General features: G+C 64.7%; 57 protein-coding genes and 2 tRNA genes (2 of these 59 running past the window's edge). 42 read left to right on the top strand and 17 right to left on the bottom strand.

Features of this window, described 5'->3' with window-relative positions; translation table 11 throughout:
- From C8J40_RS17545 to C8J40_RS17535, 3 genes are all read right to left on the bottom strand, one after another.
- On the bottom strand, window positions 1-158 hold the beginning of the coding sequence (locus tag C8J40_RS17545) for a c-type cytochrome (RefSeq protein ID WP_132898089.1). The gene continues 229 nt to the left of window position 1, outside the view; the window shows 158 of its 387 coding nt (coding positions 1-158); it begins with the start codon at window positions 156-158; its stop codon lies beyond the left edge, outside the window.
- Complete coding sequence (locus C8J40_RS17540; RefSeq protein WP_132898088.1) at window positions 155-352, bottom strand: hypothetical protein; 198 nt, start codon at window positions 350-352, stop codon at window positions 155-157. Before C8J40_RS17540 ends, C8J40_RS17545 begins: the two co-directional genes overlap by 4 nt.
- Before the next feature lie 119 nt (window positions 353-471).
- Window positions 472-2,196, bottom strand: a complete 1,725-nt coding sequence (locus C8J40_RS17535) for a M1 family metallopeptidase (protein ID WP_132898087.1) — start codon at window positions 2,194-2,196, stop codon at window positions 472-474.
- 250 nt (window positions 2,197-2,446) lie between these two features.
- Between C8J40_RS17535 and lon the strand changes: the two genes are divergently transcribed.
- The 7 genes from lon (at window position 2,447) to C8J40_RS17500 (ending at window position 10,717) form a co-directional block, all read left to right on the top strand.
- Window positions 2,447-4,840 (top strand): endopeptidase La, encoded by a 2,394-nt coding sequence (lon, locus tag C8J40_RS17530; RefSeq protein ID WP_132741460.1) that lies wholly within the window; start codon window positions 2,447-2,449, stop codon window positions 4,838-4,840.
- A gap of 128 nt (window positions 4,841-4,968) precedes the next feature.
- Window positions 4,969-5,241, top strand: a complete 273-nt coding sequence (locus C8J40_RS17525; protein WP_056048186.1) for an HU family DNA-binding protein — start codon at window positions 4,969-4,971, stop codon at window positions 5,239-5,241.
- Window positions 5,242-5,450: 209 nt separating this feature from the next.
- A tRNA-Val gene (locus tag C8J40_RS17520) sits at window positions 5,451-5,525 on the top strand.
- A 294-nt stretch (window positions 5,526-5,819) separates the two neighbouring features.
- Window positions 5,820-6,458, top strand: coding sequence for a CerR family C-terminal domain-containing protein (locus tag C8J40_RS17515; protein ID WP_132898086.1), 639 nt, complete (start codon window positions 5,820-5,822; stop codon window positions 6,456-6,458).
- Window positions 6,455-7,636: an HlyD family secretion protein gene (locus C8J40_RS17510; protein ID WP_132898085.1), complete on the top strand. Its 1,182-nt coding sequence runs from the start codon at window positions 6,455-6,457 to the stop codon at window positions 7,634-7,636. The genes C8J40_RS17515 and C8J40_RS17510 overlap by 4 nt, the downstream gene beginning before the upstream one ends.
- A 1-nt stretch (window position 7,637) precedes the next feature.
- Window positions 7,638-9,254 carry a DHA2 family efflux MFS transporter permease subunit gene (locus C8J40_RS17505; RefSeq protein ID WP_132898084.1) on the top strand — a complete coding sequence of 539 codons (1,617 nt, stop codon included), beginning with the start codon at window positions 7,638-7,640 and terminating at the stop codon, window positions 9,252-9,254.
- Entirely contained in the window at window positions 9,254-10,717 is a 1,464-nt protein-coding gene (locus tag C8J40_RS17500; RefSeq protein ID WP_132898083.1) for an efflux transporter outer membrane subunit, read from the top strand. The genes C8J40_RS17505 and C8J40_RS17500 overlap by 1 nt, the downstream gene beginning before the upstream one ends.
- A 623-nt stretch (window positions 10,718-11,340) precedes the next feature.
- Here the strand turns inward: C8J40_RS17500 and acnA are convergent.
- Window positions 11,341-14,025, bottom strand: a complete 2,685-nt coding sequence (gene acnA / locus C8J40_RS17495; RefSeq protein WP_132898082.1) for an aconitate hydratase AcnA — start codon at window positions 14,023-14,025, stop codon at window positions 11,341-11,343.
- A gap of 280 nt (window positions 14,026-14,305) precedes the next feature.
- On the opposite strand from acnA, the gene C8J40_RS17490 reads away from it, so the two are divergent.
- Entirely contained in the window at window positions 14,306-15,397 is a 1,092-nt protein-coding gene (locus tag C8J40_RS17490; protein WP_243693472.1) for a lactonase family protein, read from the top strand.
- Between the two features lie 57 nt (window positions 15,398-15,454).
- Here the strand turns inward: C8J40_RS17490 and C8J40_RS17485 are convergent, their stop codons facing one another.
- Window positions 15,455-15,730, bottom strand: a complete 276-nt coding sequence (locus tag C8J40_RS17485; protein ID WP_132741474.1) for a hypothetical protein — start codon at window positions 15,728-15,730, stop codon at window positions 15,455-15,457.
- A 505-nt stretch (window positions 15,731-16,235) separates the two neighbouring features.
- On the opposite strand from C8J40_RS17485, the gene C8J40_RS17480 reads away from it, so the two are divergent.
- The 3 genes from C8J40_RS17480 to C8J40_RS17470 are packed head-to-tail and all read left to right on the top strand — an operon-like array spanning window position 16,236 to window position 18,459.
- Complete coding sequence (locus C8J40_RS17480; protein WP_243643455.1) at window positions 16,236-17,063, top strand: KpsF/GutQ family sugar-phosphate isomerase; 828 nt, start codon at window positions 16,236-16,238, stop codon at window positions 17,061-17,063.
- Between the two features lie 8 nt (window positions 17,064-17,071).
- On the top strand, window positions 17,072-17,887 hold the full coding sequence (kdsB, locus tag C8J40_RS17475) for a 3-deoxy-manno-octulosonate cytidylyltransferase (RefSeq protein ID WP_132741478.1): 816 nt from the start codon (window positions 17,072-17,074) through the stop codon (window positions 17,885-17,887).
- Window positions 17,884-18,459 carry a histidine phosphatase family protein gene (locus C8J40_RS17470; protein ID WP_132898081.1) on the top strand — a complete coding sequence of 192 codons (576 nt, stop codon included), beginning with the start codon at window positions 17,884-17,886 and terminating at the stop codon, window positions 18,457-18,459. The genes kdsB and C8J40_RS17470 overlap by 4 nt, the downstream gene beginning before the upstream one ends.
- Window positions 18,460-18,584: 125 nt before the next feature.
- Here C8J40_RS17470 and kdsA read toward each other — a convergent pair whose 3' ends face one another.
- Entirely contained in the window at window positions 18,585-19,424 is an 840-nt protein-coding gene (gene kdsA / locus C8J40_RS17465) for a 3-deoxy-8-phosphooctulonate synthase (RefSeq protein ID WP_132898080.1), read from the bottom strand.
- Window positions 19,421-19,726, bottom strand: a complete 306-nt coding sequence (locus C8J40_RS17460; RefSeq protein WP_132898079.1) for a hypothetical protein — start codon at window positions 19,724-19,726, stop codon at window positions 19,421-19,423. The genes kdsA and C8J40_RS17460 overlap by 4 nt, the downstream gene beginning before the upstream one ends.
- A 20-nt stretch (window positions 19,727-19,746) precedes the next feature.
- Between C8J40_RS17460 and C8J40_RS17455 the strand changes: the two genes are divergently transcribed.
- Together C8J40_RS17455 and C8J40_RS17450 are read left to right on the top strand one after the other, a co-directional pair.
- Window positions 19,747-20,871 (top strand): histidine phosphatase family protein, encoded by a 1,125-nt coding sequence (locus tag C8J40_RS17455; RefSeq protein ID WP_132898078.1) that lies wholly within the window; start codon window positions 19,747-19,749, stop codon window positions 20,869-20,871.
- Window positions 20,868-22,223 (top strand): cytochrome P450, encoded by a 1,356-nt coding sequence (locus C8J40_RS17450; protein ID WP_132898077.1) that lies wholly within the window; start codon window positions 20,868-20,870, stop codon window positions 22,221-22,223. Before C8J40_RS17455 ends, C8J40_RS17450 begins: the two co-directional genes overlap by 4 nt.
- Before the next feature lie 24 nt (window positions 22,224-22,247).
- Here C8J40_RS17450 and C8J40_RS17445 read toward each other — a convergent pair whose 3' ends face one another.
- The 4 genes from C8J40_RS17445 to C8J40_RS17430 form a co-directional block, all read right to left on the bottom strand.
- A complete protein-coding gene (locus tag C8J40_RS17445; protein ID WP_132898076.1) occupies window positions 22,248-23,792 on the bottom strand; it encodes a DHA2 family efflux MFS transporter permease subunit in 1,545 nt (514 codons plus the stop codon).
- A 304-nt stretch (window positions 23,793-24,096) separates the two neighbouring features.
- On the bottom strand, window positions 24,097-25,260 hold the full coding sequence (locus tag C8J40_RS17440) for an efflux RND transporter periplasmic adaptor subunit (RefSeq protein ID WP_132898075.1): 1,164 nt from the start codon (window positions 25,258-25,260) through the stop codon (window positions 24,097-24,099).
- Window positions 25,257-26,678 (bottom strand): efflux transporter outer membrane subunit, encoded by a 1,422-nt coding sequence (locus tag C8J40_RS17435; protein ID WP_132898074.1) that lies wholly within the window; start codon window positions 26,676-26,678, stop codon window positions 25,257-25,259. Before C8J40_RS17435 ends, C8J40_RS17440 begins: the two co-directional genes overlap by 4 nt.
- On the bottom strand, window positions 26,675-27,145 hold the full coding sequence (locus C8J40_RS17430) for a MarR family transcriptional regulator (protein WP_132898073.1): 471 nt from the start codon (window positions 27,143-27,145) through the stop codon (window positions 26,675-26,677). The genes C8J40_RS17435 and C8J40_RS17430 overlap by 4 nt, the downstream gene beginning before the upstream one ends.
- 270 nt (window positions 27,146-27,415) lie before the next feature.
- Here C8J40_RS17430 and C8J40_RS17425 point away from each other — a divergent pair, with 270 nt between their 5' ends.
- Together C8J40_RS17425 and C8J40_RS17420 are read left to right on the top strand one after the other, a co-directional pair.
- Window positions 27,416-29,140: a glycosyltransferase gene (locus tag C8J40_RS17425; RefSeq protein WP_132898072.1), complete on the top strand. Its 1,725-nt coding sequence runs from the start codon at window positions 27,416-27,418 to the stop codon at window positions 29,138-29,140.
- Window positions 29,141-29,142: 2 nt separating this feature from the next.
- On the top strand, window positions 29,143-30,402 hold the full coding sequence (locus C8J40_RS17420; protein ID WP_243693478.1) for a glycosyltransferase: 1,260 nt from the start codon (window positions 29,143-29,145) through the stop codon (window positions 30,400-30,402).
- A gap of 317 nt (window positions 30,403-30,719) precedes the next feature.
- Here the strand turns inward: C8J40_RS17420 and rplA are convergent, their stop codons facing one another.
- Window positions 30,720-31,412 (bottom strand): 50S ribosomal protein L1, encoded by a 693-nt coding sequence (rplA, locus tag C8J40_RS17415; protein ID WP_056047582.1) that lies wholly within the window; start codon window positions 31,410-31,412, stop codon window positions 30,720-30,722.
- Window positions 31,413-31,416: 4 nt separating this feature from the next.
- A complete protein-coding gene (gene rplK / locus C8J40_RS17410; protein WP_031392847.1) occupies window positions 31,417-31,848 on the bottom strand; it encodes a 50S ribosomal protein L11 in 432 nt (143 codons plus the stop codon).
- Between the two features lie 343 nt (window positions 31,849-32,191).
- Between rplK and C8J40_RS17405 the strand changes: the two genes are divergently transcribed.
- From C8J40_RS17405 to arsH, 6 genes are all read left to right on the top strand, one after another.
- On the top strand, window positions 32,192-34,606 hold the full coding sequence (locus tag C8J40_RS17405; RefSeq protein ID WP_243693471.1) for a TonB-dependent receptor: 2,415 nt from the start codon (window positions 32,192-32,194) through the stop codon (window positions 34,604-34,606).
- Window positions 34,607-35,071: 465 nt separating this feature from the next.
- Entirely contained in the window at window positions 35,072-36,034 is a 963-nt protein-coding gene (locus C8J40_RS17400; RefSeq protein WP_132898070.1) for a hypothetical protein, read from the top strand.
- 115 nt (window positions 36,035-36,149) lie between these two features.
- Window positions 36,150-36,482: a metalloregulator ArsR/SmtB family transcription factor gene (locus C8J40_RS17395; RefSeq protein ID WP_132898069.1), complete on the top strand. Its 333-nt coding sequence runs from the start codon at window positions 36,150-36,152 to the stop codon at window positions 36,480-36,482.
- Window positions 36,483-36,494: 12 nt separating this feature from the next.
- Window positions 36,495-36,938 (top strand): arsenate reductase (glutaredoxin), encoded by a 444-nt coding sequence (gene arsC, locus C8J40_RS17390; RefSeq protein WP_132898068.1) that lies wholly within the window; start codon window positions 36,495-36,497, stop codon window positions 36,936-36,938.
- Complete coding sequence (locus tag C8J40_RS17385) at window positions 36,938-38,221, top strand: arsenic transporter (protein WP_132898067.1); 1,284 nt, start codon at window positions 36,938-36,940, stop codon at window positions 38,219-38,221. The genes arsC and C8J40_RS17385 overlap by 1 nt, the downstream gene beginning before the upstream one ends.
- A complete protein-coding gene (gene arsH / locus C8J40_RS17380) occupies window positions 38,221-38,967 on the top strand; it encodes an arsenical resistance protein ArsH (protein ID WP_132898066.1) in 747 nt (248 codons plus the stop codon). Before C8J40_RS17385 ends, arsH begins: the two co-directional genes overlap by 1 nt.
- 145 nt (window positions 38,968-39,112) lie before the next feature.
- Here arsH and nusG read toward each other — a convergent pair whose 3' ends face one another.
- From nusG to C8J40_RS17365, 3 genes are all read right to left on the bottom strand, one after another.
- Window positions 39,113-39,649 carry a transcription termination/antitermination protein NusG gene (gene nusG, locus C8J40_RS17375; protein WP_055872668.1) on the bottom strand — a complete coding sequence of 179 codons (537 nt, stop codon included), beginning with the start codon at window positions 39,647-39,649 and terminating at the stop codon, window positions 39,113-39,115.
- Window positions 39,650-39,662: 13 nt separating this feature from the next.
- A complete protein-coding gene (secE, locus tag C8J40_RS17370) occupies window positions 39,663-39,860 on the bottom strand; it encodes a preprotein translocase subunit SecE (RefSeq protein WP_056047594.1) in 198 nt (65 codons plus the stop codon).
- A 595-nt stretch (window positions 39,861-40,455) separates the two neighbouring features.
- Window positions 40,456-40,532: transfer RNA gene (locus C8J40_RS17365), tRNA-Trp, on the bottom strand.
- Between the two features lie 146 nt (window positions 40,533-40,678).
- Between C8J40_RS17365 and C8J40_RS17360 the strand changes: the two genes are divergently transcribed.
- Complete coding sequence (locus tag C8J40_RS17360; protein ID WP_207901261.1) at window positions 40,679-41,716, top strand: alpha/beta hydrolase; 1,038 nt, start codon at window positions 40,679-40,681, stop codon at window positions 41,714-41,716.
- Here the strand turns inward: C8J40_RS17360 and C8J40_RS17355 are convergent.
- Entirely contained in the window at window positions 41,706-42,878 is a 1,173-nt protein-coding gene (locus C8J40_RS17355) for a hypothetical protein (RefSeq protein WP_132898065.1), read from the bottom strand. The two genes, C8J40_RS17360 and C8J40_RS17355, sit on opposite strands and share 11 nt — an antisense overlap.
- A 306-nt stretch (window positions 42,879-43,184) precedes the next feature.
- On the opposite strand from C8J40_RS17355, the gene rpsL reads away from it, so the two are divergent.
- From rpsL to rplE, 20 genes are all read left to right on the top strand, one after another.
- The gene (rpsL, locus tag C8J40_RS17350; protein WP_010164594.1) at window positions 43,185-43,556 is read left to right on the top strand and encodes a 30S ribosomal protein S12; all 372 of its coding nucleotides are present in this window, start codon (window positions 43,185-43,187) and stop codon (window positions 43,554-43,556) included.
- A gap of 49 nt (window positions 43,557-43,605) precedes the next feature.
- Complete coding sequence (rpsG, locus tag C8J40_RS17345; protein WP_055872660.1) at window positions 43,606-44,076, top strand: 30S ribosomal protein S7; 471 nt, start codon at window positions 43,606-43,608, stop codon at window positions 44,074-44,076.
- A gap of 147 nt (window positions 44,077-44,223) precedes the next feature.
- On the top strand, window positions 44,224-46,320 hold the full coding sequence (gene fusA / locus C8J40_RS17340; RefSeq protein ID WP_132898064.1) for an elongation factor G: 2,097 nt from the start codon (window positions 44,224-44,226) through the stop codon (window positions 46,318-46,320).
- A 214-nt stretch (window positions 46,321-46,534) separates the two neighbouring features.
- Entirely contained in the window at window positions 46,535-47,728 is a 1,194-nt protein-coding gene (gene tuf, locus C8J40_RS17335) for an elongation factor Tu (RefSeq protein WP_132741515.1), read from the top strand.
- Window positions 47,729-48,353: 625 nt separating this feature from the next.
- The gene (locus C8J40_RS17325; protein WP_132898062.1) at window positions 48,354-48,632 is read left to right on the top strand and encodes a type II toxin-antitoxin system ParD family antitoxin; all 279 of its coding nucleotides are present in this window, start codon (window positions 48,354-48,356) and stop codon (window positions 48,630-48,632) included.
- Window positions 48,629-48,925, top strand: a complete 297-nt coding sequence (locus C8J40_RS17320) for a type II toxin-antitoxin system RelE/ParE family toxin (RefSeq protein ID WP_132898061.1) — start codon at window positions 48,629-48,631, stop codon at window positions 48,923-48,925. The genes C8J40_RS17325 and C8J40_RS17320 overlap by 4 nt, the downstream gene beginning before the upstream one ends.
- 167 nt (window positions 48,926-49,092) lie before the next feature.
- Window positions 49,093-49,401, top strand: a complete 309-nt coding sequence (gene rpsJ / locus C8J40_RS17315; protein WP_007406109.1) for a 30S ribosomal protein S10 — start codon at window positions 49,093-49,095, stop codon at window positions 49,399-49,401.
- Between the two features lie 288 nt (window positions 49,402-49,689).
- Complete coding sequence (gene rplC / locus C8J40_RS17310) at window positions 49,690-50,436, top strand: 50S ribosomal protein L3 (protein WP_132898060.1); 747 nt, start codon at window positions 49,690-49,692, stop codon at window positions 50,434-50,436.
- A 2-nt stretch (window positions 50,437-50,438) separates the two neighbouring features.
- Window positions 50,439-51,065: a 50S ribosomal protein L4 gene (gene rplD, locus C8J40_RS17305; RefSeq protein ID WP_056047616.1), complete on the top strand. Its 627-nt coding sequence runs from the start codon at window positions 50,439-50,441 to the stop codon at window positions 51,063-51,065.
- Window positions 51,058-51,372, top strand: coding sequence for a 50S ribosomal protein L23 (locus tag C8J40_RS17300; protein ID WP_056047618.1), 315 nt, complete (start codon window positions 51,058-51,060; stop codon window positions 51,370-51,372). The genes rplD and C8J40_RS17300 overlap by 8 nt, the downstream gene beginning before the upstream one ends.
- A gap of 4 nt (window positions 51,373-51,376) precedes the next feature.
- Window positions 51,377-52,216, top strand: a complete 840-nt coding sequence (rplB, locus tag C8J40_RS17295; protein WP_055872649.1) for a 50S ribosomal protein L2 — start codon at window positions 51,377-51,379, stop codon at window positions 52,214-52,216.
- A 1-nt stretch (window position 52,217) separates the two neighbouring features.
- The gene (gene rpsS, locus C8J40_RS17290; protein WP_031393761.1) at window positions 52,218-52,493 is read left to right on the top strand and encodes a 30S ribosomal protein S19; all 276 of its coding nucleotides are present in this window, start codon (window positions 52,218-52,220) and stop codon (window positions 52,491-52,493) included.
- Complete coding sequence (gene rplV / locus C8J40_RS17285; RefSeq protein WP_056047621.1) at window positions 52,493-52,870, top strand: 50S ribosomal protein L22; 378 nt, start codon at window positions 52,493-52,495, stop codon at window positions 52,868-52,870. Before rpsS ends, rplV begins: the two co-directional genes overlap by 1 nt.
- Entirely contained in the window at window positions 52,870-53,577 is a 708-nt protein-coding gene (rpsC, locus tag C8J40_RS17280) for a 30S ribosomal protein S3 (RefSeq protein WP_055872646.1), read from the top strand. Before rplV ends, rpsC begins: the two co-directional genes overlap by 1 nt.
- Window positions 53,578-53,592: 15 nt before the next feature.
- On the top strand, window positions 53,593-54,027 hold the full coding sequence (gene rplP, locus C8J40_RS17275) for a 50S ribosomal protein L16 (RefSeq protein ID WP_031393758.1): 435 nt from the start codon (window positions 53,593-53,595) through the stop codon (window positions 54,025-54,027).
- A gap of 4 nt (window positions 54,028-54,031) precedes the next feature.
- On the top strand, window positions 54,032-54,238 hold the full coding sequence (rpmC, locus tag C8J40_RS17270) for a 50S ribosomal protein L29 (protein ID WP_055872644.1): 207 nt from the start codon (window positions 54,032-54,034) through the stop codon (window positions 54,236-54,238).
- A 10-nt stretch (window positions 54,239-54,248) separates the two neighbouring features.
- Window positions 54,249-54,521, top strand: a complete 273-nt coding sequence (gene rpsQ / locus C8J40_RS17265) for a 30S ribosomal protein S17 (RefSeq protein WP_031393756.1) — start codon at window positions 54,249-54,251, stop codon at window positions 54,519-54,521.
- Window positions 54,522-54,757: 236 nt separating this feature from the next.
- On the top strand, window positions 54,758-55,126 hold the full coding sequence (gene rplN, locus C8J40_RS17260; protein ID WP_031393755.1) for a 50S ribosomal protein L14: 369 nt from the start codon (window positions 54,758-54,760) through the stop codon (window positions 55,124-55,126).
- The gene (gene rplX, locus C8J40_RS17255) at window positions 55,126-55,443 is read left to right on the top strand and encodes a 50S ribosomal protein L24 (protein ID WP_056047623.1); all 318 of its coding nucleotides are present in this window, start codon (window positions 55,126-55,128) and stop codon (window positions 55,441-55,443) included. Before rplN ends, rplX begins: the two co-directional genes overlap by 1 nt.
- A 52-nt stretch (window positions 55,444-55,495) precedes the next feature.
- Window positions 55,496-55,812, top strand: partial view of a 50S ribosomal protein L5 gene (gene rplE, locus C8J40_RS17250; protein WP_082441396.1) — the 5' portion only. Its footprint extends 247 nt past the window's final position; 317 of the gene's 564 nt are visible here — the first part of the coding sequence; its start codon is at window positions 55,496-55,498; the stop codon falls past the right edge of the window.

Below are 55,812 nucleotides of genomic sequence, written 5' to 3'. Positions count from 1 at the left end.
CCGTCGGTATCGCCCGCATATTGCCCGATCGTGTGGCAGGCGGTGCAGCGGCGGAAGACGCGTTCGCCGCTGGCGATCTGGCTGGTCGTGCCGGCGTCGGGGCTCGAACCGCAACCGGCGAGCGCCAGTGCCAGCAGGGGCCACCGTAGTAGGGTCATCGCTTCTGGCGTGTAGCCAAGGCGAGGCCGGCGGCGATCTGCACGACGGCGTAGAGGCGACGGCGGCCGGGCCGGTCGACGAACGGCTGCACCAGTTTCTCGGTGCCGAGCGCATCGTCCTTCCAGAGATCGACGTGGCGGCGTGGCTGGAGCAGGCCGATCAAGCCGTCGCCGACCATGAAGATCGCCGCCATCTCCGCAGCGCGCGATCCCCAAGGTCCGTTCTCCCGCGAAGGCGGGAGTCCAGGGTCACGGGCGGTAAGGCTTGCGACTCCTGGGCCCCCGCCTTCGCGGGGGAACAAGGATGGGTCGCTCATTGTGGTTTAGCCTTCGCAGCTTGCGCAGCCTTCCAGGCGGCAACGTCTTCCAGTGCGATACTCCGGCGGAGCACCAGCGCGTCCGGATCGATCACGACGTGCGCGCCGGCTGGTACGGACAAGGTCGCCCTCCCGCCCGTCATCGGCAACACTCGCGTCTTCCCATCGACCTGCACCTGCACCGGCAGCGGGAAGGGGCCATTACCCGGCACTTTCCACGCTAGCGATAGTGTATTTTCCGTCCGCATCTCGACCAGTTCGGGCAGCGCCGCTTGCCGCAAATACACGTCAAAGAACCAATTATAGTCCTTCCCCGTCACCTTCCGGACGAGCGCCTCATATTCCTTCGTCGACCCGAACCGCGGCGCGAAATTCCCCGGCTTCGGATCCGCGCGCCCGTAGACCGCCAGCCGGGTCACATCGAAGAACGCCTTGTCGCCGATCAGTCCCCGCAGCGTGTGGAGCATCCACGAGCCCTTGTAGTAGATGTCCTGGCCAGCCCCGCCCTTGTCGAGTTCGTACACCTCCTCCTCGGTAGTGACGCGCTGCTGCGTGATCGGCTTGAGGTTCATGATCGAGGTGCGTTCGCCCTGCATCATCGCGGCATAGCGCGCGCGCCCCTCGCGCCACTGGCCATAGAGCGGCTGCATGTACGTGCCATACCCCTCGTGCAGCCAGTAATCGTCCCAGTTCGCCGCCGTCAGCTGGTTGCCGAACCACTCATGTGCGAACTCGTGCTGGAACAGCCAGTCGAACCCCTCCGGCGCCTTCTCGTAGTTATTGCCGTACGCGTTGATCGTCTGGTGCTCCATGCCCTTGTGGGGCGTCTCGACCACGCCGAGCTTCTCGTCGCCGAACGGGTAGGGGCCGATCATGCTTTCGAAGAAATCGAGCGTCGGCGCGAACTCGGCGAACAGCTTTTCCGCCTGCGGCTTTTCGCCCGGCAAATACCAGTAATACATCGGGATGCTGTTGCCGAAGCGGCTCTTGTACGTGCCGTTGATCTCCTCATACGGCCCGACGTTCAGCGCGATGCCGTAGGTGTTGGGATGCTTGGCGCGCCAGTTCCAGGTCGTACGCCCATCCGCCAGCGTATCGACGCCGAGCAGCACGCCGTTCGACGGCGCCTTCAGCCCCTTCGGCACGGTGATGTGCAGCGTCACCAGCGCGGGCTCGCCGGTCGGGAAATCGAGGCATGGCCAGAACAGGTCGCAGCCATAGCCTTCCGCGGTCGTTGCGAACCAAGTGTGGCCGTCGGGCGTCTTCGACCAGACCATCCCGTCGTCCCACGGCGCCTTCACCGCGACGTGCGGCGTGCCGCCATAGGTGATCTTCGCGGTGACCTTCCCGCCAGCGGGGACGGGCTTTGGCAGCGTGATCGTCAGCCGACCCTCGGGATTGCTCCATGCCGAGGGGGCGAGCGGCACGCCATCGATCGTGATCGCGCTGACCGGCAGGTTGCGGTCGAGGTCGATCGGCAGGCGGGTGAGGGGGGCTTTCGCGGTGAAGACCAACGTTGCCACGCCGTTCAGGCTCTCGGTCTCGGGCAACACCTCGAACGCAAGGTCCGCGCTGTCGAACTGGAGTGCGGTCTGCTCGGGTGTCAGTACGCCCCCGGACCGCTGCGTCTGCGCGGTGATCGCCGGTTCGCCCTTCTTGGGAAGCGGGGCGGCGGCAAGGAGCGCGGTGGCGCTGGCGGCGAGAAGAAAACGCGAGATCATGCCGCGTTCTCGCGCCTGGGCGGCTTGCATACAAGTGCGATCCGGCACCTCCGGTCCTCCTGCGAACGCAGGAACCCAGAATCACGAATGCCGCCGCTCGATACCCTGGACTCCTGCGCTCGCAGGAGCCCGGCTGGCGCTTGGGCAACGCGCGAAAACCCCTAACCACCGCCAACCAATTGATGGACGGTTCATCCTCACCATATACACTGTAGATTATGCCCCCATGCAGGCACCCACCGGAGCGTTCATGACCCAGTACCCCGTCCTTCCCCTTCGCGACATCGTCGTGTTCCCGCACATGATCGTGCCGCTGTTCGTCGGCCGCGATAAGTCCGTTGCCGCGCTCGAGGCGGCGATGGCGGCGGACAAGGAGATCTATCTCGTCGCGCAGGTCGATCCCGCAGAGGACGATCCCGCGCGCGACGACCTGTATTCGATGGGCGTCACCGCGACCGTGTTGCAGCTCCTGAAACTCCCCGACGGCACCGTCCGCGTGCTGGTCGAGGGCAAGCAGCGCGCGACGCTGGAGACGCTGGACGAGAGCGGCGATTTCCTGACCGCGACGGTCGAGACGGTCGCCGATGCCGAGGTCGAGGGCGCCGAGGTCACCGCACTGATGCGCTCGGTGGTCGATCAGTTCGAGAACTACGCCAAGCTCAACCGCAAGCTCGCGTCCGAGACCGCGGTGCAGATGTCGGAGATCGAGGACGCGTCGAAGCTGTCCGACGCGGTCGTCGCCAACATCGCGATCAAGGTCGCCGAGAAGCAGGCGATGCTGATCGAGACCAACCCGTCGAAGCGTCTCGAAATGGCTATGGTGGCGATGGAGGGCGAACTGGGCGTCCTGCAGGTCGAGAAGAAGATCAAGAGCCGCGTCAAGCGCCAGATGGAGAAAACGCAGCGCGAATATTACCTCAACGAGCAGTTGAAGGCGATCCAGCGCGAGCTCGGCAACGAGGGTGATGAAGGCGAAGGCGACGAGATCGCCGAGCTGACGCAGAAGATCGCAACGCTCAAGATGAGTAAGGAAGCGCGCGGCAAGGCGACCGCCGAGCTCAAGAAGCTCAAGACGATGGCACCGATGAGCGCCGAGGCGACCGTCGTGCGCAATTATCTCGACGTGCTGCTCGGGCTCCCTTGGGGCAAGAAGTCGAAGATCAAGAAGGACATCGCCGCCGCGCAGGTGACGCTGGACGAGGATCATTATGCGCTGGAGAAGGTCAAGGACCGGATCGTCGAGTATCTCGCCGTCCAGGCGCGCACCAACAAGCTGAAGGGGCCGATCCTGTGCCTCGTCGGTCCTCCGGGCGTCGGCAAGACCTCGCTCGGCAAGTCGATCGCCAAGGCGACCGGGCGCGAGTTCATTCGCCAGTCGCTCGGCGGCGTGCGCGACGAAGCCGAGATCCGCGGGCATCGCCGCACCTATATTGGCTCGCTACCGGGCAAGATCGTGACGAACCTTAAAAAGGCCGGCACGTCGAACCCGCTGTTCCTGCTCGACGAGATCGACAAGCTCGGCCAGGATTTCCGCGGCGATCCGGCGTCGGCGCTGCTCGAGGTTCTCGATCCGGAGCAGAACGGCAAGTTCCAGGATCATTACCTGGAGGTCGATATCGACCTGTCGGACGTGATGTTCGTCTGTACCGCGAACTCGCTCAACCTGCCGCAGGCGCTGCTCGACCGGATGGAGATCATCCGTCTGGAAGGGTACACCGAGGACGAGAAGGTCGAGATCGCCGAGCGGCATCTGGTCGAGAAGCAGATCGAGGCGCACGGCCTGAAGCCGGGTGAGTTCACGCTGACGCAGGAGGGGCTTCGTACGCTCATCCAGCAGTACACGCGCGAGGCCGGCGTGCGTACGCTCGAGCGCGAGATCGCCAAGCTGTGCCGCAAGGCGCTGCGCCAGATCCTCGAGAACAAGACCACCAGCGTCACGATCACGCCCGAGAACATCGGCGAATATGCCGGCGTCCAGAAGTATCGTCATGGGCTCGGCGAGACCGAGAACCAGATCGGTGCGGTGACCGGGCTCGCCTGGACCGAAGTCGGCGGCGAGCTTCTGACGATCGAGAGCGTGACCGTCGCGGGCAAGGGCCAGGCCAAGCTCACCGGTAAGCTCGGCGACGTGATGAAGGAGTCGATCGAGACCGCGTTCAGCTTCGTCAAGGCACGCGCACCAAGCTACGGGATCAAGCCGAGCCTGTTCGCACGGAAGGATATCCACATCCATCTGCCCGAAGGTGCGGTACCGAAGGACGGTCCGTCGGCGGGTATCGGCATGGTCACGTCGATCGTCTCGACGCTGACCGGCGTGCCGATCCGGCGCGAGGTGGCGATGACCGGCGAGGTGACGCTGCGCGGCCGCGTGCTGCCGATTGGTGGGCTCAAGGAGAAGCTGCTAGCGGCGCTGCGGGGGGGCATCGAGACGGTGCTAATCCCGGCAGAGAACGAGAAGGACCTCGCGGAGATCCCGGCGAACATCAAGGCCGGGCTGAAGATTATTCCCGTCAGCCATGTCGACGAGGTGCTGCGTCTGGCGCTGACCGAACCGCTCGAGGCGATCGAGTGGACCGATGCGGACGAGCTGGCGGCGCTGCCGCCGGCGCCGATCGCGCCGGTCGGGGGTGGCCTTCACCACTGATCCATGTTTGGATCGTACGCGATGATGCGGCGGTTTCGTTTGACAGCAGACGGAGCCGCCGCATTATTGCGCGCTGAGCGCGGTCGCGAGTCCATCGCGGCTGATTCGAGTTTTTTCCGGGGGATTATATGAACAAGCAGGAGCTGATCGCGACGGTTGCCGACACGTCCGGGCTGGTTAAGGCCGACGCGGTCAAGGCCGTCGAGGCGGTGTTCGACGCGATTGAGGCATCGTTGAAGAAGGGCGACGAGGTTCGCCTGGTCGGTTTCGGCACGTTCTCGATCTCGAAGCGCAAGGCGTCGACCGGCCGCAATCCCCGCACCGGCGAGCCGATGACGATCAAGGCGTCGACCCAGCCGAAGTTCAAGGCCGGCAAGGGCCTGAAGGACGCGGTCAACTAAGGACGCCTTCGATTCTCCCCCGACAGGGGGAGGTGGCTGGCCCTTGCCAGACGGAGGGGGAGGTTGGAGACGACCTCTGCTCCGTGTCCTCCCCCTCCGTCGCCTTCGGCGCCACCTCCCCCTGGCGGGGGAGGGTCGAAGCGATCGCCATCGAAAGGGCTGGACAGGTGGACGGGGTCTGCCTAAAGGCCCGCTTCCGAACGAGTTTCGGGCGCGTAGCTCAGTGGTAGAGCACACCCTTCACACGGGTGGGGTCGCTGGTTCAATCCCAGCCGCGCCCACCAGATTTACGCCGGTTCCTTCGAACGAAGGGGCCGGCGTTGCTGTTTCTGGTATGTCTTGATACGCCGTAGCTGTCGCAATACGGATCGTACAAAACCCCCGTCATCCTGACGAAAGTCAGGATCCAGTGCCACATAGGATCGCGTGTGATTACCCTGGATCCTGACTTTCGTCAGGATGACGGGGGCGGCTACGGTAAGATCAGCGTGACCCGCCGCCCCCTGATCCGCCGACCCTCGTGTAACATGACATCTTCTTCATTAGGCTCGTTCGTTCGATCGAACTAAACGCCGCTCGTGGTTCAGTCCCGACTCCTAGACATCGCGATCAGCGAATTCGGCACCAAGGGGCTGGAGGGGGCGAGCACGCGCGGGATCGCCGCGGCGGCGGGCACCGCGATGTCGTCGATCACCTATCATTACGGCGGCAAGGAGGGCTTGTACCTCGCGGCCGCCGACCGGATCGCCGAGCGCATGTCGGCTGTCATGGGCGACCCGTCCGAGCTTTCGAACGACGTCGCAGCCGACGATGCCAGCGAAGCGCGCGCGCAGATCCACCGCATCTTCGGCCGGCTTGCGGACAAGATGGCCAGCAACGAGAGCGCCGACTGGACGCTGTTCGTGCTCCGCGAACAGATGAAGCCGGGCGAGGCGTTCGAGCGCATCTATGGCGGCGTGATGGGTCAGATGGTGCGCAGGCTCAGCGACTTGGTTTGCATCGCCACCGGTTGCGCCGAGATTCGCACCGGCAGGATCGCGACGATCACCTTGATGGGGCAGGTCATCACGCTGCGGGCGAACCGCGCGACCTGCCTGAAACTGCTCGATCGCGATGTGCTCGAACCCAACGACATCCTCGATATCAAGGCGCGTATCGACGCCAATATCGACGCCATTCTCGATTCGATGCGTGCTGAAGAACAGGGCCAGGCATGACCGACCAGAAGAACCACTCCGACGCCAACCACGACGACGAGGATCGCAAGTCCGATCCGAACGGCGAGGACCAGCAGTCCAACACCGACCAGCAGGACGAGTCTGACGACGACAAAGCCGACGGCGACGACAAGAAGCCGTCGGTGTTTAAGAAGCCGCTGTTCTGGATCATCCTCGTTATCGTCGTCGGCGGGCTGATCATCGGCGGCGTGCTTTATTGGCTGCACGCGCGTCAGTTCGAGTCGACCGACGATGCGTTCGTCGACACGCACATCGTCCGCCTCGCGCCACAGGTCGCGGGCACGCTGGTGCAGGTCGCCGATATCGACAACCGCCACGTCGAGGCCGGCCGCCTGCTCGCGGTCATCAAGGCATCGGGTCGAGACGCGCAGGTCGCCGAGGCGCAGGCCAACGAATCGCAGGCCCGCGCACAGTTCGCGCAGGCGCAGGCGCAGGTCACCGCCGCCGAAGCACAACGCCAGCAGGCCGCCGCACAGGCGCGCGTCCCGATGGCGGCCGCCGTGAAGGCGCAGCAGGATCTCGCGCGCTACGAGGCGTTGCTGCGGCTCGATCCGAGCGCGGTCGCCGGCCAACAGCTCGATCAGGCGCGCGCCACTGCCCGCCAGACCGCCGCCGATGCCGCCGCCGCGCGCGAGCAGATCGACACCGCCACCGCGCAGATCGCGGTCGCGCGTAAACAGGTCGGCGCCGCCAGGTCGGTGATCGACGCCAAGCGCGCGCTGGTCGATCAGGCCAATGTCAGCATCAGCGATCTCCGCCTGACTGCGCCGGTCGCGGGGCAGGTCGTCAACCGCTCGGTCAATATCGGCTCGTACGTCGCGCCCGGCACGCAGCTCATGGCGATCGTCCCCGACCAGATGTGGGTGACGGCGAACTTCAAGGAAACGCAGCTTACGCTGATGAAGATCGGCCAGCCCGTCGACATCCATGTCGATGCGTATCCCGGCGTCGACTTCAAGGGGCATGTCGACTCGATCCAGCGTGGCGCGGGCCAGGCGTTCGCCTTGCTGCCCCCGCAGAATGCCACCGGCAACTATGTGAAGGTGGTCCAGCGCGTCCCGGTGCGGATCGTGTTCGACGCGAAGAACGGTCCCGATCCGAAGCGCTATCCGATCGGCCCCGGCATGTCGGTGGTGCCGACCGTCAAGGTCCGCTGAGGTGGCGAAAGCTCCCGCGAAAGCTGATGCGGGCGGCGGTCATGTCTGGTCGCCAAGCCGGTCGGCGGCGGGCAAGTACAGCCCGTGGCTGATCGTCGCGATCATTTCGATCCCGACCTTCATGGAGGTGCTCGACACCTCGATCGCCAACGTCGCGCTCGATCATATCTCGGGCGGGCTGTCGATCACCACCGATCAGGCGACCTGGGTGCTGACCAGCTACCTCGTCGCCAACGCGATCGTCATCCCGATCTCGGGCTGGCTGTCCGACGCGATCGGCCGGAAGCGCTATTTTCTTCTGTCGATCGCGCTGTTCACGCTCGCGTCGCTGCTCTGCGGCCTCGCGCCGAACATCGGTACGCTGGTCGTTGCGCGCGTGCTGCAAGGGATCGGCGGCGGCGGTCTGGCGCCGGTCGAACAGTCGATCCTCGCCGACACCTTCCCGCCGAAACAACGCGGGATGGCGTTCGCCGCCTTCGCGATCGTCGTCGTCGTTGGCCCCGTGCTCGGGCCGACGCTCGGCGGCTACATCGTCGAATATTCGAGCTGGCACTGGGTGTTCCTGATCAACGTGCCGGTCGGCATCGCCGCGTGGTTCCTGGTCGAGACGTTCGTCGACGAGCCCGATCAGGTGAAGAAGGACCGCGACGAGCGCTTCAAGAACGGCCTGACGATCGACTATGTCGGCGTCGCGCTGGTCGCGCTCGGGCTCGGCTTCCTCGAGCTCACCTTCGATCGCGGCGAGCGCGAGGACTGGTTCGCGAGCGGGTTCATCGTCATGTCGGCGATCATCGCCGCGGTCTCGCTGGTGACGCTCGTCGTCTGGGAGCTGAACCACAAGGACCCGGTCATCGACCTCAAGCTGATGAAGAACCGCAACTTCGCGCTGACGATCGGCGTGATGGGCGTCACCGGCATGATCCTGTTCGGCACCACGCAGCTGATACCGCAGATGCTGCAACAGGTGCTTGGCTACAGCTCGCTCGACGCGGGCCTCGCGCTGACCGCCGGTGGTCTGGCGACGCTCGTCATGGTGCCGTTCGCAGGGCGGTTGAGCGGGCTGGTCGACGTTCGCTTCCTGCTGTTCCCGGCGTTGCTGGTGCAGGCGTTCGCGCTGTGGAACATGAGCCACCTGACCGCCGACATCGCGTTCTCCGACGCGGCGTTCGCGCGGCTGTTCCAGGCGATGGCGTTGCCGTTCCTGTTCGTGCCGATCAACGCGATCGCCTATGTCGGGCTCAAGCAGACGCAGACCGCGCAGGCGTCGAGCCTGCTCAACGTCTCGCGCAATCTCGGCGGGACGATCGGCATCTGTTTCGCGCAGACTCAGCTCGCAGGCGGGTTGCAGCGGCACCAGTCGGAACTGACGCAGACGCTCAATCCGCTCGATCCGAATTATAACGACTGGATGCAGAAGGCGACGAGCGTGTTCGGCGGGCAGGGCGATGCGACGACACCTTTGGCGGTTCTCTACAGCCAGATGCAGCGGCAGGCGACGATGCTCGCGTTCCTCGACGTGTTTCGCGCGATGATGGTGGTCGTGCTGTGCGTCGCGCCACTGGTTCTATTCATGCGCTCCGGCAAGACCGGCGGCGCGCCCTCGGGAGGGATGCATTGATGCGTGCGCGGTTCATGGTGGTTGCGGTTGCGGCCCTGCTCGCGGGGTGCACCGTCGGCCCGAACTACACCCCGCCGGAGATGGCGGTGCCGCCGGCGTTCGTCGGTCCGCAAGCGAGTATTGGTGCTTCGGTTGACCCAGCCCGCTGGTGGTCGGCGTTTGGCGATCCGCAGTTGGACGGGCTGGTCGAGCGCGCGCTGAAGGGCAATCCCGACATCGCGATCGCTGCCTCGCGCGTGCGACAGGCGCGGTTGCAGGAGATCGTTGCACGCTCGCAAGGGTTGCCGAGCGTCAACGCGAGCGCCAGCCCGAGCCATATCGAGTTCAGCAAGAATGCCGGCCTCTCGTCGATCGCACGCGCGTTCAGCGGCGGCACGGGGGCAGGCGGCACTGGCTCGACCGGCGGCATCGCGCTGCCCGGCAGCGGGATTACGACCTACTCCGTCGGGTTCGACGCAAGCTGGGAATTGGACCTGTTCGGTGGCGTCCGGCGCAGCACCGAGGGCGCGCGCGCCCGCACCGAGGCGGCGGTCTGGTCGAAGCGCGATGCCGCGGTGACGCTCGCCGCCGAAGTCGCGCAGGCGTATTTTGCGCTCCGGCTCGACCAGGCGCAGCTCGCGACGATCGAGGGCGAGATCGCCAATCAGCAACGCGCGCTGACGATCGCGGGCAACATCGCTAAGGTCGGCCTCGTTCCGCCGATCGACGTCACCCGCCAGCGTGCTTCGGTCACCTCGACGCAGGCGCGCGCCGAACCGGTCCGCGCCGATGTCGATGTCCGCATGCACGCGCTCGCGATCCTGTTGGGCGAGCCACCCGCGACGCTGATGACCGAACTCGCGGCACCGTCGGTCGCTCCGCTCGGCGTACCGACGATCCCGGCGGGCCTGCCCTCCGAGCTGTTGCGGCGGCGTCCTGACATCCGCGCGGCCGAACGCGATCTAGCTGCCTCGACCGCGGATATCGGTGTCGCGGTGGCGGACATGTATCCGAAGTTCAGCCTCACCGGCATGAGCCAGCTAATCTCGACCGCGCTCGGCAATCTGTTCTCCGGCGACAGTCTCCAGCTGACCGCGAGTGGCGCGGCGCAGTTCCCGCTGCTCGACTGGGGCCGGCGCAAGTCGACCGTGAAGTCGCGCGAGGAGGACCGTGAGCAGGCGTATCTGCGCTATCGCTCGACCGTGTTGCAGGCTTTGCGCGACGTCGAGGATCCGCTGGCGCAGATCGCTGCAGAGCGCCGTCGGAACGCGGCGCTGCAACGGGCGATCGTCGATGCACAGAGCAGCGCGAAGGCGGCGGAGTCGCAGTACCGGACCGGGTTCGTGGCGCAGAATACGCTGCTGGATGCGCAGACGGACGTGCTGGCCGCCCGGGAGCAGCTGGTGGCTAGCGACGCGCAGTTGCGCCAGCTGACGGTGGCGTTGTTCAAGGCGCTCGGTGGCGGGTGGGAGCAGGCGGAGTAGCGCCACCGTCTGGGTGCATGCTGCGATCCCCGGATTAAATTATCGTCACGTCGATTCCGACATATCGCTGCAACATATCGGGACGAAAGGGTGTGTGTCGCCGCTCCCTCTCCCCCTGTGGACGGCGACTTGACCGGGTCTCCCCTGTCCCGGTCTTCTCCCTGAACTACGGGGCGACCATCACGGTCGCCCCGCCTTTTTGCGTTTTGGGACGATGCTCGAATAGCATGCGAGCGCCACGCGTCCGCCTTCCGCCACGCGTCTGGGTTCGTCACGTCCCCAATATCCGTCACCCCAGCGAAAGCTGGGGTATTTCTCGTGGTGGGTGACCCTCGCCAAACCGGGATATTCCAGCTTTCGCTGGAATGACGGCCGGGATAATGATCGACACTTCGTCGTCCGCCAATACGCGTCGTCCTAGCCAATACGGCGTCATTCCAGCGAAGGCCGCTGACGGTAGGCGACGACAGCGCGTGTCCATCGTCCGCCAAAACACGTCATCCCAGCGAACGCTGTGATATCCCTCGTGGCGGGCGACGTTTGCCTCACGGGGATATCCCAGCTTTCGCTGGGATGACGGTATTGAATGGTCGTCCCGGATCGCTCCGGGACGACGTTAGGTATTACGCGGCCAGCTTGCGCAGGACGTAGTGGAGGATGCCGCCGTTGAGGAAGTATTCCAGCTCGTTGACGGTATCGATCCGGCACTTGGTCTGGAACGTCTCGCTCGACCCGTCGGCGCGGGTCATCTTCACGGTCACGTCCTGGCGCGGGCGGATGCTCGCGACGTCGAGGATCGTGAAGGTTTCCGAGCCGTCGAGGCCGAGTGTCTTGCGATCGGTGCCCTCGGCGAACTGCAACGGCAGCACGCCCATGCCGACCAGGTTCGAGCGGTGGATGCGCTCGAAGCTCTCGGTGATGACGGCGCGGACGCCGAGCAAGTTCGTGCCCTTCGCCGCCCAGTCGCGCGAGGAGCCGGTGCCGTATTCCTTGCCGGCGACGATCACGAGCGGCGTGCCGTCCTGCTTGAAGCGCATCGCGGCGTCGTAGATCGCCATGACTTCGCCGTCGTACTTCGACATGCCGCCCTCGACGCCGGGGACCATCTCGTTCTTGATGCGGATGTTGGCGAAAGTGCCGCGCATCATCACGTCATGGTTGCCGCGGCGTGCGCCATAGCTGTTGAAGTCCGCCTTGCTGACCTGATGCTCCTGCAGGAAGCGGCCCGCGGGGCTGTCGGCCTTGATCGAACCGGCCGGCGAGATGTGATCGGTGGTGATCGAATCGCCGAGGATCGCGAGCGGCTTGGCGTCGATGATGTCCTGCACGGGGGCGGGGGTCATCGACAGGCCGTCGAAGTAGGGCGGGTTGGCGACATAGGTCGAGCCCGCACGCCACTGGTACGTGTCCGAGCCCGTGACGTCGATCTCGCGCCACTTGGCGTCGCCCGCATAGACGTCGCCGTAACGCGCGCCGAACATGCCGGCGTCGATGTTCGCGTCCATCGTCGTGCGGACTTCCTCGTTGGTCGGCCAGATATCGCGCAGATACACGTCCTGGCCGTCAGACCCCTGGCCCAGCGGCGTCTCGATCATGTCGGTCGTGACGGTGCCCTTGATCGCATAGGCGACGACCAGCGGCGGCGATGCGAGGAAGTTGGCGCGGACGTCGGGCGACACGCGGCCCTCGAAGTTGCGATTGCCCGAGAGCACCGACGCGGCGACGAGGTCGTTCTCGTTGATCGCGGCGGAGATCGCAGGCGCGAGCGGCCCCGAGTTGCCGATGCAGGTGGTGCAACCGTAACCGACGAGGTTGAAGCCGAGCGCGTTCAGGTCCGCGGTGAGCCCAGCCTTGTCGAGATAGTCGGTGACGACCTGCGAACCGGGCGCGAGCGAGGTCTTCACCCAGGGCTTCGACTTCAGGCCGAGTGCGTTGGCCTTGCGCGCGACGAGCCCTGCGGCGACCAGAACCGACGGGTTCGACGTGTTGGTGCAGCTGGTGATCGCTGCGATGACGACGTCGCCGTCGCCGATGTCATGCTCGCGGCCTTCGACCGCGACGCGGGCGGGCTGCTCCTTGTGGTACAGCTTGTGGAGGTCGCTGTTGAACACCTCGTCGACCTTGTTGAGGCTGACGCGGTCCTGCGGACGCTTGGGGCCGGCAAGCGACGCGACGACGGTGCCCATGTCGAGCTCGAGCGTGTCGGTGAAGACGGGGTCCTCGGCGTTCTCGTCGCGCCAGAAGCCGTTCGCCTTGGCATAGGCCTCGACCAACTCGACATTCTCGTCCGAACGCGCGGTGAGGCGCATATAGTCGAGCGTCTTGTCGTCGATCGGGAAGAAGCCGCACGTCGCGCCGTATTCTGGCGCCATGTTAGCGATCGTCGCGCGATCGGCGAGCGTCATCGACGACAGGCCGGGGCCGAAGAACTCGACGAAGCGGCCGACCACGCCCTTGGCGCGCAGCATCTGCGTGACGGTGAGCACGAGATCTGTGGCGGTGATGCCCTCGTTCAGCTTGCCGAGCAGCTTGAAGCCGACGACCTCGGGGATCAGCATCGACACGGGCTGGCCGAGCATCGCGGCCTCGGCCTCGATCCCGCCGACGCCCCAGCCGAGCACGCCGAGACCGTTGATCATCGTCGTGTGGCTGTCAGTGCCGACCAGCGTGTCCGGGTACGCGATCATCGTGCCGTCGCCGTGATCACCCGAGCTGGCCGACGACCAGACGGCCTGACCGATATATTCGAGGTTCACCTGGTGGCAGATGCCGGTGCCGGGGGGGACGACCTGGAAATTGTCGAGCGCCTTGCTGCCCCACTTCAGGAACTCGTAGCGCTCGATGTTGCGCTCGTATTCGAGGTCGACGTTGTCGTGGAACGCCTGCGGCGTGCCGAACTCGTCGACCATCACCGAGTGATCGATGACGAGGTGGACGGGGACCTGCGGGTTGATCTTTTCGGGGTTGCCGCCGAGCTTGGTCATCGCATCGCGCATCGCGGCGAGATCGACCACGCAGGGCACGCCGGTGAAGTCCTGCATCAGGACGCGCGCTGGGCGATACTGGATCTCGCGGTCGCTGCGACGCTCCTTCTGCCAGTCGACGATCGCCTGGATATCCTCGCGCGTGACCGTCACGCCGTCCTCGAAGCGCAGCAGGTTCTCGAGAAGGACCTTCATCGAGAACGGCAGGCGGCTGATGTCGCCGAGCTGCTCCGACGCCTTGGCGAGGCTGTAATAGTCGTACGACTTGCCGCCGGTGGAGAGGCTGGTGCGGGTCTTGAGGGTATCCTGGCCAATGGCAGTCATAGGGGTCCTTCCCGTGGGCGTCGGGCCGCCGGGCGCCAAGGGGAAAGCAGCCATATAGGCCACGCGGGCGCGTCGGGGACCGAGCGAAAAATGCTGTTACCCGAGGGGCCTTAGCAAGGGGGAGCGGATCGGGGAAGGGCGCGGGTGGCTGGTGGGAGAGGATAACTGCAATTGCGGTAAGCATGACCGCGCCCCCGCCCCGCGACGACCCATCGGGCGAGCATCGTCGATCGACACGATCCGCCTTTCTTCGCCGATGGAACAGCGTAAGGCCCAGGTTATGATGCGCCATGACCCCGAACCGCAAACCGACAGGCCTGCCGCATCGCTGTGGATCGGGACCTATGCCGGTGGCGGCGGGGAGGGGGTGTATCCGTTGCATCGCGGTGCCGCGGAATGGACGACGCCCGCGCCGGCACATCCCGCGCAGAACTGTTCGTTCGGCGTCCATGCCGCGCGGTTCGATCTTCATTATCTGGTCGACGAACATGGCGGGTCGGTCGGGGTCTTCCGCAGCCACGACGACGATGGCCTCGCGTCCTGGGATTGCCTCGCGCGGATACCGACTGGCGGCGTAGCGCCGTGCCACATCGCGCTCGATCGCAGCGAGTGCTGGTTCGCCGTCGCCAATTACGCGAGCGGCAGCCTGTCGGTGCAACGGCTCGACCCGCAGACCGGGCTCCCGGTCGGCATGCCGATCGTAAGGCAAAACACCGGGTCGGGACCGAATCCCGATCGGCAGCAGTCGCCCCACGCGCATTGGGTCGGGTTCAGCCCGGATAATCGCTGGCTCTACGCCACCGATCTCGGCACCGATCAGGTGCTGGCGTTCGCGTTCGATGCCGAGGACGGTACGCTTGGTCAGCCGATCGTCGCACTGGATGCGCCACCCGGCTCAGGGCCACGCCACCTTCTGCTAAACCCCCACCGACCGGGGTTGGCCTATCTCGCGTGCGAGCTGACCAATCACCTGATCGTCCTGGAGATCGAGGGGGCGGTGTTCCGCCCGCGCAGTACGGTATCGACCCTGCCGGTCGATGCGGCACAGGGGTCGATCGTCGCGCACATCGCGGCAAACGCCGCGGGCAACCGGCTCTACGTGTCGAACCGGGGCGACGACAGCATCGCCGTCTTCGCGCTCGATGACGAGGGCGAACCGGTCCTGCTCCAGCATGTCGCCAGCGGCGGGGCCTCGCCGCGATTCTTCCTGTTGCTCGAGGACGAGCGCCAGATGATCGTCGCGCACGAACGCGATCACCGTGTGACGCTGCTCGATATCCAGCCAGACGGCACGTTGTCGCCGACCGCGACCGGCATCGTCGTTCCCGGTGCGGCGTTCGTGTTCGATGGGCGGCCCCGAACACCCGCCTGACCGCCGCCCGCCAGACTTCCGCGCGTCTGACCACCGCCTGCCTTTACCGCCAATCGCCTAGCTCACGCTTGCGATCAGCAGCGTCAATTCATCGCGGACCGGGTTCAGTTCGATCCGGCTCGGGCGGAGCGCCCGCCGCTTGCCGGGATACGCGGCACGCACGGCATCGCACAGATCCTTGACGGGGACGCGAATGCAGGCGCCTTCGTCGCAGACCAGCCGCGGCGTGCTCACGGTGTTGCCGCAAGTCGGTATCTCGCCGGCGATCGCCGGTGCGGTGCTCAGGAAAAGGCATGCGGCTGCGACCCGCAAAACGGGTGTCGTAATCGTCATAGGTCTGGCCCCCCACAGGCGTTTGAACTTGGTAACCAGATCATTAGGCTTGAAAAGTTTCGGTATCGTTTCGATTTCGCCGCCGCCGGGACGAAAATTGCGAACGATCCAGGAATGGCACGTTGATATCGATATTGTACGCATCGTCTATTGTTGTCGGCGAACAATTCAGGATAATATCCGGGACTGAATTCGATCGGACAATAAAAACAACGATCAAATAAAATGGTGTATAGGACGTGGGGGCATTCCGGTTCGATGATATCGAATACGGTGATCGGCAAAGCCTTGAGAGGATAAAGATTACACGGGGGTGATAATCATGACGGCGAGATCGGCGGTAGCAGTACGAACATTGGGCATGTCGCGAACCGCGGCATCCGCACTTCGGACACTCGCAATCACGTCGGAAGGGCTCGAAGCGCTGTTTGATCGCTTCACGGACCGATCATTTTCCGAAGCTTTCGAACAGCTTGTGCAGCAGATCTATCGACTTAGCGGGCGAGTGATCGTCACTGGCATGGGCAAGAGCGGAATCATCGCGCGCAAGGTCACTGCGACGCTCACCTCGACCGGTACGCCCGCGATGTTCCTCCACCCCGCCGAAGCGGGGCATGGCGATCTCGGCATGATCACCGATAAGGATCTGGTGCTGATGATCACGCTCTCGGGCGAGAGCGCCGAACTCGCGCCGATCATCACCTATTGCAAGCGCTTCGGTATCCCGATGGCCGCGATCACCTCACGCGCGCGCAGTACGGCGGGACGCGCGGCGGACGTGCTGATCAACCTCCCGGCGGTGCGCGAGGCTTGCCCGATCGCGCTGACGCCGACCACCTCGTCGACGCTGCAACTCGTGCTCGGCGATGCGCTGGCGATGGCGCTCGTCGACCTGCGCGGTTTCTCGGCGGACGATTTCTACAAATTCCATCCCAATGGCCGGTTGGGCGCGCAACTGCTCAAGGTGCACGACCTGATGTCGACCGGCGGCGACGTTCCCAAGGTCCGGCCCGATGCCAGCCTGCTTGATGCGACCACCGAGATGACGCGGGCGCGGTTCGGGGGCACCGCGGTCGTCGATGCCGAGGACCGGCTGGTCGGCGCGTTCACCGATGGCGATCTGCGCCGAACGATCACCGGCGGCGGCAGCATGGCCGCGCGCGTCGATGCGTGGATGACGAGCAACCCGATCAAGATCGCCCCGAACGAGCTTGCGTCCGAAGCGCTTCGCCGGATGCAGGCCAACAGCGTGACGATGATGTTCGTCGCCGATGCCGGCTATCTGCTCGGTGTCATCCACATGCACGATACGTTGCGCGCAGGCATCGCCTGACCATCCTGGTGGTCATCCCCGCCCGCGGTGGGTCGTCGCGGCTGCCGATGAAGCCGTTGCGGACGATCGCCGGGCTCAGCCTGCTGCATCGAACGATCGGGCTCGGTCGACGCGCGATCGCACAGCTCGACGATGCCACGCTCGTCGTCGCGACGGACACGCCGGAAATCGCAGCGCATGCCCGCGCAATCGGATGTGAGGCGATCATGACGCGGCGGGCGATCACGTCGGGGTCTGGGCGTGCGCTAGCCGCGGCGATGGCGACGAAGACGCAGAGTGGCCTATCGCCGAGGATCGTCGTCAATCTCCAGGGTGACGCGCCGTTCCAGTCTCCTGCTGCGGTCGCGGCCGTGACGGCGGCACTGTCGGTCGGAACCGCGGATATCGCGACGTCGGTGGTACGGCTCGACTGGTCGGCGCTCGATGCGCTGCGCCTGCACAAGCGAACCGCACCGTTTAGCGGCACCACGTGCGTGCGCACCACCGCGGGGCGGGCGCTGTGGTTCTCGAAGCAGATCCTGCCGGCGATCCGCGACGAAGCCACCGTGCGGGCGCTGTCGATGACACTGTCGCCGGTATGGCGGCATGTCGGGCTCTATGCATACCGGCTGGCCGCGTTGCAGGCGTTCGAAGCGTCTGCGCAGACCGAACTCGAGCGCCATGAGGGGCTCGAGCAGCTTCGCCTGTTCGAGCTCGGCCTGACGATCGATGCGGTCGAGATCGCGCCGGCACGGTTCGACATTTCGGGGATCGATACGGAGGCGGACATCGCCCGGGCCGAGGCGTTGATCGCGGCGCACGGCGATCCGCTGGACGATCCATGATCGCGCGCGTGTTCGTCGTCCGCCACGGCAATACCTTCGGGACGGATGATGCGCCGCGCCGGATCGGCGGCCGCACCGATCTGCCGCTGGTCGTCACCGGTCGTGAACAGGCGCGCGCGCTCGGTCATGATTTTGCGCGGCGCGGCATCGTCTTCGATCGCGTTGTCTGCGGTCCGTTGCGTCGCACCCGACAGACGGCCCAGATCCTGCTGGCGGCGGCAGGGCAGGACCGCGCGGTGACGATTGCCGAATGGCTGCGGGAGATCGACCATGGGCCCGACGAGGATCGCTGCGAAACCGCCGTGCTCGCGCGCGTCGGGCAACCCGCGCTCGATGCCTGGAACACGGATGCGGTCGCCCCCGATGGGTGGCAGGTCGATGCCGATGCCCGTCGGAGTGCCTGGCGCGGTGCACTGGCCGCCGCCGCCGGTACGCTGCTGGTGGTCACGAGCAGCGGACACGCCCGCTTCGCCTTGCCCGGCGTGACGAGGTTGCGCACCGGCGCCTACGGGATGATCGCCGTGGGCGCGAACGCGCCGCCCCTGGCGGTGACTTGGGACGTGCGTCCGTGACCCGCCGGACTTAACCGGGGCATCGCTGCCGGAATCGCCGTCCGTCCCAGCCTCGCCAAACGGGCCATTGCCCTCGACGCCCAGTTTCTGGCGCGTCGAGGGAAGTCGCTGCAAACGGGCGGCGCTTACGCCTTCACCACTTCGTCGATCGCGACCAGCTTCGCCAACAATGGCGCGATCCAGTCGAGTGGTAACATGATCGCCCCGTCCGATGGCGCGTTGGCGGGATCGTCATGCGCTTCGGCGAACACCGCGGCGACCCCCGCCGCGACCGCTGCACGCGCCAGCACCGGCGCGAAGTCGCGGTCGCCACCCGAGGAGTCGCCGTGACCGCCCGGCGCCTGCACCGAATGCGTCGCGTCGAACATCACCGGATAGCCGGTGCGCGCCATGATCGGCAGCGCGCGCATGTCCGATACGAGCGTGTTGTAGCCGAAGCTCGCGCCGCGATCGCACAGGATGATGCCCTCGTTGCCGGTCGACGCGATCTTCGCCGCGACCGCCGTCATGTCCCACGGTGCGAGGAACTGGCCCTTCTTGACGTTGACCACGCGTCCCGATCGCCCTGCGGCGAGCAGCAGGTCGGTCTGCCGGCTGAGAAAGGCGGGGATCTGCACGATGTCGACCGCGTCCGCGACCGCGGCGACCTGGTCGACCGCGTGCACGTCGGTCAGCACCGGACAGCCGAACGCGTCGCGAACGTCGGCGAGTATCCGCAGGCCTTCGTCGAGACCGATGCCGCGCTGGCCCGTGCCGGAGGTCCGGTTTGCCTTGTCGTAGGAGGCCTTGAACACGAACGGTACGCCGGCGGCGCGTGTCGCAGCGACCAGATAGTCGGCCAGCCGCAGGCTATGGTCGCGGGTTTCGATCTGGCATGGCCCACTGACGAAGACGAACGGCAGGTCGGAGGCGAACGTCACCGCGCCGACGGTCACGCGCCGGATAGGCGACGGCGCAAGCGTCATGACTGCGCCTTGACGAAACGCCGCACCATCTGGCCTCGCCAAAGCCAGTACCCCGGGTGATAATTGAAGAAAAACCAACCGAACCCGCGACATGCTAGCAGTGCAGGGATCGCCATCGGATCGTTTTGATCGCGCATTCGACGGTAGAATTCAGTATCTGCCACGTATCGATCGGATTCACTGCCGCCGCCGGCAATACCATAGGCATTGTCGTGTAATTGACAGCCGCGATTGCGATTATATTTGCGGTGATCCAAGAGGTGGCAATAGTTGCGTTCAGGCGGTTTTTCGTCAGTCGGCATGCGGGAAGTAGGCGGCGATCGTGACGATATTCAAGCGCAAAGTCTTTTACGTCGGCGGCTTCGATCCCCGCGGCGTGCGTTTTTATTACAATCTCGCCAAGGAACAGCTTGGTCGCTATGCCGACAAGACCGGTGAGGCCGTGACCATGTCTAGCCGCCGCAAGGCCTCGGCGATCCGCAGCGACTGGACGATCCGCAACGATACCGCCGACGCGACCACCGACTATAGCTTCCTGCGCTGGGAGGACATCGTCCAGCAGGCGTGGATCCGCAATCCGGTCCAACTCGCCCTGCGCGCCGCCCGTGTCTATGCCGGGTATCTCCGCCTGTTCGATTTCGCCACCGTCAGGAAGCTCGCCACCGGCCCGCTGGTGACGATGCTCTATCCGCCGATCCTCAGCATCCTGCTGCCCTTGCTACTCGCGCTGCCGGTGTTCCTGATCGCGCTGCTCTGGCTGCCATGGTGGCTCGCGCTCGGCCTTGGCCTCGTCATCGGCGGCGCGGGCGCGATCCCGCTGCTTAACGCAATCCGCGCGCCGTGGCTGCTGAGGTTCGCCGTGTTCAACGGCGAGTTCGGCGACGGCGAGGGCAGTCCAGCGCTTCAGGCGCGGCTCGACGCGTTCGCCGACGAGATCGCGAAGGACCTGCACGGCGATCATGACGAGGTGTTGCTGGTCAGCCACAGCAACGGCTCGATCCTGGCGATGCCGCTGATGGCGCGGCTGCTCAAGCGCTATGACGGCATTCTGCCGGCGAACTTCGTGCTCGTCACCTATGGCCACTGCATCCCGCTGGTCGCCTGCCGCCGCGACGCGGTGCGGTTTCACGCGCGGCTTCGGTATCTGTCGCGCCAGGATTTCCGCTGGATCGACATCGGTTCGCCGCCCGATGGCGCGGCGTTCTTCGGGGCGAACCCGCTGCTGCTGGTCGGCCCGTCGCCGCGCCCGCGGATCGAGTTGCTCAGCCCGCGCTTCCACCGGTTCTACGAGCCTGAAACCTATCACAAGGGCTGGCGCAACAAATACGAGATCCATTTCGACTATCTGCGCGTCGGCGACCGCGTGAGCCCGCTCGATCTGCCCAGCCTCACCGCATCCGCGCGCGGCATCGAGGCGTCGGTCGTGGCGTTCCGGACGATCGCATGAGCGTTCGCTTCACGCCGCCCTATCCACAGCCGCACGCCACCAGATCCTCGCTGTTCAAACGGTTCCTGCGCGGCTGGAATTCGTGGATCCACGTGCTGTTCGACAAGAGCTACACGATGAAGATGGGCGAGATGCATCTGCCCGCGCTGTCGTTCTACATCGCCAACGAGCTGCCGCTGGTCCGCCGCATCCTCGAGACCGATGCGGCAATATTTCCCAAGCACGCCTTTCTTAACGACCTGCTCGATCCGCTGATCGGCAATTCGGTGTTCTCGTCGAACGGGCAGGACTGGCGCGATCAGCGCGCGATGGTGAACCCCGCGTTCAGCCATACCGCGCTGAAGGGCGTGTTCCCGATGATGGCCGCCGCGGTCGACGATCTGCTCGCGACGATGCGCGGCCTCGACCTGGCGAAGCCGGTGGCGATCGATCCGCTGGCGACGCACATTGCCGCCGACGTGATCTTCCGCACGATGTTCTCGCAGCCACTCGATGCCGCCGGCGCGCGCGAAATCTTCGAGGCGTTCCAGGACTATCAGAAACAAGCGCAGCGCCATTCGATGCTGCGGCTCTATCGCCTGCCGGGGTTCGGCTATCTCGGTCGCGCGCGCCGCGCCGCCGCACGAATCCACGCGGTATTCGCGGGGATCGTCGCCGAGCGGTACGCGGCAACGCATGCGCGCGGCGAGCGCGGCGCGGACATCCTCCAGTCGCTGATCGATGCGCGCCATCCGCGGACCGGCGCGGCGTTCACCGAGCACGAGGTGATGGAACAGGTTTCGACGATCTTCCTCGCCGGGCACGAGACCGCGGCGAGTGCGATCACCTGGGCGCTGTACCTGCTCGCGCGCGACCCGGCGTTGCAGGATGCTATCCGCGCGGAGGCGGGGGAGGGGCCGCTCACCTACGAGTCGCTGAAGGGCCTGAGCGTGACGCGCAACGTCTTCCGCGAGACGCTGCGGCTCTATCCGCCGCTGAGTTTCCTCGTGCGCAGCGTGACCTGCCCGGTCGACATGCGCGACAAGCATCTCGATCCCGGCGCGATGCTGGTCGTGTCGCCGTGGCTGGTCCAGCGCAACCGCGATAATTTCCCCGAGCCGCACGGCTTCGACCCCGATCGCTTCGACGATCCCGCACAGGCCGACGCGTGTCGCCATGCGTATCTCCCGTTCGGCAAGGGGCCGCGGGTGTGCATCGGCGCAGGGTTCGCGCAGCAGGAGGCGTTGCTGACGCTGGCGGGGATCGTCCGCACGTTCGATCTCGCGACGATCCCCGGCGACGATCCCGAACCGATCAGCCGCCTGACGCTGCGTGCGGGCAACGGCGTCCGGCTGACGCTGACACTGCGGTAGGACGGGATGGCTCAGCCCGTTGCCTCAATCCGCCGCGATCGGACCCTTGGGCGGGTCGGGGCGGCGGGTGAACCAGACCAGCACGATCAGCGCGAGGCATAGCCACGACGACAGTCGGAACAGGTCGGTCGACGCAAGCAGATACGCCTGCCCGACCAGCTGACGCGTGACGACGGCGGCGGACTGCACGTCGGTCAGCCCCATTCGCGCCAGCCCCTCGCGCGCCAGCTGATACGGCGAGCCCGCGCCGACCGCCTCCGACAACCGGCTCTGGTGCAACGTCTCGCGGCGGTCCCATGCGGTGGTGATCAGCGACGCCGCGAAGCTGCCCGCGGTGATACGGACGAAATTCGAGATGCCGGTCGCCGATGGCAGCCGCTCGGCCGGGATGCGGTCGAACGAGATCGTCAGCATCGACAGGAAGAACGTGCTCATCGCGATCCCCTGCACCAGCATCGGCAGCATCAGATCGTAGAAGCTCGCATAGGTCGTGTAGCCCGAGCGCAGATAATAGGAGTAGCCGAACGCCGCGAACGCTACGCTGGCGAGGATACGCGCGTCGAACTTGCCCGCGAGCTTGGCGACGAACGGCGTCAGGATCACCGCGACCGCACCGCTGGGGGCGGCCACCAGCCCGGCCCAGGTCGCAGTATAGCCCATCTGCGTCTGCAACCAGAGCGGCAGCAACAGCGTGTTGGCGAAGAACACCGCATAGCCAAGGCAGAACGCGGTCGTGCCGATCGCGAAATTGCGGTTCTTGAACAGCGTCAGGTTCACCGCCGGATTGGCGTCGGTCAGCTCCCAGATCAGCCAGCCGACGAAGCCGATCACGGCGACGATCGTGGCGATGACGATCCGGTCGGCGGCGAACCAGTCGTCGTTCTTGCCGAGATCAAGCACGATCTGGAGCGCACCGACCCACACCACCAGCAGGATCAGCCCGACCTGATCGATCGGCAGCTTTCGCGTCGGCGTGTCGCGTTTCCCGAGCTTGTTCCAGCAGATGAATGCCGTGAAAATGCCGAACGGCACGTTGATGAGGAAGATCCAGCTCCAGTGATAGTTATCGGAGATGTAGCCGCCCAGAATCGGTCCCATGATCGGCGCGACGAGCGTCGTCATCGACCAGATCGCGAGCGCGGTGCCGCGTTTATGCGCGGGGAAGATCGCGATCAGCAGCGCCTGGCTGCCGGGGATCATCGGCCCGGAGACGGCGCCTTGGAGGACGCGGAAACCGATCAGCGAGGGCAGGTCCCACGCGATCCCGCACAGGAACGACGCGATCGTGAAGAGCGCGACGGACACGCAGAACGTCCGCACCACGCCGAACCGGCCCATCAGCCATCCGGTGAGCGGCACCGCGACGCCGTTCGCGACGGCAAACGCGGTCACGATCCAGGTCGAGTTGTCGCTGGACACGCCGAGGTTGCCAGCAATGGTCGGCAGCGAGACGTTGGCAATCGTGGTGTCGAGCACCTGCATGAACGTGCCGAGCGCGAGCGCGAACGCGGTCAGCGCGAGCGATCCGCCGACAAGCGGGGCAGGGCCGGTGGTGGAGGCGGCGGCCATTAGTTGGCGCTCCGTGGAGAGCAAAGCATCCCACCACGGGCACCACCCCGGCGAAGGCCGGGGCCCAATTGGGGAACGCTGCTGATGAAGGACGGTGCTCCGTTACGACCACTTTGCCAATTGGGCCCCGGCCTCCGCCGGGGTGGTTTGCAACGCCGGGGTGGTACCCCCAACACAGCAAAGCGCTCGCTTCTTGTTCTCCCGCGAAGGCGGGAGCCCAGACTGGGCTCCCGCCTTCGCGGGAGAACAAGAAAGGGCAGACCGAGTTCAGCCCGGCACGCCACACCCTGACCACACCCAAGCATCACCGGTTCGCCGCAATGATCTGCCGGATCTTCGCCTCGACCGCAGCATCGCCCGCGCCCGTCGCGAGCCCCTTGTATGCCGCTACCGCCGGCCGCCCGACCATCGTGCCGGACTTGTCCGCGGTGTCGACGATCGTGTTCACCGACAGCCCGACTCGCAACGGGTTCCGCCGCAGCTCGCCCTTGTCGAGCGCGATCCGGACCGGCACGCGCTGCGTGATCTTGATCCAGTTGCCGCTCGCATTCTGCGGCGGCAGCAGCGCGAACGCATTGCCGCTGCCCGCGCCAAGCCCGACCACGTGGCCATGATAGACCAGATCGTCGCCGTACATATCCGCGGTCACCGTTGCCGGCTGCCCGATCCGCAGATCGCGCAACTGCGTCTCGCGGAAGTTCGCATCGACCCACACGCGGTCGAGCGGCACCACCGCCATCAACGGCATCCCCGCCGACACCTGCTGCCCGAGCTGCACGGTCCGCTGCGCCACGACGCCGTCGATCGGCGCGACCACGTGCATGTGGCTCCGCGTGATCGCCGCGCGGCGATAGGCCGCGATCGCCGCCATCACCGCCGGGTTGTTCGACACGGTGGTGCCGGCAACACCGCTGCGCGACTGCGCCTGCTGGCTGCGCGCGAGTTGCAGCGTCGCCGCCGCGACCTTCACCTGATCCGCCGCATGGCTCAGTTCCTCGCCCGAGATCGCGCCCTCGGCCGCCGCGCCACGCCGCCGCGCGAGGTCGTTCCGCGCCCGCGCCAGCTCGGCTTCCGCCTGCACGACCGCGGCCCCGGTCTCGTTCACCTTCGAAAAATCCGACCGGGTCGACCGCACCGCCCGCGCCAATTCCGCCTCGGCCGAGGCGACACCGACATCCGCGGTCGCCGCATCGAGATCGATCAACGGCTGCCCCGCCTTCACCACCTGCGTGTTGTCGGCATGGATCGCGGTCACCTGTCCCGGATCGCGCGCGGTGATCGAGACGACGTCGCCCGCGACATACGCGTCGTCGGTCTCCTGCTCGGGCGCGGCGAGCAGGAAATGGAACACCGCCCACACGATCGCGCCGATCAGCACGACCACGCCGAGGATCGTCAGCGCACGCTTGCGACCCTGCGGATTGCCCGCAGGCGCAGCGACAGGTGGGGAAGTCTGCGTATCGGTCATCGTGTCACACCCTGAAAATCGAAACCACCACCCAGCGCCAGCACCAGCTGGACGCGCTGTTGCGCGGAATTTGCGGCAAGATCGGCATCGGCTTGCTCGGCTGCGAGCAACCGTACGTCGTTGTCGACCAGATCGAGCCGGCTATCGAGCCCGCTCGACACGCGGATCGCATTCAACCGCCCGGTCTCGGCATAGCCGCGCACCACCTCGCGTTGCCGCTTTCGGTCGGCATCCAGCGCACCGATCCGCGCCACGGCATCCGCCGCCTCGCGCACCGCGCCGATCACGCGGTCGTTGTAGTCCGCGGTCGCCAGATCGAGCGCCGCGGTCGCCCCCGCCAGATCCGCCTTCAACCGGCCGCTATCGAAGATCGGCAGGTGGATCGCCGGCCCGACGCCGACCGTCCCGGCATCGAGCGACACCAGATTGCCAAGCCCGATCGCCTGGAACCCCGCCATCGCCGCCAGATTCACGTTCGGATAAAAGGCGCGCCGTGCCACTTGACGCCCCGCCGCCGCTGCCTCGATCCGCGCCTGCGCCGCCGCGATATCCGCGCGCCGCGCGAGCAGATCGGCCGGCACCGACGTCGGCAACGGCAACACCGCATCGAGCTTCAACGCGGTCGCACCGATCGTCGCCGGATAGTCCACCCCGCGCCCGGCGAGCGCCGCCAGCGCGTCCTTCGCCAGCACCTGCGCCGCTTGCGCGCGCACCAAGGCCTGTCGCGCCTGCGCCAGCAACGTCGTTGCCGCCTGCGCATCCAGCTTGCTGCCGAGCTTGTTGCGGATCCGCACGTTGACCAGTCGCAGCGTGTTCTCGCGCGTCGCGATCGTCCGCGTCGCGATCCCCGCCTGTGCCTCGGCGCGTTCGAGATCGATATAGGTCTGCACCACCGCCCCCGACAGCGCCAGCCGCGCCGCCGCGACGTCAAGCGCCGCCGCCCTTACCGACGCGCGTGCGCCAACGATCGCTGCCTTCTGCCGCCCGAACAGATCGAGGTTCCACGACAGGTTCGCCGCGACGGTCCCGACGAACCGCGTCGACCCCGCATAGGGCGGCGGGATCGTGTAGCGCCCACTCAGCCGCGCATATTGTTCCTGCGCATCGAGCGTCACGTTCGGGCCATTCTCCGCGCGGTTGGTCGACAACACCGCCTGCGCCTGCGCGACCCGTGCGAGAGCGGCATCGAGCGACGGATTGCCCGCTACCGCATCGGTCACCAGCCGGTCGAGTTGGCGGTCGCCGAACCCGCGCCACCAGTCGGCGGCGATGACCGGTGCAGCGGTGTTCGCGGCTGCGTCCGACAGCCCAAGCGACGGCCCGGCAAGCGGCGTAACCGCGGTTTGCGACTCCGGGATCGCACATCCTGCCAGCGATCCTGCCAGCGTGGTGGCCAGCAACAGCCTCGTTCGGGTCATGCTTCTCGGTCCTCGATCGCCGCGGACTCGAGCGTCCCGCGCAGTTTCTGCATCAGTCCAATCATCGTTTCGACCTCGCTGCGATCCCAGTCCACCAACACGCGGTTCCAATAGGCTACCGCCCGATCGCGACAGTCCAGCGTCACGGCCGTCCCTTCCGGGGTGAGCATCAAATTCACGACGCGACGATCGTCGGTCGCTCGTGTGCGGGTGACCCAACCCTGCTGCTCCAGCGTATCGACCAGCCGGGTTGTCGCACCCCGATCGTGGGCCAGATCGCGCGCCAGATCCGCGCAAGTGTTCGCGCGACCGAACCAGATCGACACCATCGCCGACCATTGCGTCACGCTCGGTCCCGCGCCAGCGAACAGCGGCTCGAGCGCACCCTGCACTCCTTGATTGATACGCCGCGCGAGGAAGCCCAGCGAGCAATCCGGACCGAACGCATCTGTCGTATAAAAATCCATGTAGTTGCCTTGGCAACCATTGCCGATGCAGTCAATCCACGTTGCCCGATACGGTAAGGATCACACCCTTGCACGTCCTTCCGCCCCGGCTATGGTACGGCAACGTTGCTGCCCGTTCCGGCAACCGTCTCACCGGCCTGATCGGGCATGCGGGGAGAGTAAGGCCTCGGTATCGGTGGGCGCCGCAGGGTGACCAGCCGTCGATCGCGAGCCCGACCCGCTCATCATCCGCACCACGAAGAGGCAATCCGTCCTATGACCGTGGAGAGTATGTTCATCGATTCCGGCGTCGTGGTCGCTGGAAAACTCGTTCTTGCCGGATGGACGGTGGCGGATGGCGATCCGGTCGCGATCCGCCTGGAGACGGCTGACGGTCGCGTCGGCGAGGCGGCGGTCGAATGCTGCGTAAGGTTCGACCGTGCCGACGTCGCCGCAATGTACGGCCATCAGTCGATCGACGTCGGCTATGTGATCGGCGTCGCGATCGAGCCGTTTGCCGGGCTGGACCTGTTCGAGTCGCGCCTTACGCTGACGGTGCTCGGCGCTGCCGGCAACACGGTCCATAGCCAGCCGTTCGCCGTGGCGAAGCTGGTGGTGGGGCCGGACGGTGTGGCGGCCGACCAGCGCTGGCCGATCGATCTGATCGTCGACCATGGGTTGTTTGCGCCTGAGATCGCGCGCGCGGTGCGATGGGGGGTGAATGGCGGTGCCGCGGTCGAAACCGCGCAGGTCTTCCTGGATAGCTGGGCACCGGTCGGCAACGGATTGATCCTCAGTGGCTGGATCGAGAATGCGGGAGCCCGACAGGTCGTGATCCTGACCGATACGCTCGATGCCGTGCGGGTCTCGGCCGACCTGGCAATTTTCGACAGGCCCGATGTCGCCGAGGCGATGCAACGCCGCGGGAGCGTGGTCGAGACGACACACCACGGGTTCCTGACGACGATGCCCTTGGTCGATCGTGCGACGCGGCGGCTGTTCGTGCTGGCCGATCGCGGCGGCACGGCAACGCCGCTCGGTGCGCTCGCGCTGCGCGACGATCGGGTGGACAGCGTCGAGAACGCGCTGCACAATTTTGCGACCTATTTCGGTGGCACCGCGCTGCCCGCACCGGCGACGATGCTGCGCCATGCCGGACCGTTGCTGACCGCGCGATCGGCCCATGCCGTCACGCACGAGGTGATACGGCTGTGCGAAGTGTCGGAGCCGCCACGGCTGTCGGTCATCATCCCGCTATACGCTCGGCCGTTCCTGCTGCGCGCGATCCTCGCCAACCAGTCCGCGTATCCCGCAGGCACCGAGTTCATCTACGTCAGCGACGATCCGCGCCAGCACCTGTTCGTCCGCAACTATTTGCAGGATCGACGCAGCCTGATCGACCGGCCCACGACCCTGGTGATCAACGGCGGCAATTACGGATTTTCGGTCGCGAACGCGATCGGAGTTGGCGTTTCACGCGCGCCGCTACTGCTGTTCCAGAACTCCGATGTGTGGATCGAGGACGGGCAAGCGCTGACGGTGGCGGCCGCCGATCTGGATCAGGGTCGGTTCGGGATCGTCGGGTTTCGGCTGCTGTACGAGGACGATACGCTGCAACATGACGGTATGGTCCTGCGCAGGGGCCGCCATGTCCACGACCTGTTCGCCGCTGAGCATTCGGGCAAGGGACTGCCTCCCGTGCCCGTCGATCCGGGTAAGCCCGTGACGATCGCGGTGCCAGCGGTCACCGGGGCGATGATGATGATCGCACGCGACTGGTACGAGACGCTGGGCGGGTTCGATCCGGGCTATGTCCGCGGCGATTTCGAGGATGCCGATCTGTGCATGCGCTCGGTCGCAGGCGGTCGCCCGATCGGTCTGGTCCGGAGCGGCGGGATGCGGCATCTCGAACGTCAATCGCTCGTCCTCAGCGGCGGCGAGGCATTGCGCAGCGCGATCACCTATCTCAACTGCATCCGCTTCAACACGCGCTGGCAGCAGGAACTGGCGGCGTGACTATGCGGGTCCTGATCCTAGCGCATGGCCATCCGGCCTTCTCGACCGGCGGCGGCGAGCAGGCAGCGCATGCCCTCTATGCGCGGCTGCTCGGTCGCGATGACATCGCGCCGGTACTGGTCGCACGCGCGCCGCGAAGCGCGATCGGTCACGATGCGTCGTTCGGCGCATTCGGCGCGAGCCCCACCGAAATCCTCGCCGATCCGCCGGGCCAGGAGCATTTCTCGCTCGAGAGCACGCATTTCACCGTGCTGGAGGCGATGGTCGGACAACTGCTCGAGCGGTTCCAACCCGACATCGTCCATATCGAGCACCTGGCGTATTGGAGCCTCGACGTCGTCGAACTGCTCGCCCGCGCGCGCGTCCCGGTCGTGCTGACGCTGCACGAGTTCCTGCTGATCTGTCACAATGACGGCCAGATGATCAAGACCGACGGCCGGCTCTGTCGCGACGAATCCCCCGCTGCATGTTCGGCCTGTTTCCCGCATCACAGCGCCGGCGAATTCTATCTCCGCAAGGCGATGATCCTCCAGCGGCTGGCGCCCGTCGCGCGGTTCGCCTCGCCCAGCGCGTTTCTCGCCGACCGGTTCGTCGACTGGGGCCTCGATCGCGCGCGGATCACGGTGATCGACAATCCGCTGTCGGCCGATCTGATCGCGCAAGGGGCGGCGGCGGATCGTGGGCGATCGAACGATGGCGTGACGCGGATCGGCTTCTTAGGGCAGATCAATCCCTACAAGGGACTCGACGTGCTGCTCGAGGCCGTCTCGCAGATCCCGCCGGCGTTGCGCGGAACGATCGCGGTCGGCATCCACGGCGCTAACCTCGATATCCAGGGCGATGATTTCCGGACGAGCGTTGCAGCGTTGCTCGACGCCAACGCTGATGTCGTGACCAACAAGGGGCGCTACGCCAACACCGACGTCGTCGCGTTGATGCGCCAGTATGACTGGATTGTCGTGCCCTCGATCTGGTGGGAGAACTCCCCCGTCGTCATCCAAGAGGCGCTGGTCGCAGGCCGGCCGATCCTGTGCAGCGCGATCGGCGGCATGGCGGAGAAGGTCGCGGGCGAGGTAGGCATCACCTTCCAGCCCGGCAGCGCGTTCGATCTCGCACGCATGCTCGTCGACATCGTCGAAGGCCGGATCGTCGCGCCCGACATGGCCGCGGCATACGCGGTCGAGGCGGAAGAGGCGCGCGTGACGCAGTATGTCTCGGTGTTCGCGACCACGCTCGACGCCGAGCGCGCGCTGGCCGAGTAAGGGGCAGGGGGCGTTCGCCCCAAACCTGACCGTTGCGCCACCTCACGATCCTCCCCCGCCAGGGGGAGGTGGCTGGCGCTTGCCAGACGGAGGGGGCGAAAGGCGACATCCGCTGTTGCGTGTCCTCCCCCTCCGTCACCTCCGGCTACAGCCCCCTGACGGATAGGGCGGACACGCAAAAAGGGCCGGGATCGCTCCCGGCCCTTCTCAACTCTCAGCGGCAGGACGGGAGTAAATCCCGTCCCCGTCGGTCGCGGTTACCCGCGCCGGCCGCGCTTTCGCCGTCTCGTGGCTAGCTTGCGCTAGCCACGTGCGGCTCAGGCGCCAGCAACCTCGGTCGTGTCGACCTTGATGCCCGCACCCATGGTCGACGAGATCGCGACCTTCTGGACGTACTTGCCCTTGGCGCCGGTCGGCTTGGCCTTGACCACTGCGTCGACCAGTGCGTCGAAGTTCGCGCGCAGGTCTTCCGCCGGGAACGACGCCTTGCCGATGCCCGAGTGGATGATGCCGGCCTTCTCGACGCGGTATTCGATCTGGCCGCCCTTGGCTGCCTGGACCGCGGCTGCGACGTTCATCGTCACCGTGCCGAGCTTCGGGTTCGGCATCAGGCCCTTGGGACCCAGAACCTTACCGAGGCGACCGACGATGCCCATCATGTCCGGGGTCGCGATGCAGCGATCGAAATCGATCGTGCCACCCTGGATGATTTCCATCAGGTCTTCGGCGCCGACCACGTCTGCGCCTGCTGCTAGGGCTTCCTCAGCCTTCGCGCCGCGGGCGAACACGCCGACGCGGACGGTCTTGCCGGTGCCCTTGGGCAGCGTGACGACGCCGCGGACCATCTGGTCTGCGTGACGCGGATCGACGCCCAGGTTCAGCGCGACTTCGATCGTCTCGTCGAACTTCGACGTGGCACCCGACCGTGCGAGACCGATAGCCTCGTCGATGCCGTGCAGCTTGACGAGGTCGACCGTGACGGCCTTCTGCTTCTTGCTCAGCTTAGCCATGATATCAGCCCTCCACCACTTCGAGGCCCATTGCGCGGGCGCTGCCTTCGATGATCTTCGTCGCAGCGTCGATATCGTTGGCGTTGAGGTCCTTCATCTTCGTCGTGGCGATCTCGCTCAGCTGCGAGCGCTTGATCTTGCCGGCGACGACCTTGCCGGGCTCCTTCGAACCCGACTTGAGACCAGCGGCCTCCTTGATCAGGTACGAGGCTGGCGGGGTCTTGGTCTCGAACGAGAACGAGCGATCCGCATAGACCGTGATGACGGTCGGGATCGGCATGCCCTTCTTCAGTTCGCTCGTGCCGGCGTTGAACGCCTTGCAGAACTCCATGATGTTCACGCCGCGCTGACCCAGCGCAGGCCCGATCGGCGGCGCGGGCTTTGCCTCGCCTGCAGGCACCTGCAGCTTGATGTATCCGGTAATTTTTTTAGCCATGTCACTCTCTTTATGTGAGCCTAGCGGTGATGGCGGCTGCCTCTCGGCAACCTCCCGCAATTCCAACAGTGAAGGTGGAAGCCGGCGCGCATACCCCAAAACCCGCAAAGCGGCAACACCTGCCCTACCTTACTTCTCCTCCGCGTCTCCGCGCCTCCGCGCGAACCCCGAATCTTCTGCTCTTCGCGCCTTTGCGTGAACAGATCCGGCAGAGTGACACCCGATCCCCACACCCGTCTCCCAAATTAAATCTGTAGCGAAACCGTCACCCGACTGTCGCGACGCGGCCATAGGTGGCGCCTCGGGAGTGACGATCGATCGATCTCGCTAGGGGTTTTCAAGAATGACGATGTTTTCTCGTACCGCCGCACGGCTGTTGTGCGGCGCTGTCGGCGTTGCCGTACTCGGTGTATCGCCCGCCTATGCGCAGTCGCTGGTCGCCAAGGACGCCGAGCCGGGTTCAACCGTTCCCGCACCGGCGCCGGAACCCGATCAGGCGACCACCTCCGCCGGCCAGGACGATACGATCGTCGTCACCGGCACCGCCACGCGCTCGGTCGCGCAGATCAGCGGCGTCGACATGCAGAAGATCCTCCCCGGCGTCAGCCCGCTAAAGGCGCTCCAGACATTGCCCGGCGTCACCTTCCTGACCGCCGATCCGTGGGGCAACAACGAGCAGAACATCTCGCTGTTCGTCCACGGCTTCAACGCGCAGCAGCTCGGCTACACGCTCGACGGCCTGCCGCTCGGCGACCAGAATTACGGCAATTACAACGGCCTGTCGCCGCAGCGTGCGATCATTTCGGAGAACGTCTCGCGCGTCACGCTGGCCAGTGGCGCGGGCGATCTCGGCACCGCGTCGACCAGCAACCTCGGCGGCACGATCGACACCTTCTCGAGCGATCCGCGCAAGGACATGGGCGTCCAGGTCGACCAGACGCTCGGCAGTCACTCGACCTCGCGGCTGTTCGCGCGCGTCGACAGCGGCACCTTCGGCAACGGCAACAGCTTCTACATCTCGGGCTCGCGCCAGAAGGCGAAGGCGTGGGACTTCGACGGTATCCAGGGCGGCTATCAGGCCAACGCGAAGTTCGTCCACGACGATTCGAACGGCAAGCTGACGGTCTACGCGGCCTATTCGGACAAGACCGAGCCAAACGAGGATTCGACCGTCATCACCACCGCGACGCAAGGCACCGCGCCGTACGTCCGCCCGTTCATGTTCCCCAATTTCCAGGGCATGCTCAACTACCTGAACTCGGGCGCGTACAAGGCCGACGGCTCGAACTACCGCAATTACTACGGCGTCGCGGCGCGCACCGATTATCTCGGCTACATCAAATACGACTGGAACGTCAGCGACCGCGTGACCTTCTCGAACCAGGCCTATTATCATCACAATGACGGCGTCGGCATCATCGGCGGCCCGATCGACGTCGCCGGCCTGCCCAAGCTGTTCTCGTTCTACTACCCCGGCCAGAACCTCACGACCGTCTTCGGCGGCTCGGGGCTCGCGACGCGCACCACCGAATACCGCATCGCCCGCGGAGGCGTCGTCTCCACCGTCGGCATCGATCTCGGCGCGCATCATATCGAGTTCGGCGCCTGGTACGAGCATCAGAGCTCGTCCGCCTATCGCCGCTGGTATCCGTTCCCGGTCAACGATCCGACCACGCCCTACCAGCGCCCGCGCGACAATCTGACCCCGCTGATCACGCAATATCACAGCGAAGTCCGCGTCGACGAATATCAGGCGCACATCCAGGACAGCTGGAAGGTCTTGCCGAGCCTGACGATCCAGGGCGGCGTCAAGAGCACGTTCCAGAACGCATCGCAGCGAGTGCCCACGCAGCCGATCCCGGGCTCGTTCACCGGCTCGGTCGCGCTGCCGGTCGGCAAGATCGACACGCACAAATACTTCCTGCCGCAGCTCGGCGCGCTGTGGGACGCGACCGACAACGAGCAGGTGTTCGTCAACGTCCAGAAGAACATTCGCCAGTTCCAGACCAGCGCCGCCGCAGGCCTGTCCCCATTCGCACTCGGCAGCCAGGCCGCGTTCGACCTGTTCAAGCAGGATGTCGAGCCCGAAACCAGCTGGACCTACGAGGGCGGCATCCGCTCGCATCACGCGCTGAACCTCGGCCCGATCACCGCGTTCGAGGGCCAGGTCAGCGTCTATCACGTCGACTTCAGCAACCGCCTTCTCGGCATCAGCCCGACACCCGTGGTCACCGCGGTGGTCAGCGGCGCGGCGATCCTCCAAAACGTCGGCGCGGTGAAGACCGACGGCATCGACATCGCCGGCACGCTTCGCTTCGGCCCGCATTTCTCATTCTACGACGCGCTGTCGTACAACAATTCGCGCTACGAGGAGAATTACGTCAGCGGCACGACGACGGTCGCCACCGCGGGCAAGAAGGTGCCGGGCAGCCCCGACTGGCTCAACAAGTTCGTCGCCTCAGCCAATTACGGCATCTTCGACGCGCAACTGGTCGGCGACTACATCGGCAAGCGGTTCGCGACCTACACCAATGACTTGTCGGTAGGGTCCTACTTCACGCTATCCGGCCGCATCGCCGCGCGCGTGCCGCTGTCGGAGGGGCAGATCGTCAAGACCGCGACGGTCAGCCTCAACGTAACGAACATCACCAACAAGCGCGCCGCCTCGACGCTCAGCATCGGCGCGGCTAGCGGGACCTTCAACCAGTTCCCGGTCGCCCCCCGCCAGGTGTTCGGCACGATCAGCGTCGGCTTCTAAGCGCAGGCCTTGACCCTCCCCCGCCAGGGGGAGGTGGCACCGAAGGTGACGGAGGGGGAGGGCACGGAACAAAGGTTTCGCCGACCGCCCCCGCCGTCTGGCAATCGCCAGCCACCTCCCCCAGGCGGGGGAGGATTCGAAAGCGTCGCCGCAGCCGCACCGGATCGATCACCCCATGCCGGATGCGCACCCGGCATGCGGTACGTGACATGCATCAGCCAGTCGCGCGTCTGGATCACCGCCTGCTACGCACAACCGTCTGGCATAGGCCCGTTCTCCAGCATCAGCACAGTGCACCACCACACCCCACGACCACCGGCTTCTCCCCGAACCATGGCCACCTCGCCCAATCCTGCGAATGATGGCCTACATCGCCCGCGCCATTCTCCAACCGCTATCGAGCCACTCGGCGCCCGACGCTTTGACGCGCTTGCAATGTAGGATTTCGAGGCAGACCCCCGTGGGATGCCACGCCCGTCCACCCCAGACCAGTTCACCCGCCGCCAGGCCGCGCAGAACGCCGCGTTCCTCGCCGCGCTCCGCCGCACCGGCAACGCTCGCGAAGCCGCCCGCGCGCTCGGCTATAACCGCTCCACCTTCACCAAGCGCCGCGCCGCCCACCCCGCTTTCGCCGCAAAATGGGACGCCGCCCTAGCGTTCGCCTCCGCCGCCCTAAATCTCCCCTCCCGCCTGCGGGAGGGGTCGGGGGAGGGGAGTGCCCCAAACACCGCCGCCTTAAACAAAACCCCCACCACGACAAGAACCGCCAACGGCCGCCTCCAACTCCGCCGCCCGCCCGCCAACCGCCTCGACCACGCCGCCGAGCAAGCCTTCCTCACAGCGCTCTCCGCCACCGCCAACATCCGCCTCTCGGCCGCCGCCGCCGGCTTCAGCCACTCCGCCTTCTACGCCCGCCGCAAAGCCAGTCCCGCCTTCGCCCGCGAGATGCGCCTCGCGCTGGAGGCCGGCTACGAACAGGTCGAGTCGGCGCTGCTCGCCGGATCGCTGCCCGGCGCGCACGACCATGACGAATGGCGCCACAACGATCCCCCACCGATCCCGCCGATGACCGCGAACCAGGCGCTGCAACTCCTCCACCTCCACGCCAAGACGGTCCACCTCCAGGAGGAACCGCCCCACATCAAACGCCGCCGCGGTGAATCGAGCGAAGCGCACAGCTACCGCCTGTCGGCAATGTACGAAGCCCGCCAAGCCCGCGACCGCGAAGCCTTCGACCTCGCCGAAGCCGCCCGCAACGAACGCGGCGAACCGACGCTGACCAACCCGTATCCGATCCCGAATCCGATACGCCTGCCAGCGCTCGATCAGGTCACCGGCTGGAGCAAGGCCGACCCGACGAAGGTGCCGTATGATTCGAGCGTCGCGCTGTTTGGCGGGTGGCGTTTGAAGGATTGGAAGGGGGCATAGCGGTGCCGGTTTGTGTCGTGAAGGGGGTGTCCGCTGCGCTGGACAAGCAACGCCTGAGTGCTGCTCCGAACGCAGTAACTAGCGTCACTATCGAAATATCGTCTATGCTGGATATATGGATAACGAATCAGCTATCATAGCGCTCGGCGCGCTGGCGCAAGGTACCCGGCTAGATGTGTTTCGCCTGTTGGTCCGCCACGAGCCGGACGGAATGGCGGCAGGCGAAATCTCCCGTCAGCTCGACGTGCCACAGAACACCATGTCCGCGCACCTCGGCATCCTCGCACGCGCCGGCATCGTGCGCTCCGAACGGCATAGCCGGTCGATCATCTACCGCGCTGATCTGGACGGGCTGCGCGCGCTGACGCTGTTTCTCGTCAAGGATTGCTGCGTCGGTTCGCCCGAGCTGTGCGCGCCGCTTCTGGCCGAACTCACCCCTTGCTGCTGAAAGGACGCCCAGATGACCTACCAGAGCGTGGCCGTCGATATCGTGATCTATCACAACCCCGAATGCGGCACGTCGCGCAACACGCTGGCGATGATCCGCAATGCCGGCATCGAGCCGCATGTGGTCGAATATCTGAAAACGCCGCCCTCGCGCGCGTTGCTGGTCGAGCTGATCGATCGCGCCGGGATCACGCCCCGCGATCTGCTGCGTGAGAAGGGCACGCCCTATTCGGAGCTAGGCTTGGGCGACACGTCGCTGTCCGACGACGCGCTGGTGGACGCAATGATGGCGCATCCGGTCCTCATCAACCGGCCGCTCGTCGTCTCGCCGCTCGGCGTGAAGCTGTGCCGACCGTCCGAAGCTGTCCTCGATCTGCTGCCCGAGCCGCAACAGGGTGCGTTTGCCAAGGAAGACGGCGAAAAGGTCGTGGACGCCTCGGGTCAGCGCGTCGCCTGATGCTGCTCGCGCTCGCCATCTTCGTCGCCACGATCGCGCTCGTCATCTGGCAGCCCAAGGGCCTCGGCATCGGATGGAGCGCCGTGGGCGGCGCGGCGATCGCGCTGCTCGCCGGGGTCGTCTCGGTCTCCGACGTGCCTGTGGTGTGGGGTATCGTCTGGAACGCGACCGCGACGTTCGTCGCGATCATCATCGTCAGCCTGTTGCTTGATGAAGCCGGGTTCTTCGAATGGGCGGCGCTCCATGTCGCGCGCTGGGGCCGGGGGCATGGTCGCCGGCTGTTCGTGCTGATCGTGCTGCTCGGCGCGGCTGTGTCGGCGCTGTTCGCCAATGACGGCGCAGCGCTGATCCTGACGCCGATCGTCATCGCGATGCTGCGCGCGCTGGGATACAAGGACAAGGCGACGCTGGCGTTCGTCATGGCTACGGGATTCATTGCCGATACCGCCAGTCTGCCGCTGATCGTCTCCAACCTCGTCAACATCGTGTCGGCCGACTTCTTCCGGATCGGCTTTGCCAATTATGCCTCGGTGATGGTGCCGGTCGATCTGGCGTCGATCGCCGCGACGCTGATCGCGTTGCTGCTATTCTTCCGCCGTGACATACCGGCGAATTACGATGTGGCGCAGCTCCGCACGCCCGGTGATGCGATCCGCGATCATGCCACGTTCAAGGCGGGCTGGGTCGTTCTCGCCCTGCTGCTCGCCGGCTTCTTTCTGCTCGAACCGATCGGCGTGCCGGTCAGCGCCGTGGCCGCTACCGGCGCGGTCCTCCTGCTCATCATCGCCGCGCGCGGACACGTTATCCAGACCCGCAAGGTGCTGGCGGGCGCGCCGTGGCAGGTCGTGATCTTCTCGCTCGGCATGTACCTGGTCGTCTATGGCCTGCGAAATGCCGGCTTGACCGACCACCTTGCCGGCCTGCTCGATCGCACCGCGCAAGGCGGCGTGTGGGGCGCGGCGTTCGGCACCGGGATCATCGCCGCGCTGCTGTCGTCGGTGATGAACAACATGCCGACCGTCTTGGTGGGCGCCCTGTCGATCGACGCGACGCACGCCACGGGCGCGATCAAGGACGCGATGATCTACGCCAACGTGATCGGTTGTGACCTCGGGCCGAAGATCACGCCGATCGGCTCGCTCGCCACGCTGCTGTGGCTGCACGTCCTCGGGCAAAAGGGCATCCGCATCGGCTGGGGCTATTACTTCAAGGTCGGCGCGACGCTGACGATTCCGGTGCTGCTGGTGACCCTCGCCGCCCTCGCCATAAGGCTCAGTCTGTAATGCCGCTTCGCACGCTCTCCGATCCTGACCACCTGCCCGCGCTCGATCGCCGCTATGCGCTCGACCGTCCCGCCCTCGGGTTGGGGGCCGATGATCCTCCCCCGCGCATCCTGCTGCTTTACGGATCACTTCGGGAGCGATCCTTTTCGCGCCTGTGTGTCGAGGAAGCCGCCCGCCTGTTGCAATTCTTCGGCTGCGAGACGCGCATTTTCGATCCCGCCACGCTGCCGCTCCCCGATCAAGTGACTGGGGACGATCACCCGGCTGTCCACGAGCTGCGCGAACTGTCGATGTGGTCTGAGGGGCATGTATGGTGCAGCCCCGAGCGGCACGGCCAGATAACCGGCATCATGAAGCTCCAAGTCGATCACCTGCCCCTGTCGATGGGCGGAATGCGACCGACGCAGGGCCGGACTCTCGCTGTCATGCAGGTATCGGCCGGATCGCAGTCCTTCAACAGCGTCAACACGCTCCGCGTTCTCGGCCGTTGGATGCGGATGGTCACGATCCCGAACCAGTCGTCAGTCGCCAAGGCATTCAACGAGTTTGACGACGCCGGCCGGATGAAACCGTCCAGCTACTACGACCGGATTGTGGATGTGATTGAGGAGCTGGTGCGCTTTACCGTTCTACTGCGGCCTCACACCGCTCAGCTCGTCGACCGGTATTCGGAACGAAAAGACGCGGGCCTGCCGATCGACACGACCACCGACCTGTCCAGCATTGCGACAGCACCGCAGCGCTGATTCTAATCAGGACGACACGCGGGCGCGATATAAATTGTAGAGCTTGGCTTTCGCCGAGGCGCGACGCGGGAGTAAATCCCGCGTCGTCGGCCGGGCTGGGGCCGTCTCGCGATTAGCCCATTGGCTAATCGCGTGTGGCTTGGCCTTACTTGCTGCGCTCGACCTGCTCGAACTCGAGCTCGACCGGGGTCGCACGCCCGAAGATCGACACCGAAACCTTGACGCGGCTGCGGTCGAAGTCGAGTTCTTCCACAAGCCCGTTGAAGGTCGCGAACGGACCGTCGAGGACCTTGACCTGGTCGCCGATCTCGTAGTCGACCTTGACCTTCTGCTTGGGCGCAGCGGCGGCTTCTTCCTTGCTGTTCAGCATCCGCGTGGCTTCCGCCTCGCTGATCGCCTGCGGCTTGCCCATGCTGCCGAGGAAGCCGGTGACCTTCGGCGTGTTCTTCACCAGGTGATACACGTCGTCGTTCATGTTCAGCTTGGCGAGCACATAGCCCGGCATGAACTTGCGCTCGACCGCGATCTTCTTGCCGCGACGAGCTTCCGTCGTAGTTTCGGTCGGGACTTCGATCTGCTCGACGAGCTGTTCGAGACCCATCCGGGTCGCCTCGGCCATGATCGAGTCGCGGACCTTGCCCTCGAAGCCCGAATAGGCGTGAATGATGTACCAGCGCGCCATGACGGAACCTTGCTTACTGAGCGAGTTTGAGGAGGGCGGAGACGATCGCTTGCAGGATCGAGTCGACGCCCAGGAAGAACAGCGCGAGGATCGTCGTCATGATCACCACCATCACGCCGGTCATGACCGTCTCGCGACGCGTCGGCCACGTGACCTTCGCGGTCTCGTTGCGGACCTGCTGGATGAATTCGAGGGGGGACGTCTTCGCCACGATGTTCTTCGAACCCGCTGATTGAGAAACTGAGATGCGAGGCATAGACCCACTAGCCGCTCCCTGTGAAGGGCCGCGGCGGCAGGTCCGTCCTCGCTGTCGGAAGCGCGGCAGATAGCTGCCGTCACGGGTGAAAGCAAGTGCGCGGCCGGAGAGGGGCGGGGCGACGTTCTAGAAGAGCGGTCGCATGGCCGGAGGCGTGGCGCGTGGGGGGAAGAGGTGGCGCGTGGGCGCAGACGTGGCGCATGGCCAGAGAAGTGGCGGGGGAGAGCGCTTGGGTCACTCGATCCCCCGCACGATCGTCTTGCCGGTGCCGGTTTCACCGGCGGCTCCGCTCCCACGGTTTCTTTTCATCGTTCGGCTTGACGACGGCACGAACGGTGTACGCGCACCGCGGACGAAAAAAAAGGCCGGTACGAGACCGGCCATGAAAGTTTTTAGGAGAGGATGCCTGAAAGGCCTGATCGTTGTGCATCGCAGCACATCATAGAGCAATTGCGAAAATTGCATTATGAAATGCATTTTCTGCAATCGCGATGGGCGTGCGAAGGCACCGCGGGAAACGGTGCCGTTCGAAATCGAAATTTAAAGGGGGTGGCAGGAGTGCTCGGATTCGAACCGAGGGCCTTCGGTTTTGGAGACCGACGCTCTAACCAACTGAGCTACACTCCTACACGGACGCGCCCCTTACCCAGCGTTTTCGCGCAGGGCAAGCGCCTCGCATGCAATTCGTCACCATTAAGGATGATGCGTTGCGCGCGGTCGTGTTTGCCCGTTAACCGTACGCCGTATCGTGGGATGTAGGAAAGCGTAATCTTATGCGAGCAAGTTTGGGGATGCTGGCGCTGCCGGTCGCGGCGCTGCTGATGGGGGCGGTGCCGGTGCCGGTGCCGGTGCCGGTGCCGCAGGTGCCCGACCTCGGGCCGCAGCTCGAACGCTTCACCTATCCCTGGCCGGTCCAGACGATGGAGGTCGATATCGTCGGTGCGCCCGCACAGATGGCGTTCATGGATATCGCGCCGCAGCGTCCCAATGGCCGCACCGTCGTCCTCCTCCACGGCAAGAATTTCTGCGGCGCGACCTGGGGCAGCACCGCGCGGGCGCTGAGCGAGGTCGGTTACCGCGTGATCGTTCCCGACCAGATCGGCTTCTGCAAATCGTCCAAGCCCCGCGCGGCACAGTATAGCTTCGAGATGCTGGCGACGTTCACCAGGCGGCTCCTCGAATCGCGCGGCATCACGCGGGCGACGATCGTCGGGCATTCGATGGGCGGTATGCTCGCGATGCGGTACGCGATCCTCTATCCGGCCTCGGTCGAGAAGCTGGTCCTCGTCAATCCGCTCGGCCTGAAGGATCGCGGCGAGGAGGGGGTGCCCTATACCGACGTCGACACGCTCTGGGCGAACGAGAAGAAGACGAGCTATGCGTCGATCAAGGCGTACCAGCTCGAGAACTATTACCACGGCGTATGGAAGCCGTCTTATGATCGCTGGGTCTGGATGCAGGCGGGCATGTACCAGGGCACAGGGCGCGACACCGTTGCGCTCGCGCAGGCGAAAACCAGCGAGATGATCAAGACGCAACCGGTCGCACACGAACTTTACCGGATCACGCCTCCCACGACGTTGATCGTCGGCACGCTCGACAAGACGGCTTTCGGCCGCGCGCAGGCCCCGACGAACTTGCGCAAGTTTCTTGAACCGATCCCGATGGTGGCGCCACGTGCGGTCAAGCAGATGCCGAATGCGAACCTGGTGATGCTAGAAGGGCTGGGCCACTCGCCACAGGTCGAGGATCCGGCGCGATTTGAGAAGGCGCTGCTGGCGGCTATCGCAACGCCGCCGATCAGGCGTTAACGCTCAGGGGCTTGCCGCTAGTCGGTACGGAGCGGGTGGCGGTTCCGCAGCCAATCGTCGCATGCGTTTCTGCGGACCCGCCATCTACTGGCCGGGTAACGAGCTTCGTGACGCGGTAGGTTGCAACGATCATAGCGACGGCGCCGAGCATCGAAAGCGCCTGGGTGTCGGCCACATAGCCAAGAATGGCGAGTGTCGAGCCTGCCTGACAGAGAATGGCGATCGACCAACTCGCCCGGCTTCGCATTGTCATCGCAAGGGCAAAGGCGAGGATGTCGGCTAGGAAAAAGTAGCGCTCGTGCATGCGTGGCAACGTGCTGACCACAAGCAACGGGGCTAACAGCGCGGCGGGCAGGATGGGCATCGGCGCGACCCGCCGTGAAGCTAGCCAGGCGATGTACACGACGCTTCCGGCGATCGCGATCGCCATGCCTAGCGCGTGCATGGGCAGGTCCTGAATGCCGGGCAGGGCCTGAATGATGATCCAAGGATTTGGTGCGTTCAGCGACAGTAGGTTGAAATGGCTGGTTTGGCGAACGTAGATCGTCAGCAGGTCGACGATCGGCCAGCCGGCTGCCCAGGCAGGTAGCAATGCTATAAACGCGGTGGCGGGGGCGATCAGCCATAGACGGAAGCCAACCCGCCGGTTCAAGAGCAGCGCAACGACGAACGGCCCGAAGAATGCCGCCTGCAATTTGAATGCGATCGCCAGACCAAACCAAGCGAGCATAGACGCATGGCGGTGCTCAACGGCCATCGCCAGCGCCATGACACAGGCAGCTGCCCACATCGCATCACACTGTGCGAGCAAGGGTGCGTTGAGCAGGGTCGATGGCAGCATCAAGGCCAAGGCTGCGGCGCGTTTTGGCGAGGGCGCATCGAGCGCGGTGAGTAAGCGCCACATGGCACCTGAAAGTGCGATCGTGCCCAGCACCGAGAGGAGCTTGAGCAACGTGAGGTCTGTCAGCACGGCACCAAGCGGCGTGATGAGTGCTAGCAGGTACAGATATGGCGGAGTGTAATTGCTGAATGGGGTCGCGAACGCTCCGATCAGCCCTGCCGCGCGGATATGATCGAGCCACGGGACGAGGAAGGTATCCACGTCTTCGGCGCGAAAGGGCCAAAGCGCTGCATGTGCCAGCACCGTGGCGGAGAGCGTCACTGCAACCGGGGGTAGTTGCCACGCAGTTCGGGACAGAGGCATTGGGGCCGGATATGTCGTCGACGGTTTCCGCTCGGTTAACTCGCGGGCTTACATCGCCATTCGCGATTCCGCCCCGTTGACCCGAGCCGCGTCCTCGCATATAGGCGCGGCCTGTTCTTCGGGAGTGTTTCCCGCCGGGCATGCTTGAACATTGCTGGATGCATTCCAGGGCCTGAGGAGCGTTTGCGCTTCAGAGGGTCCTTTTTGTATTCTCAGGCGCCTCATGGCTCCAGCAAAGTAACCACTTGAAAGGTGAAGGCTTCAATGCCGACGATCAACCAGCTGGTCCGCAAGGGCCGCGATCCGCAGAAGGCCAAGTCGAAGGTCCCTGCGATGGAAGCAAATCCGCAGAAGCGTGGCGTTTGCACGCGCGTCTACACGACGACCCCGAAGAAGCCGAACTCGGCTCTGCGTAAGGTGGCCAAGGTTCGCCTGACCAACCAGCGCGAAGTCATCAGCTACATCCCGGGCGAGGGCCACAATCTTCAGGAGCATTCGGTTGTCCTGATCCGTGGCGGTCGTGTCCGCGATCTTCCCGGTGTTCGCTATCACGTCCTGCGCGGCGTGCTCGATACACAGGGTGTGAAGGACCGGCGTCAGTCGCGTTCCAAGTACGGCGCTAAGCGTCCGAAGTAAGCCGGTCAGGTATCTGATCACTAAGGCTGAAGTTTAGAAGGAATACAAAATGGCACGTCGTCGTCGTCCCGAAAAGCGGGTTATCCTGCCTGATCCCAAGTTCGGGGATGAGGTTCTGTCGAAGTTCATGAACAGCGTCATGCTGGACGGCAAGAAGTCCGTCGCAGAGCTGATCGTGTACGGCGCATTCGAAACCGTCGAGCAGCGCGCCAAGCGCGACCCGATCGGCGTTTTCCACGATGCGCTGAACAACGTGAAGCCGGGCATCGAAGTCCGTTCGCGCCGCGTCGGTGGTGCAACGTACCAGGTGCCGGTCGAGGTTCGTCCCGAGCGTGCACAGGCGCTGGCGATTCGCTGGCTGATCGGTGCGGCACGTTCGCGCAGCGAGAACACGATGGCCGCACGGCTGTCGGGTGAGCTGATGGACGCAGCCAACAACCGTGGTAACGCGGTCAAGAAGCGTGAAGATACGCACCGGATGGCGGAAGCCAACCGTGCATTCTCGCACTACCGCTGGTAACAGCGGGCTTCCTGCCGCTGGTAACAGCGAGCTTTGAAGCCTAGCATTGCTATCCGTGTGACGGGCGGTCTTTCGCCTGTCATGCAAACACCTATATATTGGGGAGCCGGCACGTTCGGCTCCCCATATCCTTAAGGAAGCACGATCATGGCCCGCAGCCATCCGCTCGACCGTTACCGCAACATCGGCATCATGGCGCACATTGACGCCGGTAAGACGACGACGACCGAGCGCATCCTCTATTACACCGGCAAGTCCTACAAGATCGGCGAAGTGCACGAAGGCACCGCGACGATGGATTGGATGGAGCAGGAGCAGGAGCGCGGGATCACGATCACGTCGGCTGCGACCACCTGCAAGTGGCGCGCCGAAGAAGGTAAGGGCGAAGAGCACCTTATCAACATCATCGATACGCCTGGCCACGTCGACTTCACGATCGAAGTCGAGCGTTCGCTCCGCGTGCTCGATGGCGCGGTCGCATGCTTCGACGGCGTTGCCGGCGTCGAGCCGCAGTCCGAGACCGTGTGGCGTCAGGCCGACAAGTACGGCGTGCCGCGCATGTGCTTCGTCAACAAGCTCGACCGCACCGGCGCCGATTTCTACTTCTGCGTGAACTCGATCATCGAGCGTCTCGGCGCGCGTCCGGCAGTGCTGTATCTTCCGATCGGCATGGAAGGCGGCTTCAAGGGCCTCGTCGATCTCGTCGAGAACCGTGCGATCATCTGGCTTGAAGAGAGCCTCGGCGCGAAGTTCGAATATGCCGAGATCCCCGCGGATCTGGTCGAGAAGGCCGCGAAGTATCGCAGCGAACTGATCGAGATGGCCGTCGAGCAGGACGATGCCCTCATGGAGGCCTATCTCGAAGGCAACGAGCCGAGCGTCGCCGACCTCAAGGCGCTGATCCGCAAGGGTACGCTGAGCATGGCGTTCGTGCCGGTCGTTTGCGGTTCGGCGTTCAAGAACAAGGGCGTTCAGCCCCTGCTCGACGCCGTCGTCGACTATCTGCCTTCGCCGCTCGACGTTCCCGCGATCCAGGGTCTGAAGCTCGACGGCGTGACGCCGGACGAGCGTCCTTCGTCGGACGAGGTTCCGTTCTCGGCACTGGCGTTCAAGATCATGAACGATCCGTTTGTCGGCACGCTGACCTTCGCCCGCATCTATTCGGGTAAGCTGGAGACCGCATCGCAGGTTACCAACTCGGTCAAGGACAAGAAGGAAAAGGTCGGTCGCATGCTGCTTATGCATGCGAACAGCCGTGAGGACATCCAGGAGGCTTTCGCTGGCGACATCGTCGCTCTCGCGGGTCTCAAGGATACCACGACCGGTGACACGCTCTGCGCGATGAACGCACCGATCATTCTCGAGCGGATGGAATTCCCCGAGCCCGTGATCGAGCTGTCGGTGGAGCCGAAGACCAAGGCCGACCAGGAGAAGATGGGCGTCGCGCTCAATCGCCTCGCACGCGAGGATCCTTCGTTCCGCGTGTCGTCGGACCCCGAGTCGGGCCAGACCATCATCAAAGGCATGGGCGAGCTCCATCTCGAGATCCTGGTCGATCGCATGAAGCGTGAGTTCAAGGTCGAGGCGAACGTCGGCGCTCCTCAGGTCGCATATCGCGAGTATCTGAAGAAGCCGGTCGACGTCGACTACACGCACAAGAAGCAGTCGGGTGGTACCGGCCAGTTCGGTCGCGTGAAGGTCAAGGTCACGCCAGGCGAGCGCGGTTCGGGCATCACGTTCAAGGACGAGATCAAGGGCGGCAACATTCCGAAGGAATATCTGCCCGCGATCGAGAAGGGCTTCCGCGAAACCGCTGCGTCGGGTTCGCTGGTCGGATTCCCGATCATCGATTTCGAGATCGTGCTGTATGACGGCGCGTATCACGACGTCGACTCGTCGGCGTTGGCGTTCGAAATCTGTGCACGCGGCGCGATGCGCGAAGTGGCACAGAAGTCGGGCATCACGCTGCTCGAGCCGGTCATGAAGGTCGAGGTCGTTACCCCGGAGGATTACCTGGGCGACGTCATCGGCGACATGAACAGCCGTCGTGGCCAGATCCAGGGCACCGACAGCCGCGGCAACGCGCAGACGGTTGAGGCGATGGTCCCGCTGGCGAACATGTTCGGCTACGTGAACTCGCTCCGCTCGTTCACGCAGGGTCGAGCGAACTACTCGATGCAGTTCTCGCACTATGACGAAGTGCCGCAGAACGTCGCGGACGAGGTGAAGGCTAAGTTGGCCTGAGCCTAAGGTGCACGGAGCCAAGGCAACTTGGCTCCGAGACACCGCTAGGCCGGCCGGCCTCGGGCTTGCCCGAGGTCCGACGACACGGAATTCACTTCCGTGTCGGCCCCCTTCGCAAGGACGGGGCTGGCGCAACGCTTTAACAGCCGCTATTGGGCCGCGTTCGCGCGGTTCCCGGGGTGGCACCGGAATACGAATCAGAAGGTAGGAAACAATGGCCAAGGCAAAATTTGAGCGGAACAAGCCGCATCTCAACATCGGCACCATCGGTCACGTCGATCATGGCAAGACGTCGCTCACCGCTGCGATCACGAAGGTTCTGGCAGAGACGACCGGCGGTACCGCCGTCGACTTCGCCAACATCGACAAGGCTCCCGAGGAGCGCGAGCGCGGCATCACGATCTCGACCGCACACGTCGAGTACGAGACGGCCAACCGTCACTACGCGCACGTCGATTGCCCGGGCCACGCCGATTATGTGAAGAACATGATCACCGGCGCAGCTCAGATGGACGGCGCGATCCTTGTCGTTTCGGCGACCGATGGCCCGATGCCACAGACCCGTGAGCACATCCTGCTCGCACGCCAGGTCGGCGTGCCTGCCATGGTCGTGTTCATGAACAAGGTCGATCTGGTCGACGACGAGGAAATCCTCGAGCTGGTCGAGATGGAAATCCGCGAGCTGCTCAGCTCGTACGACTTCCCGGGCGACGACATCCCTGTCATCAAGGGTTCGGCTACCTGCGCACTGTCGGGTTCGAACCAGAAGCTCGGCGCCGACGCCGTCACCGAGCTGATGCAGGCTGTCGACGAGTACATCCCGCAGCCAGAGCGTCCGCTCGACAAGCCGTTCATGATGCCGATCGAGGACGTGTTCTCGATCTCGGGTCGTGGTACGGTCGTCACCGGCCGCGTCGAGACCGGCATCGTCAAGGTTGGCGAGGAAGTCGAGATCGTCGGCATCCACCCGACCGTTCGCAAGACCACGGTCACGGGCGTCGAAATGTTCCGCAAGCTGCTCGACCAGGGCCAGGCTGGCGATAACGTTGGCGCGCTGATCCGCGGCGTTGCACGCGACGAAGTCGAGCGTGGCCAGGTGCTCTGCAAGCCAGGCACGATCAAGCCGCACACCGACTTCAACTCGGAAGTGTACGTGCTGTCGAAGGAAGAGGGTGGCCGTCACACGCCGTTCTTCGCCAACTACCGCCCGCAGTTCTACTTCCGTACGACGGACGTGACCGGCACCGTCGAGCTGCCTGAGGGCACCGAGATGGTCATGCCAGGCGACAACGTGTCGCTCGGCATCAAGCTGATCGCACCGATCGCCATGGACGTGGGCCAGCGCTTCACGATCCGCGAAGGCGGCCGTACCGTCGGTGCAGGCGTCGTCAGCCAGATCGACAAGTAAGCATCCTCTCCTTCGGGAGGTGATCGAAAAGAGCCCGGCTTCTCGTGAGAGAGGCCGGGCTTTTTCGTGTTTGGCGCCTTTGCCACGCCCGCGCGTGCCGCCGTTTCTTGCTGCGATTGCAGGAATCCGACAATCGGCTAGGCTACGTTCGACGATAGGGGACGAGCACATGAGGGCGGAATGTCAGTGCGGTCGGCTCGCGGTCGAGCTTCCCGGCCCTACGCCTGCTGTTGTCGCTTGCCATTGTATCGCATGCCAGCGTCGGACCGGATCACCGTTTGCCGTCCTTGCCTATTATCCGGCAGACCAGCTCACGATCGTCGGCGAGGGCAGGCGGTTTGAGCGAGCGACGGACGAGGGCAATCGCTTTGAGACGTTCTTTTGTGTTGAGTGCGGATCGACCGTCTACGCGCGGGCTGGCAAACACCCGTCGATGATCGGGGTTGCGGTTGGTGCAATAGCAGATCCCGCCTTTCAAGCTCCGGTTCGGTCTGTCTGGGAACAATCGATGCACGATTGGGTGACGGTGCCGGGCGACGTTCAGCATTTTCCGCAAGGGCGTGGGTAACGGCGTTCGTTGTCGGCGATAACAGTTCATGGCATAACGTCTGCGGAGAACGCGCAGATGGCTTCCATAAACATATCGCTGCCCGATCTGATGCGCGATTACGTGCAGGAGCGGATCGAACGCGGACAGTATGCCAGCGCTAGCGATTATTTTCGCGACTTGATCGCGCGTGATCAACGTGCCGTCGAGAACGAGGAGCGGTGGCTCCGCGAGTTGGACGCGTCGATATCGGGTAGCCTGGCCGAAATGAACGCCGGCGGGGGTGTGGCGCTGGATGTCGCGTGTGGTGAGGTGCTGGCCGAGATCGAGGGGGCACGCCGTCAGTCCCGCGCATGAAAGTCGTTTTGTCGTCGCATGCGATCGCGGACCTTCATAGAATCGGTCTGTATATCGCCGCTGACAATCCATCTCGCGCAGTCTCTTTCGTGGTCGAGTTGCGTGAGGTGGCGATGCGACTCGCCGACGTTCCGTTCGGTTTCCCACTGGTGCCGCGCTACGAAACGCACGGAATTCGCCGAAGGTCATGGAAGGGCTACGGCATCCTGTATTCGGCGTTGTCCGACCGGGTGTTCGTCCACCGCATCATCGGCCCCGGGCAGGATTACGACCGCGTGCTCAGCGTGATCTAATCGAGCAGGAGCGGGCAGCTATTTTCGTGAGAGCGATCCCTGGGTCCTGAAAACCCGCAACCCCCGGTTGCATTTCAACCGACTCTCCCGTAATGGCCCGCCTTCGGTTTAAACATCAACCAGCAAGAGCCCGGAAACGGGCCCGCTCTTTCGCATCGGTAGGGACTATGGACAGCAATATCCGCATTCGTCTGAAGGCGTTCGATCACCGTGTGCTCGATCAGGCCACTGGCGACATCGCCGACACCGCACGCCGCACCGGCGCGCTCATCCGCGGTCCGATTCCCCTTCCGACGCGCATCGAAAAGTTCACCGTGAACCGCGGCCCGCACATCGACAAGAAGTCGCGCGAGCAGTTCGAGGTACGTACGTACAAGCGTATGCTGGATATCGTCCAGCCGACGCCGCAGACGGTCGATGCGCTGATGAAGCTGGACCTCGCAGCAGGGGTGGACGTAGAGATCAAGCTGGCCTAAGGGCTGGCGCGGCGCGGTTGACCAGCAATGGTCCCGCGCCGCTCTACATTGGGATACCGCCGTCGGTGAAAACCGACGGGGCAGCGTCCCCCGTCACGCTTCCGCATATGCAGGAGCACCAGCCCGGGACGGGGGCACGTTTCGTATTTACCGGGTTGAACCAACTCCATTCAGGGCTTTCGCCGGGGATGGGGTCAGGTGGACGCATCATGGAGTTCGCTCCGGACATGGTCCGCAAGCCCCCGAGGAATAGTCCGACGGGGCCTCTGTCTAGGAAGGGACAAGATCATGCGTACTGGCGTGATCGCGAAGAAGATGGGGATGACCCGCCTGTTCCAGGAAGATGGTCGGCACGTGCCGGTCACCGTTCTGGCACTCGAAGGCAATCAGGTCGTTTCCGTTCGCGAAATGGATCGTGACGGCTACACTGCCGTCCAGCTTGGTGCAGGTGTCGCCAAGTCGAAGAATGTCGCAAAGCCGCAGCGCGGCCATTTCGGCAAGGCCGAAGTGGAGCCCAAGGCTGTCGTCCATGAGTTCCGCGTGAACGCAGACGGCTTGCTCGACGTCGGCGCCGAGATCTCGGCTGACCATTACGTCGCAGGCCAGATTGTCGATATCCAGGGAAAGACCCAGGGTAAGGGCTTCCAGGGCGGCATGAAGCGTTGGGGCTTCGGCGGTCTGCGGGCAACCCACGGCGTGTCGGTCTCGCACCGTTCGCTCGGTTCGACCGGTCAGCGCCAGGATCCGGGTAAGGTCTTCAAGAACAAGAAGATGGCCGGCCACATGGGCGACAAGTATCGCACCCAGCAGAACCTCGAGATCGTATCGACGGACGTCGAGCGTGGTCTCCTGTTCGTCAAGGGATCGGTTCCTGGCTCCAAGGGCGGCTGGCTCTTCGTCAAGGACTCGGTGAAGGTCGCGCGCCATGCCGACGCACCGTTCCCCGCCGGTCTCAAGACCGCAAACAGCAACACCGCAGCAGGCACGTCGGCCGAAACGACCGACGCACCTGCAGCCGACGGCCAGGAGGGCTGAGCGTGAAGATCAAGGTTTCATCTTTCGCCGGCACTGACGCAGCGGACATCGAGCTCAACGACGAGGTCTTCGGCCTCGACCCGCGCGCCGACATCCTGCACCGCGTCGTCACCTGGCAGCTCGAGAAGCGTCGCGAGACGGCTCGCGGCACCCGTGAGCGCGCAGACGTCGCACGCACCGGCAAGAAGTTCGGTCGCCAGAAGGGCGGCGGTACGGCTCGTCACGGCGATCGTCGCGCACCTGTGTTCATCGGTGGTGGTAAGGCTCACGGCGCCCGCGTCCGTGACTTCAACCCGTCGCTGAACAAGAAGGTTCGCTCGCTCGGCCTGCGGATGGCGCTCAGCAGCCACGCCAAGGCGGGTTCGCTGGTCATCATGGACAGCCTGGCTGTCGAGGGTGGCAAGACCAAGACGCTGCAGGGCGATCTCGCAAAGCTCGGCTTCGGCAAGCGTGCGCTCGTCATCGACGGCGACATGGTCGACACCAGCTTCGCATTCGCCGCGGGCAACCTGTACGAAGTGAACGTGATGCCGGCTGCCGGCGCGAACGTTTACGACATCCTGAAGCATGACACGCTGGTGCTGACGCGCGCCGCTGTCGAAAAGCTGGAGGCGCGCTTCCATGGCTAAGAAGCAGAAGGCGGGCATCGATAATCGTCATTACGACGTTATCCTCGCCCCGCACATCACCGAGAAGACGACGACCCTGTCGGAGTTCAACGCGGTGGTGTTCAAGGTATCGAACGATGCCACGAAGCCCGAGATCAAGGCGGCCGTTGAGGCGCTGTTCGACGTGAACGTCGTCGGCGTGAACACGCTCGTCCAGAAGGGCAAGACCAAGAAGTGGAAGGGCACGAACTACTCGCGCTCCGACATGAAAAAGGCAATCGTGACGTTGAAGGACGGTCAGTCCATCGACGTGACGACGGGGATCTGAGGCCATGGCACTCAAGCATTATAATCCGACATCGCCGGCACGCCGCGGTCTCATCCTGGTCGACAAGTCGTCGCTCTGGAAGGGTCGCCCCGTCAAGGCGCTGACCGAAGGTAAGCACAAGACCGGCGGTCGTAACAACAAGGGTCATGTGACCTCGCGCGGCATCGCCGGTGGTCACAAGCAGAAGTACCGCTACATCGACTTCAAGCGTCGCAAGTGGGACGTCGAAGGCACCGTCGAGCGGATCGAGTATGATCCCAACCGCACTGCGTTCATCGCCCTGGTCAAGTACCCGGACGAAGAGCTCGCCTACATCCTGGCGCCACAGCGTCTGGCCGTCGGTGACAAGGTCCTCGCGGCCAAGAAGACCGACGTGAAGCCAGGCAATGCCATGGAACTCGGTCAGATGCCGGTCGGCACCATCGTCCACAACGTGGAGATGAAGCCGATGAAGGGTGGCCAGATCGCCCGTTCGGCCGGCACGTACGTGCAGGTCGTCGGTCGCGACAAGGGCATGGTGATGGTCCGTCTGAACTCGGGCGAGCAGCGCTACATCCGCAGCGATTGCATGGCGACGGTTGGCGCGGTCTCGAACCCCGACAACCAGAACCAGAACCTGGGCAAGGCAGGCCGTTCGCGCTGGATGGGTATCCGTCCTCTGACGCGCGGCGTCGCCAAGAACCCGGTCGACCATCCGCACGGCGGTGGTGAAGGCCGTACCTCGGGTGGCCGTCATCCGGTTACGCCTTGGGGCAAGCCGACGAAGGGTGCGCGCACGCGTCATAACAAGTCGACCGACAAGATGATCATCCGGTCGCGTCATTCGACGAAGAGGAAGGGCTAACATGGCTCGTTCAGTCTGGAAGGGCCCCTTCGTGGACCTTCATCTGCTCAAGAAGGCAGAAACCGCCCAGGACACCAACGCGCGTTCGCCGATCAAGACCTGGTCGCGTCGCTCGACGATCCTGCCGTCGTTCGTGGGTCTCACGTTCAACGTCTATAACGGCCGCAAGTTCGTGCCCGTCTCGGTCAACGAAGACATGGTCGGCATGAAGCTCGGTGAGTTCGCGCCCACGCGCTACTTCCCCGGCCACTCCGCCGACAAGAAGGGCAAGCGCTGATGTCTAAGCAAGTCAGCCCGCGCAAGGTCGCGGACAACGAGGCGCTTTCGGTCGGTACGCAGATCCGTGGTTCCGCGCAGAAGCTCGGTCTCGTGGCTGCGCTGATCCGTGGCAAGAAGGTCGGCGATGCGATGAACATCCTCGCCTTCTCGACCAAGGGCATGGCGATCGAAGCGCGCAAGGTGCTGGCCTCGGCCATCGCCAACGCCGAGAACAACCATAACCTCGACGTCGACGCACTCGTCGTCGCCGAGGCTTCGGTCGGCAAGTCGATCACGATGAAGCGCTTCGCTACCCGGGGCCGCGGCAAGTCGACCCGCATTCTCAAGCCATTCAGCCGTCTGCGCATCGTCGTGCGCGAGCAGGAAGAAGCATAATGGGTCAGAAGAGCAACCCCATCGGTCTGCGTCTGCAGATCAACCGTACCTGGGATAGCCGCTGGTACGCCGAAGGCGCCGACTATGGTCGGCTCCTGCTCGAGGATCTCAAGATCCGCGCATTCATCATGAAGACGCTGCCGCAGGCGGCGATCTCCAAGGTGGTCATCGAGCGTCCGGCCAAGCTGGCCCGCATCTCCATCTTCGCTGCACGCCCCGGCGTGATCATCGGCAAGAAGGGTGCGGACATCGAGAAGCTGCGTTCGACGATCGGCAAGATGACGTCGTCGACCGTGTCGCTGAACATCGTCGAGATCCGCAAGCCGGAAGTCGATGCGCGTCTCGTCGCGCAGGGCATCGCCGATCAGCTCGAGCGTCGTATCGCCTTCCGTCGCGCCATGAAGCGTGCGGTCCAGTCGGCGATGCGTCTCGGTGCCGAGGGCATCCGGGTGAACTGCGGTGGCCGTCTTGGCGGCGCCGAGATCGCACGGTCGGAGAGCTATCGTGAGGGTCGGGTTCCGTTGCACACGCTGCGCGCGAACATCGATTATGCCGAGGCTACGGCGCACACGTCTTATGGCGTATGCGGCGTGAAGGTCTGGGTCTTCAAGGGCGAGATTCTCGGCAACGATCCGACGTCGTACGACCGCATCATGATGGAGGCTCAGACCTCCGGCGTGCGGCCGCAGCGCGACGATCGTCGCTAAGGGGCAGGAACAGACATGCTGCAACCAAAAAAGACCAAGTTCCGGAAGGCCTTCAAGGGCAAGATTTCGGGCGACGCCAAGAGTGGCTTCTCGCTCAATTTCGGCTCCTACGGCCTCAAGGCGATGGAACCCGACCGGATCACCGCACGCCAGATCGAGGCGGCCCGCCGCGCGATCACGCGTCACATGAAGCGCCAGGGGCGTTTGTGGATCCGCATCTTCCCAGACCTTCCGGTCTCGGGAAAGCCAGCCGAAGTCCGCATGGGTAAGGGCAAGGGCGCGCCGGAATACTGGGCCGCTCGCGTCAAGCCGGGTCGGATCCTGTTCGAGCTCGACGGCGTCGACGGCAAGATCGCCGCCGAGGCGTTCGAGCGGGCGGCCATGAAGCTGCCGATCAAGGTAAAGGTCGTTGCCCGCCTGGGCGACACCTCGCATCTGGGAGGCGAGTAAGATCATGGCTCGTATCGACGACATGAAGACCAAGAGCGACGACCAGCTGTCGGAGTCGCTCGGCGAACTGAAGCGCGAGCAGTTCAACCTGCGCTTCCAGGCCGCCACGAACCAGCTCGAAAAGCCGAGCCGCGTTCGTGAGGTCCGCCGCGACATCGCTCGCATCAAGACCCTGCAGGCTCAGCGCACCAGCGCTGAAGCCGCGAAGTAAGGAACGTATCATGCCGAAGCGCGTGCTGACCGGTCTGGTCGTGTCCGACAAGGGCGACAAGACGGTGGTCGTGAACGTCGAGCGTAAGGTGAAGCACCCGCTCTACGGGAAGATCATCCGTCGCTCGAAGAAGTATCATGCTCATGACGAGAGCAACGAGTTCAAGCAGGGCGAGACCGTGCGGATCGAAGAGACCGCACCGATCTCCAAGCTGAAGACCTGGAAGGTGATCGAGCGGGTCAACACCCACGCGACGCCGGAGCGGGCTTCGGCCGAGGGCTGAACTTTCAAACGTACGTCACCCCAGCGAAAGCTGGGGTCTCGTGCGGCAGGGACGGACTTCGCTACCGGAATATCCCAGCGTTCGCTGGGATGACGGTAGCGAGATCGTTCTTGTGAAATACGAGTGGAACGGCTAAGCGGCCGCTCCTCCCCGCTGCGGTTCGTCCGTGGCGGGGTGATTTTTTAGGCGGGGTTCGGTCGGTATCGACCCCAGAGACAGAGAAGGGATACGGATCCATGATCCAGATGCAGTCCAATCTCGACGTCGCTGACAACAGCGGCGCGAAGCGGGTGCAGTGCATCAAGGTGCTTGGGGGTTCCAAGCGTCGTGTTGCAGGCGTTGGCGACATCATCGTCGTCAGCATCAAGGAAGCGCAGCCACGTGGCCGTGTGAAGAAGGGCGACGTTCACCGCGCGGTGATCGTGCGTACCGCCAAGGATATCCGCCGTGCAGACGGTACGGTCATCCGCTTCGACGGCAACGCCGCGGTGCTGGTCAACAAGAACGAGGAGCCGATCGGCACCCGTATCTTCGGCCCAGTCGTTCGCGAGCTGCGCGGCAAGAAGCATATGAAGATCATCAGCCTCGCGCCGGAGGTGCTGTAATGGCGTCGCAGCGTATCAAGAAGGGTGACAAGGTCATCGTCCTGTCCGGTAAGGACAAGGGCAAGACCGGTGAAGTCACCGTCTCCATGCCGAAGACCGACAAGGTCGTCGTATCGGGCGTCAACATCGCCGTGCGCCACACCAAGCCGACTCAGGGTGACCCGCAGGGTGGCCTGATCCGCAAGGAAGCACCGATGCACGTTTCGAAGGTCGCGCACGTGACCGCCGACGGCAAGCCGACCCGCGTCCGCTTCGAGGAGCAGGACGGCAAGAAGGTCCGCGTCGCCGTCAAGACCGGGGAGAAGATCAATGGTTGATCAGAACACTGGCGCTGAGAACACCGGCACCGAGGCCGTCTACGTCGCGCGCATGCGCAAGCTGTACGACGAGACGATCATCAAGGCGATGACCGAGAAGTTCGGTTACAAGAACGTCATGGAAATCCCGCGGCTCGACAAGATCGTGCTGAACATGGGCGTCGGCGAAGCCACGCAGGACAAGAAGAAGGTCGACCAGGCTGCTTCCGAAATGGAGCTGATCGCCGGCCAGAAGCCTGTCGTGACGAAGGCCAAGAAGTCGATCGCGCAGTTCAAGCTGCGTGAAGGCATGCCGATCGGCGTGAAGGTCACCCTTCGCCGCGAGCGCATGTACGAGTTTCTCGACCGTTTCATCACGATCGCTCTTCC

The organism is Sphingomonas sp. PP-CC-3A-396, from assembly GCF_004343105.1.
Classification (GTDB): Bacteria; Pseudomonadota; Alphaproteobacteria; order Sphingomonadales; family Sphingomonadaceae; genus Sphingomonas.
This window is presented reverse-complemented; position numbering and strand designations above follow the sequence as displayed.

Excerpts from the sequence above, each read along its gene's own strand:
- rplP (WP_031393758.1), top strand. The coding sequence starts at position 53,593 with ATGCTGCAACCAAAAAAGACCAAGTTCCGGAAGGCCTTCAAGGGCAAG.
- C8J40_RS17435 (WP_132898074.1), bottom strand. The coding sequence starts at position 26,678 with ATGACCCGAACGAGGCTGTTGCTGGCCACCACGCTGGCAGGATCGCTG.
- C8J40_RS17525 (WP_056048186.1), top strand. The coding sequence starts at position 4,969 with ATGAACAAGCAGGAGCTGATCGCGACGGTTGCCGACACGTCCGGGCTG.
- C8J40_RS17400 (WP_132898070.1), top strand. The coding sequence starts at position 35,072 with ATGCCACGCCCGTCCACCCCAGACCAGTTCACCCGCCGCCAGGCCGCG.
- C8J40_RS17510 (WP_132898085.1), top strand. The coding sequence starts at position 6,455 with ATGACCGACCAGAAGAACCACTCCGACGCCAACCACGACGACGAGGAT.
- rpsL (WP_010164594.1), top strand. The coding sequence starts at position 43,185 with ATGCCGACGATCAACCAGCTGGTCCGCAAGGGCCGCGATCCGCAGAAG.
- rplA (WP_056047582.1), bottom strand. The coding sequence starts at position 31,412 with ATGGCTAAGCTGAGCAAGAAGCAGAAGGCCGTCACGGTCGACCTCGTC.
- C8J40_RS17500 (WP_132898083.1), top strand. The coding sequence starts at position 9,254 with ATGCGTGCGCGGTTCATGGTGGTTGCGGTTGCGGCCCTGCTCGCGGGG.
- rpsC (WP_055872646.1), top strand. The coding sequence starts at position 52,870 with ATGGGTCAGAAGAGCAACCCCATCGGTCTGCGTCTGCAGATCAACCGT.
- C8J40_RS17535 (WP_132898087.1), bottom strand. The coding sequence starts at position 2,196 with ATGATCTCGCGTTTTCTTCTCGCCGCCAGCGCCACCGCGCTCCTTGCC.
- C8J40_RS17395 (WP_132898069.1), top strand. The coding sequence starts at position 36,150 with ATGGATAACGAATCAGCTATCATAGCGCTCGGCGCGCTGGCGCAAGGT.
- C8J40_RS17385 (WP_132898067.1), top strand. The coding sequence starts at position 36,938 with ATGCTGCTCGCGCTCGCCATCTTCGTCGCCACGATCGCGCTCGTCATC.
- fusA (WP_132898064.1), top strand. The coding sequence starts at position 44,224 with ATGGCCCGCAGCCATCCGCTCGACCGTTACCGCAACATCGGCATCATG.
- C8J40_RS17360 (WP_207901261.1), top strand. The coding sequence starts at position 40,679 with ATGCGAGCAAGTTTGGGGATGCTGGCGCTGCCGGTCGCGGCGCTGCTG.
- rplB (WP_055872649.1), top strand. The coding sequence starts at position 51,377 with ATGGCACTCAAGCATTATAATCCGACATCGCCGGCACGCCGCGGTCTC.
- rpsG (WP_055872660.1), top strand. The coding sequence starts at position 43,606 with ATGGCACGTCGTCGTCGTCCCGAAAAGCGGGTTATCCTGCCTGATCCC.
- nusG (WP_055872668.1), bottom strand. The coding sequence starts at position 39,649 with ATGGCGCGCTGGTACATCATTCACGCCTATTCGGGCTTCGAGGGCAAG.
- rpsJ (WP_007406109.1), top strand. The coding sequence starts at position 49,093 with ATGGACAGCAATATCCGCATTCGTCTGAAGGCGTTCGATCACCGTGTG.
- C8J40_RS17440 (WP_132898075.1), bottom strand. The coding sequence starts at position 25,260 with ATGACCGATACGCAGACTTCCCCACCTGTCGCTGCGCCTGCGGGCAAT.
- kdsA (WP_132898080.1), bottom strand. The coding sequence starts at position 19,424 with ATGACGCTTGCGCCGTCGCCTATCCGGCGCGTGACCGTCGGCGCGGTG.
- C8J40_RS17420 (WP_243693478.1), top strand. The coding sequence starts at position 29,143 with ATGCGGGTCCTGATCCTAGCGCATGGCCATCCGGCCTTCTCGACCGGC.
- C8J40_RS17300 (WP_056047618.1), top strand. The coding sequence starts at position 51,058 with ATGGCTAAGAAGCAGAAGGCGGGCATCGATAATCGTCATTACGACGTT.
- C8J40_RS17470 (WP_132898081.1), top strand. The coding sequence starts at position 17,884 with ATGATCGCGCGCGTGTTCGTCGTCCGCCACGGCAATACCTTCGGGACG.
- arsH (WP_132898066.1), top strand. The coding sequence starts at position 38,221 with ATGCCGCTTCGCACGCTCTCCGATCCTGACCACCTGCCCGCGCTCGAT.
- C8J40_RS17430 (WP_132898073.1), bottom strand. The coding sequence starts at position 27,145 with ATGGATTTTTATACGACAGATGCGTTCGGTCCGGATTGCTCGCTGGGC.
- arsC (WP_132898068.1), top strand. The coding sequence starts at position 36,495 with ATGACCTACCAGAGCGTGGCCGTCGATATCGTGATCTATCACAACCCC.
- C8J40_RS17450 (WP_132898077.1), top strand. The coding sequence starts at position 20,868 with ATGAGCGTTCGCTTCACGCCGCCCTATCCACAGCCGCACGCCACCAGA.
- rpsQ (WP_031393756.1), top strand. The coding sequence starts at position 54,249 with ATGCCGAAGCGCGTGCTGACCGGTCTGGTCGTGTCCGACAAGGGCGAC.
- acnA (WP_132898082.1), bottom strand. The coding sequence starts at position 14,025 with ATGACTGCCATTGGCCAGGATACCCTCAAGACCCGCACCAGCCTCTCC.
- lon (WP_132741460.1), top strand. The coding sequence starts at position 2,447 with ATGACCCAGTACCCCGTCCTTCCCCTTCGCGACATCGTCGTGTTCCCG.
- rplX (WP_056047623.1), top strand. The coding sequence starts at position 55,126 with ATGGCGTCGCAGCGTATCAAGAAGGGTGACAAGGTCATCGTCCTGTCC.
- rpsS (WP_031393761.1), top strand. The coding sequence starts at position 52,218 with ATGGCTCGTTCAGTCTGGAAGGGCCCCTTCGTGGACCTTCATCTGCTC.
- C8J40_RS17445 (WP_132898076.1), bottom strand. The coding sequence starts at position 23,792 with ATGGCCGCCGCCTCCACCACCGGCCCTGCCCCGCTTGTCGGCGGATCG.
- C8J40_RS17325 (WP_132898062.1), top strand. The coding sequence starts at position 48,354 with ATGGCTTCCATAAACATATCGCTGCCCGATCTGATGCGCGATTACGTG.
- C8J40_RS17460 (WP_132898079.1), bottom strand. The coding sequence starts at position 19,726 with ATGCCGACTGACGAAAAACCGCCTGAACGCAACTATTGCCACCTCTTG.
- rplN (WP_031393755.1), top strand. The coding sequence starts at position 54,758 with ATGATCCAGATGCAGTCCAATCTCGACGTCGCTGACAACAGCGGCGCG.
- C8J40_RS17425 (WP_132898072.1), top strand. The coding sequence starts at position 27,416 with ATGTTCATCGATTCCGGCGTCGTGGTCGCTGGAAAACTCGTTCTTGCC.
- C8J40_RS17485 (WP_132741474.1), bottom strand. The coding sequence starts at position 15,730 with ATGACGATTACGACACCCGTTTTGCGGGTCGCAGCCGCATGCCTTTTC.
- C8J40_RS17490 (WP_243693472.1), top strand. The coding sequence starts at position 14,306 with ATGATGCGCCATGACCCCGAACCGCAAACCGACAGGCCTGCCGCATCG.
- C8J40_RS17320 (WP_132898061.1), top strand. The coding sequence starts at position 48,629 with ATGAAAGTCGTTTTGTCGTCGCATGCGATCGCGGACCTTCATAGAATC.
- rplV (WP_056047621.1), top strand. The coding sequence starts at position 52,493 with ATGTCTAAGCAAGTCAGCCCGCGCAAGGTCGCGGACAACGAGGCGCTT.
- rplK (WP_031392847.1), bottom strand. The coding sequence starts at position 31,848 with ATGGCTAAAAAAATTACCGGATACATCAAGCTGCAGGTGCCTGCAGGC.
- tuf (WP_132741515.1), top strand. The coding sequence starts at position 46,535 with ATGGCCAAGGCAAAATTTGAGCGGAACAAGCCGCATCTCAACATCGGC.
- rplC (WP_132898060.1), top strand. The coding sequence starts at position 49,690 with ATGCGTACTGGCGTGATCGCGAAGAAGATGGGGATGACCCGCCTGTTC.
- C8J40_RS17405 (WP_243693471.1), top strand. The coding sequence starts at position 32,192 with ATGACGATGTTTTCTCGTACCGCCGCACGGCTGTTGTGCGGCGCTGTC.
- C8J40_RS17540 (WP_132898088.1), bottom strand. The coding sequence starts at position 352 with ATGGCGGCGATCTTCATGGTCGGCGACGGCTTGATCGGCCTGCTCCAG.
- rpmC (WP_055872644.1), top strand. The coding sequence starts at position 54,032 with ATGGCTCGTATCGACGACATGAAGACCAAGAGCGACGACCAGCTGTCG.